This window comes from Mesotoga sp. H07pep.5.4 (assembly GCF_003664935.1).
GTDB classification, from domain to species: domain Bacteria; phylum Thermotogota; class Thermotogae; order Petrotogales; family Kosmotogaceae; genus Mesotoga; species Mesotoga prima.
The window spans coordinates 1-57,671 of sequence record NZ_JFHM01000007.1; the positions used below are offsets into that span (position 1 = coordinate 1).

Here is a 57,671-nt window from a genome sequence, read left to right on the forward strand (position 1 = left end):
AAGCTTCATCCAGAGAAGACCCGTATTGTCTACTGCAAAGACGATAAAAGGAAGGGCGAGTATCCAAATACAAGCTTTGACTTTCTAGGATACACCTTCAGAGTCCGTAGCTGCAAAGCCAGAAACGGGAGGATCTTCTACAGCTTCACCCCTGCAGTGAGTGAACAGGCAAAGAAGGCGATGAGACAGAAGATCCGGAGAATGAGACTTCAAACCAAGTCATACCTGAGTATTGAAGAACTCTCAGAAAGAATCAACCCGGTAATAAGAGGTTGGATAAACTACTATGGACACTTTCGCAGATTTGAGATGTATACAGTACTGAGTCGGCTAAACAAAGCCTTAGTTCAGTGGGTAAGAAACAAGTACAAGAAAAGGAGAGGTCGCACAAAAGCGGGTAAATGGCTAGAAACTCTTGCTCGCAGGGAGCCTCGTCTATTTGTACACTGGACGATGGGGATATTCTATACGGCTGGATAATGGGAGCCGGATGAATCGAGAGATTCAAGTCCGGTTCTGAGAGAGCCTGGGGGTGAAATCCCCCTGGGCTACTCACCAGCATAAGAACCGCTGTACGCTGGGAAGATTAAGAATCCGTTGGCTTTTGCGGGTTGCTGTTTTCTGGGAAGAGAGTGAGAGAGTGAAGAACGGTTGTTTGTTGGTCCAGGATCATGTCATGCTTGAAATTGTTTCAGAATCCGGTTCCTGCATTGTGATTTTGGTTCCCATTCTTGCAACTTGGAACTGTTCCTTTGCTCTTTCCAACCCCCTACCCGCTATCCCGAACCTCGTTTCATAAGCCCAAATCCTGAACAGGAGCTTTTCAGGCAGAATAGGTTCGTTCAACTATTGAGGAGGACGATCTCTATCCTTGGGAAGACTGATCCTCAATAGCGGGCGTGCCGCCGCACGCCCTCACATCCGTTTGAATCGAATTTATTCGCACATGCAACTACAACTTGGAACTGATCTTTTGCTCTTACGAACCCCCAACTTCCGACCGGAGCCACGGCCTTACAACTCATTCAAATGGAGGACCAACGTTGATCGTGAGCCAGTAATCACCAATGGCCCTGGCTACAACGAGGAATTCCTCGAAGTTAACCGGCTTGACTAGGAAGGAGTTTACTCCACTGTCGTAACAGATAGCTCTGTCTCCTTCTTCTCGGGAAGAAGTAAGAACTACAACCGGTATTCTTTTCGTTAGTTCGCTTTTCTTCATCTCTTGAAGAACCTCATGCCCGGAAATGCCGGGTAGTTTGAGATCTAGCAGAACAAGATCAGGCAGTGGGAAAGCCTCTCTATCACTGAAGGGTCCGTTACCGAATACATAATCGAGCGCTCTTTCCCCAGTCTTTGCGATTTCGACGTGATTAGTGAGCCCCACCTGCCTGAAGGAATCAAGAGTCAACTCAATGTCCATCAGATTATCTTCAACCAGAAGTAAGATCGCATTTTTCAAGGCTAAACCCCCTTAATCTTCAAAGTGAATTTCGAGCCTTCCCCGGGTATAGATTCCAGAGAGACGTCTCCCCCCATTAGCAAAACCGATTTCTTTACAATCGAGAGTCCAATACCAGTGCCTGGAAACTCCTCATCAGTGTGTAGCCTCTGAAACACATTGAAGATTCTTTCGTAATACCTGTCTTCTATTCCGATCCCATTGTCTTCTATCGTTAGAAAGACCCAGCCGTTCTGATGCTTGGAGGATATTTTTACTATGGGGCGCGACCCGGCTTTGTGATAAGTCAACGCATTCTGAAGGAGATTAGTTACTGCTCTTTTTAGAAGAGATTGGTCTGCATAGACCGTTGGCAAATCCGTAATTATGCTTACCTCTGCCCCTTCCTCTTCAATTCTCCGGTTCAACGTAGATATGCAGTCGTCAACGATACTCTTCAAAGGTAGTTTGTTCAGGTGAATCGATGATCTACCGATTCGGGAGTATTCTAGAAGGCCGTCTATGAGATCGGACATATCTCCTCCAGCTTTCGATATAAATCCGAGATACCTTTGTCCCTCTTCGGGAAGGGAGGACATATAGCGATCTGAAATGATCTTTGAAAAGCCGTTAATAGCCCTTAGAGGAGCTCTCAAGTCATGTGAAACCGAGTAGGCAAAGGACTCCAGCTCTTTATTAGCCGCTTCGAGCTCTTCTGTTCTATTTTTGACTCTCCTTTCTAGTTCCTCGAGCATTAGTTCTCTTTGAGTTACATCTTCAAATATCGCTACGACTTCATGTGATCTGTCTGGATAGATATAATTATCGGCCCAGAAGTCTATTCTTTCATCTTTGTAGCGCATTACTGGATGATGCAGTGGACGGCCGGTCTTCCAAACCTCGATGAGCTTCTGGTAAATTCCTAGCTCTGTAACTGATGGAAAGATTGCCTTGACACTTCTTCCAAGTATCTCCTCTCGATTTACTCCAGTAATTCTACAGCCAGATGGATTCATATCCAAGAATACGACATCGTCACCTTCATTGATTACTCTATATATGGCCACTCCAATGTTCATGTTCATATATAATTTTCTGAAGCGAAGTTCACTTTCTTTGAGAGCAAGCTCTGCCTTGTGTTGTTCTGTCACATCCTCAAGTATTCCGAAGATTCCTTCAAGATTTCCGTTTTCATCACGAATTGGGGCGTTGTAAACCTTTATGATGACTTCTCTTCCATCCTTTGTCCTCCGTGTGAATCGTTTGCCCTTAACGGGAAGGCCTTTCAGAGTTTCTACGTTCATTCTCTCGTGTTCTTCCTTTTGCGTTTCTAGAATGTAAGGCAGAGGTTTGCCGAGGACCTCTGAGCATTTCCATCCAAATATCTCTTCTGCCGCCTCATTCCACGATGTAACATTATAATCGAGATCAAGACTTACCATAGCTACCGGTGAATTCTTCACAATCACCGCGAGCTTCTCACTCGTGGAAGCAAGTTCCCTTTCTGCTGCTTCTCCCTGCTTGCGCGCTATTTGGCCCGTCATTGCCCAGCCCACTATCATCGTTGCCGCCGGATAAACTATCATCACGGGCAACGCTGCCATCTCAAAAAAAGTTTCTCTGCTTTGAGAAGGAAGAAGAAGCATGCACAGAAGCATAAATATATGTACTACGATTCCAAATAGATACAGCTCTAGTAGTGAACAATCACCTGGATCTCTTCTTCTATAATGTCGCCAGATGAGACCCACGGAAATCGAACTAAGTATTGTGCTTATTCCCGGAATCGTTCCCTCGCCGCCCATCAATATCCTCAAGCCAACGGCCATCGAGGCCGAAATCATGGAGGGAATAAATCCGAAAAAGAGACCTATTAGACCCAGTGCAACCGATCTGGTATCGCAAACCACGCCGGGAGAGAGCTGCCAAGAATTAAGCATGACACCAACTGTAACCAATCCGAGAAGCAATCCAGAGTTGATTTGCCTTGGCATTTGTCTGCTTGGTGTTGACTTAACATAGAAGGCGGTGTACAAAACCACAAAGGTAATAAGTAGTGCTGCGTTATTGACAAGCGCAAGCAGTACTTCTTTTCCCATATTGACTCCTTTTGAGGGTTGAATGATGAAGCCCTAGAGAAAGTATAATCTGCGCTCTTAACAAAAGAATCTATCAGTGAGAGTGTATCACTCACAGGTTTTCAAATTACGCTGAAAAGGACAGTATCTGCTCGTTCGAACATGGCAGTCCTGCATGATATTATTGTTGGGTTATCGGGAGGTGCTTATGGACAATACCGTTGATGGAAATTTCTCTGATTTTTCGTCGATAAAGATACTTCTCGTAGAAGATTTGAAAAGTGATGCGGAGCTCGCGAAACTAGAAATCACAAAAGGACTTTTGGATTGGTGCGATTCTGTTGGTTTCTTGAGGGTAGATAATCGTGAAGAATTTCTCCAGTCAATCTCTAATTACAAGCCCGACATAATCATTTCCGATTACATGATGCCTCACTTCAGCGGGATGGAAGTAATAGATCTTGCTTTGAAGTTCTCTCCCAGTACGCCTATAGTCATTCTTACTGGCTCCATGAACGAGGAGACTGCCGTTGAATGTATGAAGGCGGGCGCCTCAGATTATGTCATAAAGGAACATATGGCAAGGCTCCCGTTCGCAGTCAAGGAGGCAATAAAAAGAAAGAAGGAAGAAAGACTCAGGGCCGCAGCTGAAGAGGCTCTTGAAGAAAGCGAAAGGAAGTTTCGGCTTATTGCAGAAAAGGCGAATGATCTGGTATATAGATATGAATTATTCCCAGAGAGAAAATTCTCGTATGTCAGCCCTTCTGCCACAAAGATTACAGGCTATACACCGGAGGAGCACTACTCAAATCCAAATCTTGGTTTCGAACTGGTCCATCCTGATGACAGATGGAAACTTGACGGGCTTTCAGAGCAAGTGAATCAATCGCCGATTCTTTTGAGATGGATCAGAAAGAATGGGGAGATTATTTGGACAGAGCAGATGAATGTGCCCGTTTATGACGATGAAGGAAATCTTATTGCAATTGAAGGAATCGCCAGAGACGTTACTGAACGCCAAAAAACCAGCGAAGCGCTGAAGGCAGCCTTCAATTCAATTGTTACTGTGTTGTCTGATGTGCTGAATCTGAAGGATCCATACACTGAATTCCATGAGAAGAACGTCGCAAAACTTGCCGTGGAAATTGGAAGAAAAATGGATCTTGACGAACAAACGATCGAAGCTTTGAGAGTTTCGGCAATGGTTCACGACATAGGAAAGATTATGATTCCCACCGAGATATTGTCGAAGCCCGGAAAACTGAGCGATATAGAGTTTGAAATAATAAAGAGGCACTCCGTGACAGGTTTCGAGATTCTTAGAAAAGTCGAACTGCCCTGGCCCGTTGCCGAAATCGTTTATCAGCATCATGAGCGCCTCGACGGTTCCGGTTATCCCAGACACTTGAAGGAAGATGAAATTCTTCTCGAAGCCAAGATAATTATGGTTGCCGATGTTGTCGAAGCGATGAGCTCCCATAGACCGTATAGAGCCGCACTTGGTTTTGATGCCGCACTAGAAGAAATCAGATCGAATGCCGGAAGGCTTTACGACCCGAAGATCGTTGAGATTTGTACTTCGATAATAGAAGGAGGATTTACCTTTTTAGAATCAGATCAGTAGAAAACCTCTGCCCTCTTCAAAAATCCACGCAATTTCAAAACCGATCATTTTCTAGATGCTTGGGAAGGGAAAAATAATTCCTCAACCGCTGTTTAATTAAAAAGCAAAGAGGAAAAAATAGAAGCCGCCTCTAATGGGCGGCAAAGAACAGGAAGTGCTAAAGTGAAAATAATAGGCATTGAATTATGATAGCATAGCATCTGCGAAAACTCATTTCCTATAGAGACAAACAGATTAATAAATCGATAAGAATTAGTTATGCTCTGCTTCGCTATTTGACTTTTCCTTTGTAAGGCTTTTGGATAATATGCTGGTTGTATTTTCTAGCTGGTTCACATAGAGATCAGTTGTTCTAGGTTATAAAAGTGTCTAAAGAAGGCTCGCAATCAAGACAACGCGAGCGAGAATAGAGTTCTTTGCGATCAGCTATTAAAGGGAAAGCAGAGGGTTGAAAGACATCAAAGGAACCCAGAACAAAAAAGAGCTCAAAAAGCGAAAATCTCCCAGCTGGGAGATTTTCAATGGAACTTACGCCGATGGAGAACTAAAATGTTGGCAGCCCCACGGGGAATCGAACCCCGACCTTCGGACTGAGAATCCGGTGGACTAGCCGTTATCCTATGGGGCCGAACAGAAATAATATTATCATGCTCTCTGGCTTTTGTAAACACCCCTGTTGAAGAGATATAATCAGTTTGAGGAGGTGTTGCGGTGTTTGTTAGAAGATGGTTTTCTTCGGGCAAAAGGGCAAGCGTAGTGATTTGTCACGGAATTGGTGAACACAGTGGAAGATACGACGGTTTTGCTACTTATCTTAACGGAAAGGGATTCGATGTGCTTGCGGCGGATTTTCCAGGTCACGGCATGCATTCGGGAACTCGGGGTTTCATTAAGTCATTTGACGACTTCACGTCGCTTGTAAAGGAAGTTGCCGATCGAGTGAAGAAGATTCAGCCCGAGCTTCCCCTCTTCCTTTTCGGGCACAGTATGGGAGGACTTATAGCTACAAGAGTCATAGAGGAGCATCCAGATCTTTTCAGTGCCGCCGCCCTCAGCGCTCCCCATCTCTTTTCCGCAAAGGATTCCGTCAAGAATCTGCTTCCGTTGATTTCGATTATTAGACGAGTTGCACCAAAAACTACATTCAGTAGTTCTTCTCGTTTCACTCCCGCTGACTTGTCAAATAATGAGAGAGCTGTACAACGATACATTGCAGATCCTTATGTGCATGATCGAGTATCACCGAATCTCTTTTTCGGTCTTGAAGATAGTATCAAGCAGGCATTGGAAGAGGCGGATAGAATAACGACACCTACGCTAATAGTCTATGGTTCCGCGGACAGGGTTGTTGATCCAATAGGAGGAAAGGAGCTCTACGAAAAGATTAATGTGGAGAAGAAAATGCTGGAAATCCCGGGGGGAAAGCACGAACTGTTTGCCGACGAAGAAAGAAGGTCTCAATTCTTCGGGGCGATTTCATCATTCTTTCTTGAGCATATTTAGGTGTATCTCCAGCCAGCGACGGGCAACTCTTTCATCATGTTTTATCTGTTCTATTAGCTCGCCCAGAGAGTCGAATTTCAACTCGGGCCTTATAAATTCAAGGAACTCCAGTTCAAGGTTTCTATCGTAGAGATTGCCAGAATAGTCAAAAAAGTATACTTCATACTTGACTTCTTCCGATGTGTTTACTGTGGGTCTGAAACCAACATTTAGCAAACCAAAGTAATCTCTAGAGTCAATCGTCGACATAATTATGTAGACACCCGATCTTGGTATTACTAGCCTTTCATCTCCCCGATGTATGTTTGCAGTCGGAAAACCAATCTTGGCGCCAAGCTGCTTGTCTTTGTAAACCTTGCCTCGTATCGAGTATCTCTTTCCTAGAAGGGAATTCGTGAGGCCGATGTCCCCTTTAGCTATAGATTCCCTTATCCAGCTGCTGCTAATTCTGCGCCCATCATATAGCGCGTCGGGTACGATCTCAACTCTCAAGTCTCCTTCTTTTGAGATCCTCTCCAATAGCTCGATATTTCCCTTTGCACCGTTTCCAAAGGTGAAATCACTTCCGACTACAATTGCTCTCATGCCTTCACTCATCAGCCTGGAGATGTAATCTTCCGGTTCAAGATACCTGATTTCTGACATGTTGACAGTTACTACCCTTTCAATTCCGGTAGCCAGAATCAGTTCAAGTCTCTGTGCAACAGGATAGATTATCCCCGGGAAGTTTGGAAAGTAGTATCCCCAGGGATAGACAATTGAGATTGCTGTACTCTGCAAATCTAGATTGGCTGCTATGTTTACCGTCTTTTGCATGATCGCTCTGTGACCCAAATGGACGCCGTCGAAATTTCCTATGCAGGCAACATACATATCAAGCACCAAGAACCTTTTCCAGTTTTGCAACTCTCTCGAGCGAATTCTTAGCTAGGAGTGTCTTGATGAATGAAGAAGTGCGCTCTGATCTTGCGACTGCCAATAGTCGTTCGTCGCTACCGATTATTCTGATTAAGTCGTTCTTCGCAAACTTTCCCATAACACCTGCCACTCCGCTGGCATAGATCTGTTTGCCAAGGAGGACATTGCTGCTCTCAGAATCGTTTAGCAGAAGACCTGGAAGGAAGTCAATCGAATCTTCGAGTGAAATTATTGAGAAATCAGACACATCGTCGATCTGGTGTGCAGAATCAACGGAGAAATTACCCTGAGAAATCCTTCGTAGTTTAGTAGCCGTTGCGCCGCAGCCAAGTTTGTACCCAATATCCATAACCAACGATCTGATGTAAGTTCCCTTTGAGACCTTAGCTGTAAAGGTGACTTTCTCATAAGAAATGCCAATGTCATCGATAGAATAGATCTTAACCGGTTTTGGCGGAAGGTTGATTATTTTGCCCTCTCTAGCGAGTTTGTAAAGCCTCTCTCCGTTGTACTTCTTTGCAGAGTATGCGGGAGGAACTTGAAGATACTCTCCTTCAAATGATTTGAGTGCATTAAAAACCTCATCGAAAGAGAAACCCGGCACCTTCCGCTCTTCAACAGTCCTGCCCGTAATGTCAAATGTATCTGTAATTCTTCCTAGCACGAGCTCGGTCATATATGTTTTGTCCATTTCAAGAAAGTACTCGAGAATCCGAGTTCCCTTGTTTACCCCAGAGATAACGAGCCCACTGGCAAAAGGGTCCAGTGTTCCCGCATGGCCTATCTTCTTTGTCCCCAGTCGACGTCGAAGGAGGTTGACAAGATCGTGTGAGGTAATTCCGACCGGTTTGTCTACAAGTATAATCCCATCACTCATCTTTCGTGTTTGTCCTCTCCCTTTCGATCTTCTCCAGCAACTGAGCTACTCTCAAGCTTGCTTCTATTCCAATGTCTTCTTTAAAACGGATTTCAGGGGCTTTGAACAGACGAATGTTCTTTGCAATTGCAGTCCTGAAGATTCCCTTATCTTCATTCAGCCTTTTAACCAGCTTTTTCTTGCTTTCATCTGGTCCCATAAGACTTACAAAGACCGTTGCAAAACGCTTATCTTTGGTAAGTTCTACCCTGACTATTGAAACCATTCCTAGCGAGTCGTTGTAACTTGTGTAAGATGATAGAGTTACCGTGAGAACCTTCTTTATCTCAGACTCCAACATCTCTTTCCTGTAACTACTTGCCATGGCTCTCACCTCCGGGATAATTATAACCTACAACGGAGCTAAGAGGGAGTTCCTTGGGAAGTAGCGGTTTTAGCGAAATGTACATCCATTATTAGCTGCAATTTTACTTAGAAACGGTTTTCAGTAACTTGTTGACTGAAGGACAAGAATCCACCAAGAAATTGGATGATATTGAATGAACGATGTATTAAACGCAATTGATATTTATTGGGCGGGCATGACACAGTGCGCGTTCTGTTGTTAGATCAAAAATATGATTCCGATAATTGGAGAGAGTGATTGTGCCTCCCTGAGCTTGCATAAACGGAACTCTTTGCCGATAGCTTAACCCGATTAATCTGTAAAGAAGTTATAATCTGTAGTGATCAACAGTTAGGAGTGATTCTATGTGTTCAGAAAGAAGAAAGTTTGTCGTTATTCTTGCTCTCTTTTTTTCCACATTTGCTTTTTCGCTTACTATCTGCATCGACCCCGGTCATCAGAAAGAAGCGGACCTGACTCTTGAACCTATAGCTCCAGGTTCGGAAATGACTAAGGCAAGGGTTTCCACTGGGACACGCGGATCCTCGACCGGTATTCCAGAATACGTTTTTAATTTGGAGTTCTCTTTCATGTTGAGGGATAGGCTTCTTCAGGAAGGGTATGAAGTTGTCATGACCAGAGATAGTCACGATGTCAACATAAGCAATGTTGAAAGGGCGAAGATAGCAAACGAGGCGAATGCCGATCTTTGTATTCGAGTCCATGCTGACTATAGCTCCGATAGCAGCCTCAAAGGATTCATGTTACTAATTCCATCTGAAACCTCTGCTCAAAGTCCATTGATCTATTCGGACAGCAAAAAGGCCGCGGAAAAGATCATGGCAAGTCTATTGCAGATCGATGGTATAGATTCACTTGGAATTAGGCCACGCGACGATATTACTGGATTCAACTGGTCAGAAGTTCCCGTACTAATCTTCGAAGCGGGCTTTATGTCAAATCCCGAAGAAGATGTCCTTCTCTCTACCAGAGATTACAGGGAAAAGCTCGTGGAAGCTCTCGTCACAGGAATTGAGGATTACTTTCTGACGAAGTAATGTGATTCAAAGGTCGAACAGAAAGGATCTTTTGTCATGGTTCTTTTCTGGTTGTTCCTCAATAAATAAAAATTGCTGCCCTTTTCGAGGGCAGCGAAGCGGTCTGAGGGTTACTTCAGCAATTAGATTATACAACTTTCTTCTCGATATTCCAAATCAAAGCCACTCCTGAAATCATCTTTCACCTCTTGACAGACATCTACTTTTCTTTTTCCATTGTTTGAGCAGCTTCCTTCATCTTTCTATGAAGGTGATCGATGTCTCTTGGGAAAGCTAATGCTGCAGTAAGCAGTATCAGCCCGCAAGGCAGCCAGAATAGAGCGGAAACATTCATAGCAACTCCAAGAGATCCTACTGCCGTGGCTAGAGTTCCAGCAAAGAACTGTCCAAATCCCGTTCCAAGAGAATCTGTCAAGTTAAAAATCGAGAATATCCTTCCTCTGTTCTCAGGAGGATTGACATTCATCAGCATAGTCTTCATGTTTGGTCCTGTCATTGAAGCGGAGGCTGCGGCTACCATGCCCAGGGCTCCCAGCATCACAAATCCGCCTGCTCCCTCGATAGGTGGGAAGTTCAGAGCCAATAGAGCAACAAATGTCCCTATGACAGTCATTATCCCGCTGAAGAGCGGCATGTAGGCAGGTTTCTTCTTGTAAAGCAAACCGCCGATGAGACCACCGAAGAATATCCCGAGTACGTTTCCGACTCCGAAGAAAATGAATATTAACGTGGCCGATTCCTTTGAAAGATTCTTAGAGGTTTCGAAGAAGTTTACAAGGTAGTACGGTATTGCTCCCCAGGGAATCGTTCCAAGAATTCCCTGAATGAAGAGAATGAGATTGGTCTTCACCTTGAAGAGATTCTTGTAGTCAGACAGTCTGACTTTTCCAATGTAGTTTATCCCTTGATCCACGAGTTCGCCGACTGCAACTTCGGCGGCTCCTCTTTTTGGTTCTTCGGCAAATGCAAAGAATAGAAATGCTAGAACAATGTTTGGAAGAGATACGATGATGAACGGTGTTCTCCAGCCAAGTGATGTTCCTGTGAATCCGGCGATTACCATTCCCACAATGGCTCCAAGGGAAATTGCCGTAGAAAGAAAGGAATTGACCTTTGCTCTCTGAGACTCTTTGAAAGCATCTCCGGCGTAAGAAAAAACGACTGGGAAGAGCGCTCCTACGCCTATACCAGTTAGGGCCCTTGCAAGAAAGAGCTGCGGAAAAGTCTGTACGAAGGCGGAGAGGAAACAGGGTATTTCACCGACTAGAACACTGAAAAGAAGCAGAAGCTTTCTGCTGTACTTGTCTGCCAGAAAACCCCAGAGAAGAGAAATCAGTGCGCCCACTATAGTGAAAGAACCTTGTATAAGGCCGATATCTGCCTTAGTTATTCCGAATTCCGCCTCGATTTCGCCGATGTTGGGAGACATCACCATCTGATCAGCATTAAGAAAGACCATCATGAAGAGCAAAAGAAAGAGGACAAAAGCTGCCTTTCCCTTTTTCATCTGCATCACCCCGATTTAATGAAGTTCGTCTTTGAGGTTAGTAAACTCCTGTATCATGGAATCTTTGTCTCTCCATTTTTCTCTAACTTTGACAAACAAATCCAGGAAAATCTTTTGATCGAAAATATACTCAAGATCTTTCCTCGCATCGGTACCGATTTTTTTTATCATCGATCCTGCCTTACCAAGGATTATCGGCTTCTGACTGCTTCTCTCAACAATTATATCTGCCCTGATTTTCAGTATAGTGCCGTCGTCTTTGAACTCCTGAACCACAACGCCAATAGAGTGCGGGATCTCCTGCCGGGTATTCTCAAGGATCTTTTCGCGAACGACCTCCGATGCCATAAATCTCGAAGACCGGTCAGTTATGACATCCTCGGGAAAAAGTAACTCTCCCTCCGGAAGGAAATCGAATATTGCTGAAATCAGCTCATCGACTCCCATAGCCTTTATCGCTGAAATGAAGAACGTACGGCTGATATTTTCGAAGAGCTGTTCGGCCTTTTGTCTGAACTCCTCTATGAGTCTCTTGTCTTCGTACTCATCGATCTTGTTTATGGCGAGGAAGACAGGAATGTGACTTTGGTTCACATGATTCGAAACCAGCCTGTCCGATTCTCGAAGGCCGTCGGTTGGGTCAACAATGACCAGCAGTAGATCAGACCCTACTAGCGATGAAGTTGCAACTTTCAGTATGTATTGCCCGAGTCTGTGAAGCGGTTTGTGAATTCCAGGTGTGTCATAGAAGACTATCTGGCCGTCATCAGATGTCAGGATCCCCCCGATTCGATTTCTAGTTGTCTGAGGTTTATCAGAAACAATAGCGATCTTCTCGCCGATGATGGTGTTTATGAGGGTTGACTTCCCCACATTGGGTTTTCCAACAAGAGCAACGGTCCCGGACTTCATTGACGGTTCACGTTCTTTCTTCTTCAAGAAGAAGCGAAAGGTCGCCTATCTTCAGGAAGAGCAGATCCAACGATTTAAGAAAGCCGAGTCTGTTAAGGCGAATATCCTCCTGGTCAGCCATTACAAAGACATCGTCAAAATATCTGTCTATTTGTGGCTTGAGAGATGTGAGAAGCTCAAGAGACTTCTCGAAATTATCTCGCTCTAAGGCATCCATTACATCGTCATAACACCTCAGATAGTCGTTCAACAGATCACGTTCGGCCTGTTCCACAAACTTTGAGCCGTCGAATATATTCTCCAGGTGATTTTTGCTTATGTTGTGAACCCTCTGATAAGCAATAAGAAGATTATTGAAATCTTCCTTTTTTATGTACTCTTCGATTGCTTCTGCCGCTCTTACCCCTAGATATGGAACGTTCCACCACTTGTTCACGGATCGAGATATATTGATTGAAAAGCCTTTCTCAATAAGAAATGCTTCGAATCTAGATGAAAAGAAGTCCCGAATCAATTCATCGGATTCTTTAGAAATCGTTCCGAGATTTTCCATGGCTTTGCTTATTAGACTATCCAGGGAGATCTTCCAGCCGAGATGATGCATAGTCCGGAAGATGAAGCTAGCTTTTCTCCTCAGCGCATAAGGATCCTTCGAAGCGGAAGGTATATTTCCTATCATGAAGTTGCCTACAAGCGTATCCAGCCTATCTGCAACCCCTACGACTGCGCCAGTCAGTGTTGTGGGAATGGAGCCGTCTAGATAGTGCTCTTCAATTCCCATAGCAACATCGTGACTCTCTTTGGAATACAACGCATATATCCTTCCCATTATGCCTTGGAGCTCGGGGAACTCCTGAACGACTCTGGTGGTTTGATCCGCTTTAGCAAGGAGAGCCGTTCTCTGAACCTCCAGAAGTTCGTCGTTATTTGCTCCGAGCATCCTGGAAATCTCTGTGGAAAGCTTAACTGTTCTATCGGTTTTGTCCTTCAGCGAGCCAAGACCACGTTGAAACAAAATTCCCTCCAGCGCATTGACGTACGCTTCGAAAGGTTTCTCTTTATCCTTGATGAAGTAGAAAAAAGCATCTTCCAGCCTTGCATTGATGACCTCTTCATAACCCTGTCTAATATTACCCATCGGATCATCTGGACCATCCTGAAAAGCCACGAAGTTATTCGTCAACTTGCCATCCTTGTCAACCGGGAAAGTTCTCTGATGATGCTTTATGGTTACGATTATTACTTCAGGCGGGAGCTCGAGGTACTTCTCCAAGAAACGCCCAAGAACAGCGGAGGGATATTCCGTCAAGGAGACTACTTCGGCAACCAGTTCTTTATCGACAGGAATTTTGCTTTGAAGATTCGATTCAATTCTTCTGATTTCTGAGAGAACTCTCTCTTCCCTATCGCTTTCTCGAGCGATTACCAGAGCTTCACTCAATTTCTCGAAGTAATTGTAAGGTGATACTTCAACTTCGTCAAAGAAGAACCTGTGGCCCCTTGACTTGTTCGATGACTTCTTTCCAAACAGTTCCATCTCAAGCGTTTTGGAATCAAGCATCGCTACTATCCATCTTACAGGTCTCACGAATCTGTAAATCCCATCTCCCCAGCGCATCGGTTTCTTGAAATCCATGGACTTCAACGAGTCGGAGAAGATCTGAGGCAAAAGAGCTTCAGCAGTCTCGCCAGTTATTTCTCTCTCAATGTAAACATAGCTGTCCTTTACTATTACGTCCTCTAGCTTCGCATTGCTTCCTCTCAAAAAACCTAGAAGCGCCTTTGTCGGCACACCGTCCTTATATGCGATCTTCTCGGACGGTCCTTTCCTCTGCTCCATGAAATCGGCTTGTTTTCCATCGATACCGTGAATCAGCACTCCGAATCTTCTGCTCGCAACGAATACTTCCAATCTGTCAAACCGCAGATGATAGTTTTCAAGAGCCTCTCCGATCTTATCATTAAGTTGGTCTCTGATGCCAGTCACTTCACTTGATGGCAGTTCTTCAATTCCGACTTCTAGCAGAGCTTTGTGATCACTCATCTGAATCGCTCTCCTTTGCTACGTATGTTTCTGCAACTGCCTTTGCCATCTCTCTAATGGATTTTATGTAGCTCTGACGCTGTGAAACGCTGATTGCATTTCTCGCGTCAAGCAAATTGAAGACGTGAGAACATTTAATCATGTAGTCGTAAGAAGGTCTGACAAGACCACTATTAAGGCAGAGCTCGAATTCTTCGCGATATAATCTGTACAGCTCAAAAAGCCTTGAAGTCTCGGCCACATCGAAATTGTAAGCGGAGAATTCTTTCTCGTTTTCGAGAAAGACGTCTCCATACTTGAATTCTCCGTTCCAGTCTATATCAAATATGTTCGCTTTTTTCTGAAGATACATGGTGATTCTTTCCAGTCCATAGGTGATTTCCAGAGAAACTAAATCAACGTCTATGCCACCTACCTGCTGGAAATAAGTAAACTGACTGACTTCCATTCCGTCTAGCCAGACTTCCCAGCCTACTCCCCAGGCGCCGAGAGTCGGAGACTCCCAGTTGTCTTCAACAAATCTAATGTCATGTTCCTCAGGATTAATGCCCAGTGCTTCTAAAGAACCGAGATAAAGTTCTTGCGAGTCTTCGGGATTTGGCTTTATTATTACCTGGTACTGGAAGTATCTTTGAACTCTCATTGGATTCTCGCCATATCTTCCATCTGTTGGTCTTCTACTGGGTTGAATGAAAGCTACCTTCCAGGGTTTCTTCCCAAGTGACCTAAGAAAGGTCGAAGGATGGAAGGTTCCAGCCCCCATCTCTAGATCATAAGGCTGATCTATGATACATCCCTGCATAGACCAGTATGAGTTAAGCTTCCCTATCACGTCCTGTAAGTACATTCTTCCCTCCTGAGCTACTAGTCTATTCAATTGAGATTAAGTAGTAATAATAGGGCTGTCCACCACTATGAATTTCGAATTCAAGATCTGAGAAACTTCCTGAAAGGGATTCTAGAAGCTTTCCAGCACTTTCCTCAGTTACTTCCGATCCATAAAATATCGTTACGACTTCCTTCTCACTGTCCTTACCAATAGTTGCCTTGATCGAATCGTGAACGAGCTTCTCAAGTTTCCTGCCAGAGCTTATCAGGCCGTCTCTTCCTATTGCAATGTATTCGCCTTTTCTGATCTTCTTTCCTTTCATGCTAGAATCTCTCACAGCATAGGTAATCGAAATCGGCGAAATCGAGTCGGCCGCTTCTTTCATTTCTGCAATGAGTGCTTCACTATCCATTTCATCGTTATATACAGTCATAGCCGCAATGCCTTCTTGCACAGTACGAGTTGGGATTATGTAAACCTCTTTCCCGGGATTTTCGTCCTTAATAGCATTAGCAGCCTCTTTGGCGGTTAGAATGATATTCGGGTTATTGGGGAGCACAATCACCTTATCTGCAGCTATTCTATTTATGGCTTCGTAAAGGTCTTTTAGGCTCGGATTCATTGTCTGACCGCCCTTAACTGTGTGATCTACACCAAGGCTCTTCAGAACGTCGGCAAGACCTTCACCAGGGGAGACGACAATTACTCCATGACGCTTACCTTTACCATACATTTCTGGTCCTTTCGACTGAATATCAACTATGTGCTCATGTTGAACCTTCATGTTGTCAATCTTAACCTTTTGAAGTAATCCCACCCCTAAGAACTTCTCGATCACATCTCCAGGGTGGTCGGTGTGGACGTGGATCTTAATAATATCATCTTGATGAACCATAACTATCGAATCTCCCATTGCATCAAGATAACTCTTCATCTCTTCTGATACTTCTTCAGGGTTTTCTGAGTCGTTGAGGCTCACAATTAGTTCCGTGCAATATGTAAATTTAAGTTCTTCCCTGACGATCTCAACTATCCGTTCCGTTGACGACCCCATCGCTTGAGGCATCTGCTGAATAGGACCTTCAAGCTCTAGATCGCCCTTCACTGCAAGCACAAAACCTTCGAGAATATAAGCCAGCCCCTTTGCTCCAGAGTCAACAACGCCAGCTTCTTTAAGTTTGGGAAGTAAAGTTGGAGTCTTTTCCACTGCATCGAAAGCGACATGAATTAGATTTTCGAAGTATTCTTCAAAATCCTCAATATCTCCGAATTGTTCGTTTGCGGTGTCGGCCGTTACTCTCATTACGGTGAGCATGGTGCCCTCAACGGGTTTCATTACGGATCTATAGGCAATTTCCTTTGCTTTAACTAGTCCTTCAGTGAAGGCTTTGGTGTTTACGAATTTTCTGTTTCCAATTCCCTCGGCAAATCCTCTAAAAATCTGTGAGAGGATAACGCCAGAATTGCCACGGGCGCCCATAAGCATTCCGGTCTTGACTGCTTCCAGAACGCTCACCAGATCATCTTTCTTCAATCTATCCAGATATTCACAGGCCTCTATCATTGCAGCGGCCATATTAGATCCCGTGTCTCCGTCTGGAACGGGAAAGACATTCAGCGCGTTGATCTCATCTTTATTTGCAAGAAGTCGTTCAGCGGCTTTCCGGAAGGCGGCGACAAAAAACTTGCCGTTGATACGTTTCATATCTTGAGCCTCCCATCAATCCTGCAAGCCGACAACATGAATGTTCACTTTTATATTGGTAGCTTCAGTAAGTTCCTTAAGCTTGTGAAATACGTTCTCCTGGATATTTTCTACAACCGTTGGTATTCTTACGCCATACTCTAGAATTAGATCGATATCGATTTCAAGGGTGCCATCGATTTCTTCTGTCACTTTGATACCTTTTTTCGAGTCTTCTGTCGTTCCGAATAACTTTGCCAAAAAACCCGTTTGGGGGGATCCTACATTGACCGGTCCGTAAGACTCCGATACAACCTTCTTGACTATTGAAGAAATGGCCTGAAGAGAAATATCGATCTTACCGAATTCTGTAGTTACTTGCATTCTTTTCACCTCTCAGTTTAGAGATTCTATTCTCTATTCCCCTGGCATCCAACCCCAGCTCGTTTAACACCTCTTCTCTTGTACCGTGAGAAGAAAAGGCATCATCGATTGCAATTAAATCGATTCTACCACTGTAGTTATGTCTGATAGCTTCAAGTACCACATTTGAGCCGAAGCCTCCGCTCTTTATTCCTTCTTCTACTGTGATTATTGTCTCGTAATCCGAAAAGATTTGCCTTAAAGTCTCAATGTCCAGTGGTTTTATTGAACGACAGTTGAAAAGGGTACATCCGTTGATGTAAGCAGCCTCTCTGCTTCTGGAAACCATAGAACCTGTAGCGAGAATTGCGATTTCATTTCCGTCAATAAGCTTTTCCCACTTAAAGATTTCTATCTTCTTCAAGCTGGATGTTATCTCATCAATGTCTGCGAGTTCTGTTTCCCTGGGGTACCTGATGGCAGTCGGGTGAGTCAACCAATTCTGGTCAAATATGGTGAATAGCATGTTGGCGAGCTCTTTCAGTGAAGCGGGAGCAAGAACACGCATATTCGGAATCATCGAAAGAAAAGAAATGTCGAAGATCCCGTTGTGAGTCGCACCGTCCTGACCGACTATGCCCGCCCGATCAATAGCAAATAAGACGGGGAGATCTTGAAGAGCTACGTCATGAATTAGCTGGTCAAGAGCTCTCTGTAGAAAAGTCGAGTAGACAGCGAAGACGGGTTTTACACCTGCCGCAGCCATTCCACCTGCAAAAGTAGTACACAGCTGTTCGGTTATTCCAAGATCGAAAAACCTTGCCGGGTGTTTTTCTGAGAATTCGGTAAGTCCTGTCCCGTCGGGCATCGCTGCAGTGATAGCCGTTATCGAGGGATCCTTTTTTGCCAGATCGGTTAGGACCTTTCCAAAAACCTCGCTGTATGTCACTTCTCCATATTGCGAGATCTTTTCTCCATTCTCCGGATCTATTCTACTCACACTGTGAAACCTTGTAGGATTACTTTCGGCATACTCAAGACCCTTACCCTTCTTCGTAACGACGTGTACTAAGAAGGGTTCCTTAAGATTCTTAACTGCAGAGAAGACAGCTTCCATTTCTTGAAAGTCATGTCCCTTCACTGGACCAACGTAGTTCAGTCCCATATCCTCGAATAAGTTGCCTCCGAGAATAGAGGCTTTCAAGCCACTCTTGATCTTCGAAAGAAATTGCTCGAGACTGCCGAGCTTCATTGCTTCCAGTGCGTTTTTCAGATCGCCTTTCATCTCTCTGTAAACTGGATTGAGTCTCAGCTCTGCCAGAGAAGTGGAGAGACTTCCAACATTCTTTCCAATGCTCATTCCATTATCGTTGACAATCACTTTTATCTTCGATCCGATGTCTTTCATCTGATTAAGTGCTTCGAGTGCCATTCCAGAAGTCAGTGCTCCGTCTCCGGCTACAACTATTATGTTCTTTGAATTTTGGAAGATGTTCTCGGCTTGCTCCATACCTAAGGCTGCTGGTAGTGATGTGCCCACATGGCCCGCACCAAAAAAATCGTAAGGACTCTCGTTTCTACTCAGAAAGCCACTGATCCCGCCTTTCTTTCTTAGAGATTCGAAGCACCCATAACGACCGGTAAGTAGCTTGTGAGTGTATGCCTGATGCCCGGTATCCCAAATTATGATGTCCTCATCTGGGTCGAACACGCGATAAAGTGCTATCGTCAGTTCCACCGTGCCCAGATTAGAGGCTAGATGACCGGTATTCGACGATACAACTCTTGTAATCGTTTCTCTCACTTCACTTGCGAACACTTCCAGCTGTGTATAGGAGTATTCCTTAAGTCTTCTGTAGAGTGGCTGTTCATTCATTTGTTATGACTCCATTCTTTCAAGAGACTTCATATAGTGTTTGAAGAGAAGAGCAGTCGTAACACTACCCACCCCTCCGGGTACGGGGGTTATCGCAGCGGCAATCTGGCTTACCTCGTCGAAATCCACATCGCCTACTAGTCTGCCATCTACGAAGTTGATTCCCACATCTACTACAACTCCACCTGGCCTTACCATCTCTCGTTTAACGAAACCGGCTATGCCAACTGCACTGACTACTATGTCCGCGTTGAAAGTCTTCTCGGATATGTCTCTGCTTCTTGAATGGCAGACGGTTACGGTTCCGTCCACTCCTTTTTTCAGGAATAGAAGGGCCAACGGCTTTCCCACTGTGTTAGATCTTCCCACAATAGTAATGTCCCGACCCCTAATCTCGATTCCGTAGTAGTTGAGAATTTCCATTACTGCTTCAGCTGTGGGAGGGGCAAAGAACTCCTCATCGTTGATAATTCCCCCGAGGTTCGATACAGTTCTCCCTTCCAGATCCTTTTCGGGACTTAGAGCAGCTAGCACGGCCTTTTCATCAGCATTCTTCAATGGGTGCATAACCATGATCCCCGCGACGGTTTTGTCTTCATTTATTTGTAAGATTTCTTTGACAGGACTGCTGCCGCTATTTCTTACTATGACATCTATACCGAGCTTATCTCCCTGTCTGTTTATCGATTTCATGTAAGTTCTGTTGGATGAATCCGGTTCATCGCAGAACAAAACAAGGGAGGGTAGCCCTTTCTCTCTGCTCTTTAGAGCTTCCCTAATTTCTGAATAGATGCTTTCAGCAACTATCTTTCCGTCAAGTATCATAAGTCAACACCTCAAAAGAGCCCGCTTATCTTTCCGTTCGCATCGACATCAATATGCTTTGCATTAGGGTCTTTACCAAGACCGGGCATCAACATTATCTTACCGGCAACTACAACTATAAATCCCGCTCCGGCAGAAAGGTTCAGATCCCGTACCTTGAATGTGTAACCCTCGGGAGCTCCAAGTTTCTTTTCGTCATCCGAGATTGAGTACTGGGTCTTTGCAACGATTATCGGAAGGCGATCTACTCCCTGCTTCTTAAAAAGGCTCAGTTTGCTCTTCGCAGCCGGTTCGAGCTCGACTTTTCCTGCTCTATATATCTCTTTTGCGAGTTTTTCCAGTTTTTCTTCAAAGGAGAGATCCGCTGATAGTAGGGGTTCGTAATCGTTTGAGTCTTCTACTAGTTCTATGAGCTTATTTGCAAGCTCGATTCCACCGGCTCCACCTTCTGCCCAAACCCTTGACAGCTCGTAAGGAATAGAATTCATAACGCAGAGACTGTCGAACTTATCTCTCTCATTCCGAGTATCTTGCGGGAATTCATTGAGAGCAACAACCACAGGGATACCATACTTGCGAAGGTTTTCATAATGAACTTTCAAGTTATCGAATCCGAGTTCAAGAGCCTTGACATCCTCTTCCTCGATATACTTCTTAGGCGCTCCACCATTAAGTTTAAGTGCCCTTATAGACGCCACGAGTACTACCGCGCTCGGCTTGAAACCGCCTACAGGAGAAACAAAGTCAAGGAATTTCTGCGCACCTAGATCGGCTCCAAAACCAGCCTCAGTAACAACGTAGTCGGAGAGTTTAAGAGCCATCTTTGTTGCAGTCAATGAGTTCGTGCCGTGCGCGATGTTGGCAAATGGTCCTCCGTGAACAAAGGCAGGCGTGCCTTCAAGTGTCTGAACTAGATTTGGATCTAGAACATCTTTCAACAAAGTTGCCATAGCTCCTTGAACACTCAGGTCTTTTACCGTTACGAATTCTCCGTCGTAACTTCTTCCAACAACAATTCTGGACAGTCGTTCCTTGAGGTCGACAAGGTCTTTGGACAGACAGATAATTGCCATTATCTCAGATGCCGCAGTTATTACGAAACTGTCCTCTCTGGGATAACCGTTTGCAGACCCGCCCAGGCCCACGATGATTTGTCTCAAGGCTCTGTCATTCATGTCCATGGTTCTTGGCCAGTATATCTGGGTAGGATCGATTCCCAGTTCATTCTTGAAGTTAATATGCGCATCGATAACTGCAGAAAGAAGATTGTGAGCGAGTGAGATGGCGTGAAAATCGCCAGTGAAATGAAGATTTATCTCTTCCATCGGGAGCACTTGAGAATAGCCACCACCAGCCGCTCCTCCCTTGATTCCCATAATTGGCCCAACAGAGGGTTCCCTAAGAGTCACGAAGGCCCTTTTGCCGATTCTGTTGAGGGCCATAGCGAGACCAACGGAGGTGGTGGTCTTCCCTTCACCTGCACTTGTTGGACTTATGGCGGTAACCAGAACGAGTTTTCCGTCTGGTCTATCCTGCAGCTCCTTAAGATACTGGTGGGATATCTTCGCAACATATTTTCCATAGCTTCTAAGATACTTTTCAGGGATCGATAAAGATGAAGCGATCTCATCAATCTTCCTAAGCTCCGCCTTCTGTGCTATGTCCAGATCAGTCAGCATGTACGACCTCCTTATAGATTCTTTTTCTCCGTTGATGCGCACTCTCGAGCAATTCTGTCGAGAACGCCATTTACGAACTTACCACCTTGCTCTGAACCATACTTTTTTGCGATGTCTATCGCTTCATTAAGAGTTACTTCAATTGGAATGTCAGGTTCATAAATTATCTCGTATGCTCCGAGTCTGAGGACGTTCTTATCGGTCGAGGCAAGTCTCTCAAAAGTCCAGTTCGTGAGGTGTTTTCTAATAACGCTATCTATCTCATCACGATACCTCAAAATGCTATCAAAATACTTCCTTGTCCTAAGCTTCATCTCGGTTTCCATTGAGAAGAAACTGAGCTCTCTCTCGAGATATTCAGACGAAGTCTCCATATCTTCATTGAAGTCAAACTGATAGATCGCGCTGAAAACAATCTCCCTCATTTTTCGTCTGCTTTTGTTTGGGCCTGCCGTCACCTTTTCAACCCTCTTTTTCTCTATCTTCTTCTTCTACGGTAGAATCTTGTGAAGCCATTTCTTCTAACTCAGGTTTGGCTTCTACGCTTTCAAACTCCTCTTCTTCCTCGATGACAGCAGGCTTCTGGGCTTCTTCGTAAACATCTTCAATTGTAATCGACACGTCTTCAACCTTTATGCCGCTGAAGCTTTCTACGTCGTTCTTAAGTTTCTCCTGCATTTTTCTGGCGTACGAGGGTATCGAGACACCATACTTGATTTTTGTGTTTACGTTAATCTTGACGGTCTTGGTCCCATCGACCTTTTCGTCAAGATCAATGTCAACTGTCGACTTGGCTTCTTTTCTTGCTTTCCCTTCCTTTGGATCGAACTTGAGGAATTCCATGTAGGAGTGAATAGCAATATCCCGGATTACAGCCTCCGAGATTTCGATTCTTCCGAGATCGGTCTCTTCAAAATCCATCATTCTCCCTCCTTTCCACCTATGCTCTTTCGATATATTCGCCTGTTCTTGTATCTACACGGATCAGCTCTCCGTTCTCGACGAAGAATGGGACAGAAACCTTCAATCCCGTTTCGAGAACAGCCGGTTTGCCGCTTCCAGAAACTGTATCACCTTTATAGGCAGGTGCGGTATCCGTTACTTTGAGGACGACAGTGTTTGGAAGTATAACGCCTATAGGTCTATCTTCATGGAACTGAAGGTCCACTTCCTCGTTTTCCTTGATGTAGTCCAGAGCATCTCCCATCTCATCTACACCAATTGTATACTGCTCGTAGGTCTCAAGGTCCATGAAATGAAAGAGCTCATCCTCCGAGTAAAGATACTGAACATGTCTGAATGAAAGCGCAGCTTCTTCAACTTTTTCGCTTGCTTGAAACGTGAACTGCCTAACAAGACCAGTTTTCAGATTTTTCATCCTGGTCCTTATTATACCGTCCCCTCTTCCCATTGAATGTTTGTTAGCTTCTGTTACAATGTAGATCTCTTCTTCAATTATTAGGGGCATTCCCTTTCTAATCTTTCCAACTTCTATCATCTAGAAGCCACCTCCGGATCGCTAAAGAATCTTCAACTCTCTATCTAGATTAGTCAAAACATCAATTCCATTTTCACGAAAATAACAATCGTCTTCTATTCTAACCCCAAATTTTCCGGGAAGATAGATACCCGGCTCAACTGTTATGACTGCTCCGGCAGGAATAGGAGCAGAGTTCTTTGGAGACAGACCTTGACCATCGTGAGTGTCCATTCCCAGGCTGTGCCCAAGACCGTGTCCAAAGTAATCTCCGTAACCAGCCTCTTCAATTATACTTGCCGCTAACTCATGCAGGTAACTGCCAATTACGCCTGCCTTAGCGGCTCTTTTGGCTTCTGTTTGAGCCTTAAGGACTGTCTCGTAAACCTTTATCATTTCATCCGTCGCATTGCCTATACTGTAGGTTCTTGTTATGTCTGAGTTGTAACCGTCTACCCTTGCACCGTAGTCAATCAAGAGAAACTCTCCCGTTTGAAGTTTTCTCTTGGAAGGTCGCCCATGCACTATGGCGCTTCTCGGACCGCTACCTACAATAGTTTCAAAGGCCAGATAACCTCCGCGTTTTCTGATTTCATATTCGAGGGTGGCACAAATCTCTTCTTCCGTCCTTCCCGGACGAATGAAGTTGAGAGTTTCAGTTAGTGCATCTTCTGCGACTTTGACAGCGGCTTTTATCTTCTCTACTTCATCGGCAGTTTTAACCATTCTCATATCTTTGAGAATAGAGTCTGCGGGTTCCAACTCCACTCCAAGGTGAGAGAAAACCCTTTTGTATAGGCCAAAACTAATAGTCTCTTCCTCGAATCCGACGTGATTGGCTCCATCGTCGAGTAAAGCGGCCTTAATTATATCCTTAAGCTCGTCTCCGTTTTTGTAAGGAATAAGCTTGAACTTTGATTCCATTTCAACTTGAGTGAAATACCTGGAGTCGGTCACTATGTACTCACTCTTAGGTGTTATGATCAGAACTGAAAAGGAGCCCGAAAAGCCAGATAGATACCATGAACTGGAACGGTTGCTAGACTCCATGTTGTACAGCACAAAACCATCAAGATTTCTCTCCTTAAGCTTTTCACGAAATTGCTCAATTCTCGACATGATCAACCTCCGGATTGCCAAATTCTTTGTGTACCCTAAAACAAACTGATTTGGTTCCTGTTCATTTTCCCTTTCTTCGATTGTCTGATTTCCCTGAGGTCTTCGGCGCTTAGCACTCGCACTGCTTTGTCCAATGCCGATTGTTTGGAAATTACCCTTAGAATCTCTTTAGCTCTCGAAAGGACGGTCTCGGGAACACCGGCCAGCTTCGCCACTTCTATTCCATGAGAACTATTCGCTACACCGTTGATCACCTTATGGAGAAAGATAATTCCCTTTTCCGTCTCAACTATGCGAGCTGTCTTGTTCTTTATACCAGGATACATGCTAGAGAGTTCAGTCAGTTCTGTGAAATGAGTTGCAAATATCGTGTGGCAACCAATCGCTTCATATATGAATTCTGAAACTGCCCATGCGATTGAAATCCCATCAAACGTGCTTGTGCCTCTACCAACTTCATCCAGGATTACTAGGCTATCTTCAGTGGCCTTAGATAGAATTGTTGCTGTCTCCATCATTTCAACAAGAAAAGTTGATTTGCCGCTGGCAAGTTCGTCTCTGGCGCCAATTCTGGTGAAGACCCTGTCGTAAATCGGTAGCATCGCATCTTTTGCCGGTATGAATGAACCCATTTGAGCCATTATTGAAAGCAAGGCTACTTGTCTAATGAAAGTGGACTTACCGCTCATATTTGGCCCAGTTACGATGAAGAAGTTCTCGGAGCTATCCATTGATATATCATTCGGAGTGAAATCAGGCACAAACCTCTCAACTATGGGATGTCTAGAATTCGAAATCCTTGCACTTCCGTCAACGGAAAAGCGCGGCCGGCAGTAATTGTATTTTCTGGCAACAAGGGATAGTGATTGCAGTGCATCGATCTCAGACAGAACTATAGCTGCATCTTTGAGCCTTTGCAACGAATTCATAAGCTGCGAGCAGACACAAAGAAAAAGTGCTTTCTCAAGAGATTGTATTTTCTCGTTTGCACTGAGGATCTTGTCTTCGAATTCCTTGAGCTCCGGAGTTATGTATCTCTCTGAATTAACCAACGTTTGCTTTCTTGTGTAGCTTTCAGGGACCTTTCCGGACTGGCTTTTTGGAACTTCGAGAAAGTATCCGAAAACCTTGTTGAATTTCACCTTCAACGAAGGGATTCCTGTAGATTTCTTTTCGCTAGTTTCAATTGCCCTGATCTTTTCAACGGAGTTATCGAGAAGATCACGGAGAGAGTCCAGCTGAGCGTCAAACCCCTTTCGGATAACATTTCCGTCTCCTATGGAGGAAGAGGGTTCATCAACAATACTGCGCCGCAGCAATTCCAACTCATCGGGAAAAAGTTCGAATCTTTCGCAGAATCCTTCAAATGCCGTTTCGTTAGAAATCAGCTCTTTTATGTATGGGAGAACAGCAAGAGAGGTTCTGAGAGATTGAAGGTCTCTCGGTGTTATCCTTTCCGTCGAGAGGCGACTCGTTATCCTTTCGATGTCATAAACACTGTGAAAGTATTCTCTCAACTCATCGAGAAGGTGACGATCGGAATAAAGGGCTTGAACTACGTCTAGCCTTTCATCGATTTTATGCCTGTCAGTCAAGGGCGAAAGCAGCCACTGCCTCAGCCGTCTTTTTCCCATCCCTGTGATCGTCTCATCAAGTATTTCCAAAAGAGAACCCTTTCTCTCGAGACGAAAGAGATTAAGATTTTCAACTGTAGAAACATCTAGCTGCATCGAATCCGTTTTTCTGAGAATTCTTGGGAGTGAAAGATGCTTCAGGGGAGAGAAATTTATCGTTTCAAGGTACTTAAACAAAGCGCCTAGAACCTCAACTTGCTTATCATCAAGTTCGAGATGGTCGATAGAGGCAATCGAATAAAACTCCTTGACATAGTTAATGCCTGAAGATAACGCAAAATGCCAATCCTCAATAAGTTCAACCATTGATGATGTAACGCCGGCGATTTCCTTCTTCAGATCTTTCAAGCTTTCTCTTAAGAGAACCTGAGAAGGTTGGCTCGCCACAATAAAGTCCTTGAGCGAAATTAGGTCCTCTGCTTCGGAAATTATGACTTCACCTGTCGATACGTCGGCCAATACGATTATGAAAAACTCTCCAGACTTGCCAATAGCGATTATGTAGTTGTTTTCGGCTTCGGGGAGCAGTTCATCTTCGACTATCGTTCCCGGCGTAACTACTCTCGTCACTTCTCTCTTAACGAGTCCTTTTGCAAGGGCTGGATCCTCTGTTTGTTCACAGATGGCAACTTTATGGCCAGCATCTACGAGCTTTTTCAAATAGCCATTGATTGAATGGTAAGGCACTCCCGCCATGGGCACGCCATTTCTCGAAGTAAGAACAATCTGCAGTTCGTTTGAAACAAGTTTTGCATCGTCTAGGAACGTCTCGTAGAAGTCTCCAAGTCTGAAAAGAACGAGACAGTCTTTGTAGTTGTTCTTGACTTCCAGATATTGCTTCATCATCGGTGTCATTTCCGCCACTTCGTTCACTCCGGACACATCAAAAGCCGGCGCTCAGCGCCGGCCGGTTGTTTTCTCTCTTATTCTTTCGTCTTTACTTTTGCCTTCTGCTCAATTACCTTATCTATCATTCCGTATTCTACTGCTTCTGTCGAACTCATGAAGAAATCTCTGTCGGCATCTTTTTCGATTTTCTTGATTGACTGCCCCGTATGCTTGGCAAGAATCTTATTGAGTTCGTCTCGGAGATAAAGAATCTCCCTTGCTCTTATCTCGATGTCTTTTGCTACACCTTCGGCACCGCCAAAGGGCTGATGAATCATCACCCTTGAATTTGGCAGTGCAAACCTCTTCCCTTTCGTTCCACCGGCCAGAAGGATCGCACCCATAGAGGCAGCCATCCCGATACAGATTGTCGAAATATCAGGTTTAATATACTGCATCGTATCATAAATTGCCAGCCCAGAAGTAATAGAACCACCGGGGCTGTTTATGTAGAGATTGATATCCTTCTCAGGGTCCTGGGATTCCAGGAAGAGCAGCTGAGCAACTACAATATTGGATACTTCATCATCAATCGGCCAGCCAAGAAAGACTATTCTTTCAGAAAGCAGTTTTGTGTAGATATCAAAAATCCTCTCTCCCCTGCCCCTGTCTTCAACTACGTAAGGGACGAAAGGCGCCATGTTTATGCCCATAATGCCTCCTAATTTCTGAAGAGTTTTTCTATAATTCTCTTTGGTGGAAGAAAGGAGAAGATGACATGACCACTGTTTGTTATCAGTATGGCCTTTGTTCTCTTACCAAAGGTTAGGTTAACTATCTTTCCAGTTTCCATACCTAGCTGTTTGAGCCTTCGAACGGCCGAGCTTTCTACAGGGAGCACAGCAAGAATCCTATCCTTTACCACAAAAGACTCGAAACCGACGTTCACAACACGATCCACTTCTACTTTCCCCCTTCCAATATCAATGTTATTATAACATAATGGAGATACGGCGGAGGTGTCCCAATGCTAGCTAACGATCAGGAAAGCCTCGTTGATACGGGGCGGATTTATGTTAAAGCGGGAGATGGCGGTAACGGATCTGTCTCCTTTAGGAGAGAGAAATACATTCCCTATGGTGGTCCCGACGGTGGAGACGGAGGAAGAGGTGGCCATGTCTTCTTGAGAGCAAGCAATTCAATAAACACACTTTACGGCTTCAAGCACAAGAAGAGATTCCTCGCACAGAGTGGTGAGAGTGGTCAGGGTTCAAATATGGCCGGGAAGAAGGGGAAAGATCTGGTTATTAGAGTACCGGTAGGGACTATTGCGTATAATGCTGATTCTGGAGAGATCATAGCAGATCTTTGCAACCCTGGGCAGACGATCGTGATAGCTAGAGGAGGAAAAGGCGGTAGGGGAAATGCAAGATTTGTCTCTTCGACAAATCAGGCCCCTAAAGCTGCTGAAAATGGCGAGCCCGGAGAGGAGCTCTTCGTCAATTTGGAACTTAAAATTCTTGCCGATGTCGCGCTTGTTGGATTTCCAAACGTGGGCAAGTCGACTCTCATCTCCACGATTTCCAATGCAAGACCTAAAATTGCCAATTATCATTTCACTACGCTTTCCCCTAATCTTGGTGTTGTAATGGTGAGCGACTCGCAGGGATATATTGTGGCGGATGTTCCCGGGTTAATTAAAGGAGCTCACGAGGGCATTGGACTTGGGCATACATTCCTTAGGCACATCGAAAGGTGCAAAACAATCGTTCATCTTCTGGATATCTCAGAGAGTGAAGAAAGAGACTTCATTCAGGATTACATAGATATCCGTTACGAGCTCGAATTCTATAAGAGGGAGCTTGCTGATAAGCCTGAGATTGTAGTTGCAAACAAATGCGATCTCATTACACAAGCAGAGAGGCAGAAGAGGCTTCAACTATTCAAAGAAAGCACCGGCAAAGAAATAATTCCTGTTTCTGCCGCTACTCATGAGGGTACTCAGGCTTTGAAAGAAGTGATATGGAGAACGATTGAAGGAGACAGTTCATACCTATCGTCAATGAAAGGGGATGAAGATACCCCTCTACCGCAGGTCGAGCCAGTCGTCCTCACGGCACCCTACCCCGAGGATTTCAGAGTGGAGAAGGACTCTTCTGGAAGGTATGTGGTTCTGGGGCCGGCAGTCGATTTCTACGTGAGAAAGATCAGGGCGTTCAAGTATAGGGATCGTTTTATCATGGATAAATTGGAAAAAGGAGGATTGTCTTCAAAACTTAGAGACGCAGGAATCATGGAAGGAGATACTGTCGTAATAGATGATAGAGAGTATGTGTTCAGGGAATAGGATTGGGATCTTTGGGGGTTCTTTCGATCCAGTGCACAATGGACACATCATTGTTGCAATACTAGCCATAGAACAGCTGGAGCTTGAAAGGCTGTATGTAACTCCTGCTTACATACCTCCTCATAAGGTATCTTCAACGATTGCCCCTTACGAAAAGAGAATGAAGTGGCTTGAAATAGCGTTTGAAGGTGTTGAATGCGCCCACGTTTCGGACTACGAAAGAGATCGAGGCGGGGTCTCGTATTCTCTTTTCACAGTTAGGCATTTCTCTAGAGTTCACAACTGCAAACCCTTTCTAGTTATTGGCGAGGATAGCCTTGCTTCGCTTGACAGCTGGTATGAATACGAATCACTACTTCGCGAAGCAACGATCGCTGTTTACCCCAGAAATTCGATAGAGGTAGAAACTGCTTTGAAAGCAGAAATAGTTTGGTTAGATGCTCCGCGTTTTGAAATATCATCCACTGAAATCAGGAGAAGACTTTCAGAAGGTAAGTCTGTTAGGGGAATGGTTCCCGATTCAATACTTGACGAGGTAGAGGACTTCTATGGATAAACAGATTGGGCTTTCTCCCATGGCCGGTTACACTGATGCCGTTATGAGAGAGCTTTCAGCTGAATGGGGAGCGGATTTTGTCTTCAGCGAGATGATTAGTGTAGAAGGTGTGCTTAGGGCGTCGGGAAGAACAGAGGAGATCGTTCCGGTAACTCCAACGCGAATTCAACTATTCGGCTCGAGCGCTTCTAGAATGGCTAAGGCAGCGATGAGGCTTTCGGAAGTCGCAACCTGGATAGATATAAACGCAGGGTGCCCGGTAAAGAAGGTTACACGAAAAGGCGCCGGAAGCGCCCTATTAAGAACGCCCGAGAAAATTGCGGAAATGATCACCGCTCTAAAGAACAGCATAGATGTGCCGGTTTCTGTGAAGATAAGATTAGGAAATGACGCTACTGATACTGAAAAGATAATCTATCAGATTATTGAAGCTAAACCTGATGCGGTTTTTGTTCATGGCAGAACAGTTTTACAGGGGTACTCTGGAAAAGCTAACTGGGATGAAATTGAAAGAATAACGAAACTGCTTCATTCAGAAGGCATACTATCTTTTGGATCGGGTGATATGTTTAATCCTGAGGCAATTGCTTACGCTTTGGAAAACTATTTCATCGATGGTGTACTAGTTGCCAGAGGGGCGATTGGTAGCCCCTGGATCTTCAAACAGGCGAAAGACCTCATCAAGTTTGGTTCATATGAGGAGCTTGCTCCTCACGAAAGACTTGCTCTCTTTCTTAGACACTTCAGAAGACTTTCCGAGGCGGTGGGTGAAGACCAGGCAGTTAGAGATCTCCGGAAATCTTTTGCGGGTTACACGAGAAACATCAGGCATGCCGCGAGTCTTAGAACCGAATACATGAAGTGTAACTCTTTTTGCGAAGTAAAGAAGCTATTCGAAGATCTCATTCCAGATTACAAGACTTCGGTATAACGAACCCTTGCTGAAGAAGCGCGAATACGAACTACATTTCTGAGCCCTCTATACTCTTTTGCTCTCCCCGCAACTTAGTCAAAGAGATGGATAGAGCTACATGTCCTAGATATTTCAGGCTTATCTTCAGAAGAAGTAACCAAGGGCACTTACTTACCATCTCATGCATAGCCACTTGCTTGAAAAGGCCAAATTCAGGCGACCGCTATGTATCGCAGTCAGCGGGAACCTTGGTTGTGAAAAGTCATCGAGGAAGCACATCGATATAAAGGGCTGCTTGGGGGTTACCATGTCGTTTTATACTTTATGATGATTTTCTAGAGAAAAGTTATTTGAATGACGGGTGTTCCAAGAATACTTATGGATATGAAATTTCACCATTGTTAGCACGCGGTGATTTCTTGGATCATCCTATAGATCAGGCTGTGAAAGCAGCATATGGTTCATATCTAAAAACTATCCTCCAAGATACGATTTTTTCACCAGGTCGTCGCTAAGCAAGTCTTCTCCTTTTCCCTGAAGAACTATTCGCCCTGTTTCAAGTACATAAGCATAGTCGGCCAGTTTCAGCGCAGCGAGAGCATTCTGCTCTATCAATAGAATCGTCTTACCCTCCTCATGAACCTTTCGAATAACCCTGAACACTTCACCCACAATTACTGGAGCAAGTCCTAATGATGGTTCGTCCAGCATAAGAAGATCAGGTCTAGACATTAGTGCTCTGCCTATTGCAAGCATCTGCTGCTCTCCACCTGAGAGAGTTCCGCCCTTTTGGTCTTTTCTCTCTCTCAATCTTGGAAACAGGGTATTAACCCAGTCAAGATCCTTCTCGATTTCTTCTGAGTCTCTTCTCAGGAATGCCCCTAGCATAAGATTTTCAGTTACTGTAAGGTTAGGAAAGATTCTTCTACCCTCAGGAACCAGAGTCATCCCAGCCTTCACGATATCATTTGTTGACTTGTTTGTGATGTTCCTCGATTTGAAAAGTATCTCTCCATCCTTCACTTTTTTAAGACCACATACGCTTCTAAGAGTTGTCGATTTTCCGGCTCCATTTGCTCCAATAAGTGCAACTATCTTTCCTTCTTCAACGCTGAAGGAGATTCCCTTCAGAGCATGTATACCACCATAAAAGACATTCAATTTTTCCACCTTAAGCATACAAATCACCCGTTCCAAGGTAGGCGGTTATTACATCAGGATTGTTCTGAATCTCCTCTGGAAGACCCTCTGCAATTGTAACACCGTGATCTAGAACAATGATGCGCTCGCATATCGTCATAACCAAACTCATGTCGTGTTCAATCAGCAGTATCGTCAGTTGGAACTCCTTCCTAATTTTAAGGATCAATGCCCCCAGAGCAAGTGTCTCTTCTGGGTTCATCCCTGCAGCAGGCTCGTCCAGCAACAACACTTTTGGTTGAGTTGCCAGAGCCCTTGCAATCTCGAGTTTTCTCTGCAGCCCGTAAGGAAGCGATCCAGCCTGATCTCTCTCATACTTCTCCAGACCAAGTGTCTTGAGCAAGGATCTAGCCTTTTCGTGCATCGCCAGTTCTTCTCTCTTATATTCCGGGAATCCGAAGACCGCAGAGAAAACCGAGGATCTCAGTCGCAAGTGGCAAGCCGTAAGAACATTTTCCAAGACTGTTAGCTCTCCGAAAAGCCGGATGTTTTGAAATGTTCTTACGATACCCGCTGCGGCGATTCTGTCTGTCTTCAAACCCGTTATGTCTTTGCCTTCAAAAAGGATTTTTCCTTCGCTTAGATAATACGTATTCGTAATAAGATTGAACACAGTTGTTTTTCCTGCTCCATTAGGCCCTATGAGTCCTACCAGCTCTCCTTCTTGAAGATCAAGATTGAAATCCGAAACTGCAGTAAGTCCGCCGAATCTCTTAGTTACTTGCTCAAGTTTAAGCAGACTCATTTGCATTCCTCCCCTTAGATCTGAAAATCCATGTCCATGAGAACTCTTTGTGACCAAAAAGGCCTCTCCTGAAGAAGATCACTGTAATAACGAGGATAAGCGCAAAGATTAGCATCCTCATGCCGGGGATACCGGGTATAGTGAAACCAAAGATCGTCATAGGCGATTCCACGAACCTGAGCAGTTCCATCAAGAAGGCAACCGAAATGCCCATAACGACACTTCCAGTTATGCTTCCCAGCCCTCCAAGAAGGACAATCATGACAATTTGAAAGGTTAAAGCGATGTTGAATGAATTCGGATCGATTGTCATGAGTAGACTACCAAGCAGGCCACCACCAATGCCGGCGAAGAAGGCTCCTATTACAAATGCCAGGGTTTTGTGTTTGAAAAGATTGACTCCCATAGCTTCAGCCGCAACTTCGTCCTCTCTTATTGACTTCAACGCACGTCCATAGCTGCTGTCTACTAGTTTCTTTATGAAGAAGACGGTGAACAATGCCCAGCCCCAGCTCCAGTAGAGGTTTGTATATGTGGGAAGTCCTTTCAATCCAAGAGGCCCATTGGTGATACTTTGAAGGTTGTTGAGTATCACGCGAATTATCTCCGCGAATCCGTAAGTTACTATAGCGAGATAGTCTCCCCCTACCCGAAGACAAGGGGCTCCGACAGCAAACCCCGCAATTGCAGCAACAGTACCCCCTATGAGTAACGCGAAGAAGAAGGGAATCTCTATTTCGCTTAGTGGCCATATTATGGGTTGAATAAAAAAATTCATCGCTTTGAGAGAAGGAGACATGTACAGCAAAGCCGATGCGTATGCACCAAGCGCCATAAAACCAGCGTGACCTAAAGAAAACTGACCAGTGAAACCGTTTATCAGATTGAGACTGACTCCAAGTATAACGTAGATGGCAGCAACATTCAGAATTCTCTTGATAAATGCGTCAATATAATTCTCGGCTAGCCAGAGCAACAAGATGAAAACAAGAAGTCCAATAATGGTTATGACCAACTTCAGTTTGCGATCCATTACACTCACCTACTTGTCTTCTCGCCGAATAGACCTGTTGGCTTTACTAGAAGAATCACGACTAGAAGAACGAAGATTAATGCGTCTCTATAACCCGCGGCCTCAGGGAAAAAAGCGACCAGCATGATCGTAACCATACCAAGCATGAATCCACCGACCAGAGCTCCCACAATACTTCCAATTCCTCCGATTATAGCCGCAGTAAAGGCTCTCCAGCCAGGAAAAACTCCCATAAAAGGCCATATTTGTGGATATCTGAGCGCCCAGAGAATTGCACTTAGCGCTGCGAGTGCTGAGCCTATAGCAAATGTGAATGCAATAGTCCTGTTAACGTTTATTCCCATCAGTTTTGCCGTATCGAAGTCGACAGAAAGGGCGCGCATCGCCAATCCCATTTTCGTGCGCTTAACCAGAAAGGTGAGCAAAAGGAGTACGACTATTGAAACCACAATAGTGGTTATTGTTATCGCCTGAATTCTGACCCCTCCTACGACAAATGTCCTGGTCAGCGATGGGGGTACATAAAATGATTTCTGCCTTCCACCGAAAACAACCGTCGCTATGTTCTGGAGAAGGAAGGACATGCCAATTGCTGCACAGAGCGAAGAAATTCTTGGCGCGTCTCTCAGAGGTCTATATGCAACACGCTCGATACCAACTCCAAGTAATATAGTTACTACGATTCCGAACAAAACTGCTAGCCACCATGGCATCATAAAGAGAGTGAATCCGTAGTAGACAAAGAAAGTAGCCATCATAAAGACATCGCCATGAGCAAAGTTCACAAGTTTGACTACTCCGTAGACGAGAGTATAGCCTATTGCAATCAGCCCGAATATGAAACCCAACGAAATTCCGTTAACAAGGTGCTGCAAAAAAACGCTAGAGCTCATCCTGCCACCACCTTCATCTTAGCTATCGTTCTTAATAAGGACGCAGGCGTTGGCCTGCGTCCGGCACCTAAGATTCTGCGGATAGATGCCCTTTGTCTTATTTATTCGGCAGGTTTCACAACACTTACAAACTTGAAAACTCCGTTCTCCACTTTTCTGACAATCGCATCCTTAATGGCATCTCCGTTTTCGTCAATTGTTATGTATCCTGTAACCCCTTCGAAAGCTACGGTTTCACTCAAAGCGTTCTTAATGTCCTCAGGAACGGCTGAGCCAGCCCTTTTAATCGCGTCTACAGCCAGCATAAACGCATCGTACCCCAATGCCGAAAATGCGCTCGGTTCGACGCCATACTTTGCCTTGAATGCCTCTATGAATTCCGCTGCTTTCGGAGTTGGGGCTACCGACACATCGAAGTGAGTGCTGAAGTAGCTGCCTTCAACGGCGGCACCACCGACCTGCAAAAACTCAGGAACTTCCCAGGTATCTCCGCCAAGGAACTGAGATTCAATTCCAAGTTCGCGTGCTTGCTTAATGATTAGTGCTGCCTCTCCATACGAAGCAGCAGGGATGAATATTACATCGGGATTCTTTCCCTGAGCATATGCAAGCTGAGCGGTGAAGTCTTGGTCCCCCGTCTGATAAGAAATGACACCGCTTATCGACTTGTTATCCCCGGTAAGTGCTTTGAATGAATTTTGGAAGTAATGTGAAAGACCTACAGAATAGTCTGAAGCGATATCTTGAATAATCACGGCTGTCTTTGCTCCGAGCTCATTAACAGCAAATTTAGCCATCACGCTTCCCTGGAATGGGTCGATGAAGCAAACTCTAAAAGCATAGGGTTTTCCCAATGTGACCAGCGGGTTGGTAGGCGAGCATCCGATCATCGGTACTCCTGCAGCATTTGCAACTTCGCTGCCAGGTATGGCTACAGCACTTCCATAGCTGCCGATTATTACAGATGCTTTGTTGAACTGGATCAATCTGGAGACGGCGTTTGAAGCTTCCACCTTTTCGCTCTTGTTGTCGACGAGAACCAACTCAATCGGTCGGCCAAGAACCTCTGTCACTTGTTCAGCTGCGAGATTAATACCTTCCATGGTAAGCTGACCACCGGCCGCGTAGGGTCCGGTCATTGGTTCAAAGACTCCAATAACGATCGGTTCAACAGCAAACAGTATAAATCCCATTAACAGAACAGAAGCTAGAACCAGAATCCTTTTCACTTCCCTCACCTCCACAATTGTGATCATTCACAACCGAAGTGACCTCAGAAAAAGCAAAAATACTCGGAGCACAGCTTTGACTTTACCGAAAGCACCGAGACAACTGTGCAGAATGAGAACATCAAACGGGTGAAAATCATAACTGCAGCACTGGACTTCATGAACAACTGAGACCCAATAACCGCTCAGGAACGCGAAAAGTCTTGTGGTACTCATTAAGATTGAAAGACAACAAAACACCGAATTACTCAAAATGATAATACCATGTGAATCAACAACAACCTCTTCTCAAAAAACGCCTTCATGAGGAGATTTGAGCAAAGAAAGCTGATAATCGCTTTCTATCTATCTGGAGACCAAAGACGGGCGGTCAAAGATCACTAACGTTTTTGCTATTGATCGAGTAAGATGGAGAGTTGAGAGAGTGTGTTTAGTAACTTTTTTGCAGATTGTTGACATGTGATGTCAAGGGGTTTCAACAGGAGTTTGTTTGAAAACTCATCTGTTTTCAAAATCGTTCGTGACTCGTCAGATCATTTCAATGGAAAGTGTTTCTTGTAGAACCTAGCCGTTCGGTACGCTATAAGAAGTATCAATCAATTCAAGAGCTGCCATCAACAACATTTGTCCATAAATAGGTGGCTGTCTATTTTATGAAACAATACGATCAACTTACAATTACAATGTGGAATCATAAATGAAAGGAGGGAATTTGATTGGAATCAGAAACTATGATTGCAATAGTTAAGGAAAGACCCGCGCCGGGATTGACTCTAAAAAGAGTTCCTGTTCCAAGGGAGCTCGGTCCTCATGATGTACTGGTGAAAGTGAAGAGAGCGTCGATATGTGGCACAGATGTTCACATCTATAACTGGGATGCGTGGTCACAGGAGAGGATTCGTCCCCCTCAGATTGATGGCCACGAATTCACTGGAGAGGTTGTAAGCATCGGTGGAGATGTTTCCACCGTTAAAGTGGGAGATTCAGTTGTATCCGAAACACATATACCGTGCCAGAAGTGTCTTCAGTGTAGAACCGGTAAGATGCACATATGCAAGAACATGCAGATTCTCGGTGTTCACAGGGACGGAGTCTTCGCAGAATATGTGAGGGTCCCCGAGGTTGTCTTATGGAAGGTAGATCCTTCGATCCTTCCGGAATATGCTTCGATAATGGAGCCCTTCGGCAATGCCGTTCATACAGCGCTAGTGACTGATCTCACCGGAAAGAATGTCCTGATTACCGGGGCCGGACCTATCGGAGTGATGGCGGTAGCGGTGGCGAAGGTTGCAGGGGCGGCGCAAGTAATCGTCTCTGAGATCAAGGAGTTCAGAAAGGATCTGGCGAGAAAGATGGGAGCCGATATAGTGATCGATCCGTCAGAAGAGGATCTTCCTTCCAGAGTGAGAGCCCTAACCGAAGACAACGGAGCCGACGTGCTTCTCGAGATGTCGGGAAACTCTACGGCCTTCATTCAGGGTCTTCAGAGCCTTACTAACGGGGCCGTCGTTTCTCTTCTCGGAGTCTTTCCCGGTGAGTTATCATTTGATATAAACGGGCTGTTCACTTTCAAGGGTCTGACTATGTACGGTATCACGGGGAGAAAGATGTTCGAGACCTGGCAGGTCGCGACTCAGCTGCTTAAGAACAGCAGAATCGACCTTTCGCCTGTCGTCACTCACATTCTTCCCGCAGATAGATTCGAAGAGGGTTTTGATGTCATGATGAGAGGTATTTCCGGAAAGGTAATCCTTGAATTCTGAATTGACTTGTCGGAGGTGTTTGGATGTTTGATTTTGATGTTCTTAAACGGGAAATGGAGGAGCTTGAGGAGAAGGGTCTGCTCGTCAAGATAAGGACGCTTGAATCGCCTCAGGGCGCCTGGCTGAACATCGAGGGGAAGAAAGTTCTTAACATGTGCTCAAACAATTACCTTGGACTGTGTTTCGACGAAGAGCTCAAGGAGGCGGCGATCGACGGCATAAGAAAGTGGGGAGTTGGACCGGGTGCAGTTAGGTCTATTGCCGGGACACTTGAATTACACAATGAGCTTGAGACTGAACTTGCCAGATTCAAAAAAGTTGAATCAACTCTAGTCGTTCAGTCGGGCTTCAATGCAAACCAGTCGGTAATTGCGCCGATCGTTACTGAAGAGGACGCTATTCTCTCCGATGAACTGAACCACGCAAGCATAATTGACGGAGTCAGGCTGACGAAAGCCATGAGATATGTCTGGAAGCATAAGGATGTGAACGACCTGGAGACTCAGCTGAGAAAGGCCGAGTCCGACGGGGCCAGGAGAAAGCTGGTAATAACGGACGGCGTTTTTTCGATGGATGGAGATCTTGCTCCGCTTCCCGAGATTGTCGAAAAGACGAACAAATACGGAGCGATTCTGATGGTGGACGACGCTCACGGCGAAGGTGTTCTCGGAAGCCATGGAAGGGGCATAGTCGACCACTTCGGATTGCATGGAAGCGTAGATATCGAGGTCGGAACTCTTTCGAAGGCCTTTGGAATAGTGGGAGGTTTTGTCGCCGGCAAGAAGACACTGATCGATTATCTGAAGCAGAAGGCGCGTCCATTCCTCTTCAGTTCATCACTGTCTCCGGCCGAAACCGCAGCCGCCATCGCGGCCGTAAGGAAGCTTTCTTCATCTGACGAACTGGTCAAGACGCTGTGGAGCAACGCGGGCTATTTCAAGGATCAGCTCAAGGCGCTCGGTTTCGATACGGGACATACTGAGACTCCGATAACTCCTGTTATGCTTTATGACGCGAAGCTTTCCTCAACATTCTCAAAAAGACTCTTTGAAGAGTCCATATTTGCAAGTTCGATCGGCTTCCCAACCGTTCCCAAGGGAAAGGCCAGAATAAGAGTCATGATAAGCGCTTCCCACTCGAGGAAGGATCTGGACTTTGCGGTCTCCAAGTTCGAACTGATCGGGAAGGAACTTGGCGTCATAAAGTAAAAACACGGCTTTAACTTCAGTTGAATATAATCTTTGTTGTTGCAGCGGCAATGGCCGCTGCTTTTCGTGGAGGTGAAACGCTTGTTTGTTTCGTTGCTGATGCTGGCCGCTGGATTTGCTTTGCTCATAAAGGGTGCCGATTATCTGATCGAGGGATCTGTCGCAATAGCCAAGAATCTGGGAATCTCCGAACTGCTCATTGGCCTCACGATAGTTGCTCTGGGCACGTCGGCGCCGGAACTCGCAGTGAGTATCCAGGCGGCGATCAAAGGTTCAGACATCGCTCTGGGAAATGTTCTGGGGTCTAACATCGCGAATATTGGTTTGATTCTCGGTGCGACCGCCTTGCTCACTCCGCTGGGAGTTAACAAGACCACCATGAGTTACGAAATACCTTTCGTTATTCTGATCACCGTCGCCAGTGGAGCGTTGATACTGGGAAACGGCAACGGTCTGAACAGGAGTGACGGCATAGTCCTGATTACTTTTTTCTTGATCTTCATGATGTACGTGTTCACAATGGCTAAGAGGGACAGGAATATTTCGGACATCGTCGAGGTAGAAGGAAAGCGAGATATCGAGATTCTCGAAAAGAGTCCTGCGCTCGCCTGGGTAGCCACTATCGGAGGAACCGTAGCCGTCATTCTCGGAGGAAATTTCGTGGTCGACGGAGGTTCTTCGATTGCACGGATATTCGGAGTGAGCGATATGCTGATTGGTACAACTATTGTGGCGATCGGAACTTCTCTTCCGGAGTTAGTGACCACAATTTCGGCAGGAAGGAAAAACCGCAGCGATCTTGCCATAGGGAACGTGGTAGGGTCTAACATCTTCAATCTGCTCCTCGTTCTAGGGATTTCGGCCACCATCTCGCCTATCACGGCACAGAGATCGCTTGCCGGGGAAATCATCTTTGCATCGCTTCTCGCGATAGTCCTGCCCTTGCTTCTCTTTAGAAAGAAGGAGCTGGACAGGCCAAGAGGCGCTCTACTCCTGATAATCTACACTGCATTCCTCGTTTCAACAATAGTCAGCGGCTAGAGATTCTGGAGCAAATTGAATTAAGGTCATTTGATGTATGTGAATTACTGTATAGATGTCTTTTTGCAGACTGGCGGATGTTGAGAAGAGAGACTTCCTGAATGCCTGCATTTGATCTAGAGAAGATAGTGAAACTCGAGGCGGACCTCGCGTCTTTCAATATCTTCGTTTGAATAACAGGCAGTATCGAAACCGGCCAATTCGAAACCGTATTTCAGGTAGAAGGAGATGGCCGGATAGTTGCAGCTTTGAGTCTCGAGTACCAGGCGTCTCATGCCAGAAGTGATTGCGTAGTCTCTTGCTGCATCCATCAATTTCCTTCCGACTCCCATTCGTCGGCACTCCTCCCAGACCAGAATGTCCCAGATGCGAAGCGAATTGTTCCACTCTCTTTCGAAGAGAACTAGGCCCAGTTCCTTGCAGCCGTCGAAGGCTCCGTACGCTATCGGATGCTCTTTGAAAGGATCGAGGAGATTGTAGGATTCCTCTTTCACGAATGGGGCCGGGAATTCCTTCAATAGGAGATCAACCGTCCATCGGTCTGAATCGTTTTCGATAACGAGATCGTAGTATCTCTCGCTGGAATAGCTATATCTTACGGTCCTTCTGGAAAGCGATTCGGGATCAAGCGCGATTGTCTCCAATTTTTCCTCCTATCATGAGTCTCCTTCGTAAAGGCGAAAGGCGCGAATTCGAATTCTGTTGCAGTCGAGTCGGATCAGTAAGGGAAGACCTTGCGCCCGTCTTCGGGCAAAGGAGGATCCACGACACTGACTCCTGCAATTTTCGCGAAATTCTTTATAAGCTGCCAGCCTGGCGGATTCCGCAGAAAGCCGCCCTGTGTCTCCGGGTGAAATTGAACACCGTATATCTCCTTCTCTTTGTGCTTCATCATCTGGATAGGAGTGACATTTCCTCTTGCGAAGAGTTCAAATTGATCTGGAATGTAGGCTACTGCATAGGCATGGTTCTCCCATACGAGAAGGCCGTTGTCGAAGCCTTCAAGGATCTTATCGTCTTTCAGAAGAGTCATCTCGTGCCAGCGGCGTTCATCGCTGTAGTAGAGAACCGAGCCGAAAACCCTGGAGATTATCTGGTGTCCGAGGCAAATACCCAGTATCGGGACCTCGCCTCTGAGGATTATCTCTCCGCCCTGGTAAACGTTGTCGTTCCAGTCAATATAGTTCCGCATAGAATCGCCGCCGGCAATAATAACGCCTGCGTATTCTTTTTCATTTTCGGGAAGCTCATCGTTGAATATCTTGAAGATCCTGTACCTGATACCCTGTTCCGCAAGAGAACGCTCTATCGGTGATAGCTTGGCTTCATATGCCGGGTCGTTCAGAAAGAGGGCAACGACGCCTCTATTATCGTACGAAGCAGTAAGCATAGTTGGAAAGAAACATGCAAACACAACCAGTGCAAACAAACGTATTATTGACAGAACAGTCTTTTCCTCCATTGACTCTTGACACCTCTCACAGCGAATGATAAACTACTATTTGTGCGATGCCGGGGTGGTGAAATTGGCAGACACGCATGATTCAGGTTCATGTGGGCATACCGCCTGTGCGGGTTCAAGTCCCGCCCCCGGCACCAGATATTCAATAGAGGACGAACGACGTCCTCTTTTTTGTTTTTCTCCCGACTCGAACCAAAAAAATCGCTTGTCAAATCCCACTTCCTCCTAAAGGCTGTTCAGATGATCATTTTGCAGTAAAGAACACGTTCTAGAGGTTCGACAGTCCCGCTTTCCTGAAGAGAAGTCTTCTTACGTCGGAAAACTCCTTTCCGAAATAACGATCTTCCTTATGATCGGGAACTATCTCCTCGATATCTTTGAACAGACCTTCAATTACCGCACTGGACCTTTTCGGGTGTCTGAAAGAGAGCGCCCTGAAGGCCAGAAGCGCCTCTATGGAGATCAGAGTCGCAACGTTGTCTACTATTTTCCAGAGCTTTCTTGCGCCCCAGGCTCCCATACTCACGTGGTCCTCCTGAAAGCCCGAAGTGGGAATAGAGTCTGCGGATGCGGGGTGAGCGAGCGTTTTGTTTTCGGAAGCGAGTGCAGCCGCAGTGTACTGCCATAGCATGTAGCCGGAATTGAGGCCTTCCTCTCCGTTGGTCAGGAAGGCGGGGAGGTCGTTGAGCTTCGGATTGACAAGTCTATCTATCCGCCTCTCGATCATGTTGCCCATGTCTGTCAGGGCGATCGAGAGAAAATCCACGGCCAGCGCGACAGGTTCTCCGTGGAAGTTGCCTCCGGAAATAGCGTCTCCGTTCTCGAATATCAGGGGGTTGTCCGTTGCAGAATTTACTTCTATATTAAGTACCGACCCAACATAATCGATAGTGTCTTTCACCGCCCCGTACACCTGAGGAATGGTCCTTAGCGTGTAGGCGTCCTGAACGCGGTCACAGTCCAGATGGGAAGTCCTGATCTCACTTCCTTCCAGCGTCTCTCGAAGTCTTCTGGCAACGTAACTCTGCCCGGGATGCCTTCTTGCCTGCTGAACTCTCGCATCGAAGGGTGAAGTGCTTCCCATGAGGGCATCGACGGACATCGCCGCAACGAGAATTGCCTGTTCGAAGAGCTGCGTCGCGGTGTGTGTAGCACAGGCGCCGATTCCCGCCATGAAGGCAGTGCCGTTGAGAAGGCTTAGCCCCTCTTTTGATTTCAGTACGAGAGGCTGGAGTTTTGCCCTCTCCAAAGCCTGAGAGGAGGAAACCACTTTCCCGTCGAAAAAGCACTCTCCTTCACCTATCAGCGTCATAGCGATGTGCGCAAGGGGAGCCAGGTCTCCGCTGGCTCCGACGGAGCCTTTCTCGGGGACCATAGGGGTGATTCCATTGTTGAGAAGGTCGAGAATCCTCTGAACGACGCACTTTCTCACTCCTGAATATCCCTTCAGGAGAGAATTCGCCCTAACCAGCATTATCGCCCTTACGAGTTCTCGTTGGACGGGCTCCCCTACACCAGCCGCGTGAGAGAGCACTATGTTCTTCTGAAGGGCGTCGACATCGTCGGGAGAGATGCGATGATCGGCAAGAATTCCGAATCCAGTGTTCACTCCGTATATTGTCTTCTCTTTGCTGATGATCTCAAGGGATCTTCGCCTCTCGTCCAGAAGCCCGGCCGCGGTTTCTTCAATACTACATGGCTCATTTTCGAACGCGACACTGAAGATATCCGAGAGCCTCAAATGTTCTCCGTCTATTTGCACTGACCCACCTCCGGGAGAGTCCATTTTATCGGTAAAGATTATATTGGATAAACCTTAAGCTGGCAAGTCTGCAACGACTCTCGATGTACGGCAGAACGTGCCTATCTAACCCATTCAAGACCGGGAATCTCCACTTTTTTCTCCAGTATGCTGAAAAGCTTTGTGAAGAAGAGAACCACCACGAGATATATGATCGCGACAACGAGATACACTTCGAAAAACTGGAAGTTTCTCGAAGCGATGAACTTCGCCTGTGCCATCAGTTCAGGCGCACCGACTATATAGGCCAATGAAGTGTACTTCAGCAGGTAGATGAATTCATTAGTCCAAGCCGGGATGACTCTTCTGAAGGCCTGAGGCATTATCACCTGCAGTATCGCCTGTCTCTTAGTCATTCCAAGAGATCTGGCGGCCTTCATCTGGTTGCCGGCAATCGACTGTATTGAGCCCCTGAGGTATTCGGCCTGGTAACAGCCGCTGTTGATAGCAAAGCCGATAATCGCCGCCGTGAAGGGCGACAGGTTCACTCCAAGTGGCGGAAGGCCGTAATATAGAATGAAGAGCTGAACGAGGAGCGGCGTGCCCCTAATCACCTCTATGATTGCCGTCGAAATTCCGTAGAAAAACTTGTTTCCGTACACTCTTGCGATCGCCAAAACCACGCCGATCACAAATCCAATCACCACGGCGATCATTGTCATCTCAAGAGTAACACCGAGTCCCTCAAGTAGTTTCGGCCAGTTGTCTACAACTATCTTCCACATTCTCTCCAATTCATTCACTCCCCGTAGAGCTCGTTGAGCTTGAAGAGAAATTCCTTCGTTCTGGGATTCTTGGGATTCTTGAACATCTCTTCGGGAGAGCTCTGTTCGACTATATGGCCGTGCTCCATGAAGATGATCTCATCCGATACGGTTCTGGCGAATCCCATTTCATGAGTTACTACGAGCATCGTCATCCCGCTTTCGGCAAGATTCTTCATAACAGAGAGAACTTCCCCGATCAGTTCCGGGTCGAGTGCCGACGTAGGCTCGTCAAAAAGGATTATCTTTGGCTGCATTGCTAGAGCGCGCGCGATACCCACTCTTTGCTTCTGACCGCCCGAGAGCTGTGCGGGATACATCTTCGCCTCTCGCTCCAGCCCGACTCTCTTGAGTTCCTTCATCGCCAGCTCTTTTGCTTTCTCCTTCTCCACCTTCTTGACCTTGGTCAAACCGACCATGACGTTCCTGAGAGCTGTAAGATGATTGAAGAGACCGAAGTCCTGGAAGACAAAACCTATCTCCTGGCGAATCCTGTTTATGTTCTTTGCAGAAGTCACTTCTTCCTCTTCCAGCCATATTTTGCCTTCATCTGGAGTCACGAGCATGTTTATGCAGGAGAGCAAAGTGCTCTTGCCGGTGCCGCTGGGGCCGATTATCACCTTGGTCTCGCCTTCATTCATATCGAAAGAAACGCCTTTGAGAACCTCCTTGTCTCCGAAAGATTTCTTAAGGTTCTCGACTCTCAATACGACTCTGTTTTCGCTCATCTTACCGTCTCCTTTACATCGAATCCAGGTATAGCAAGCCGCTTCTCGACGCTTCCCAGAGTCTTGTTGATAATGATCGTCACTACGAAATACATTACGGCAACCGTGAGATAGATAAGCATCGGTTCGTACTTCGTAGCGATTATGTATCCACCCTGGCGAAGAAGCTCCGTGACTCCAAGCGCATAAGCCAGTGACGAATCTTTAAGTACTATCGTGAACTCGTTTGTCCATGGCGGCAGGGCGATCCTTACTGCCTGGGGAAGGACTACATTTATGAATCCCTTAAGATTGGTCATTCCCAGTGATCTGGCAGCTCTCATTTGAGCCGAGCTGACGGAGTTTATTGCTCCCCGGAAGATCTGAGACTGATAGGCGGAAGATCTAAAGCCCAGTCCTATCACTACCGCGACAAATGGGGAGAATCTGATTCCAATTCTCGGAAACCCGTAGAATATTAGAAAGAGAATTACCAGTTCCGGAATGCTTCTGAGGATCTTTTCATAGCCTGCAATGAAGGCCTTGATCCACTTGTTTCCGTAGACCTGGCCAAAAGAAATGGGGAGGGCCAGAACAAGGCCCAACCCCAGAGTCAAAAAAGTGATTTGAAGTGTTACCCACATTCCTTTCAAAAGAGCGGGCAAAGAATCAACTATTAATCCGAGTTTATCTATGACTTCCTCCGCCCTTCAATCAGAAGTGCTTGAGGTTCAGTTCATTGAGCTTTCCGGACTCTTCAAGTCTCGAAATGCCTTCGTTTATGAGATTGAGTAGATCCTTGTTCGCCTTGTTTACTGCAATACCGTAGTCTTCGTAAGTCTTGATTACTCCAACGATCTTTACCGGTCTGACCTTTGCAAAGCTCTCTGCTACTGGTGCGTCGAGAACAATCGCATCGATGTTCTTGTTGACCAGGTCGGTCATTGCAAGAACGTATGTGTCGTATCTCTTGAAATCACCCGTGAGAATCTTTGTCTCGACAAGATTTTCCTCGACCCAGAGATCGCCGGTTGTACCAGTCTGGACACCGACGTTATGCTTTCCGAAGAGAACCGTCACGGTCATTTCGCTGTCTTCTCTCACAACTACGCTTTGATCGGCTGTCCAGTAGGGTTTCGAGAAAGAGACAACCTCTTCTCTTTCAGCAGTAATCGTCATTCCCGAGACGACGAGATCGAGATTTCCAGATACGAGAGCCGCAATAAGAGAATCGAAGCTCATATCTCTTATTTCGACCTCAAAGCCCATCTCCTCGGCGATCGCTTTGATTAGATCGATGTCGAACCCCACGAACTCTCCGTTCTCTACATATTCAAACGGTGGAAAATCTGCGCTTGTGCCGACCACATACTTGACTCCAAATGCAAAGCCAACGGAAATCAGCAGCGCGAGCAATACTAGCAAAGTTTTCTTCATAATACCCCTCCTTATAGAAGATAAAGTGATTGTATATCAAGATGCTTTCATTACCAAGAACCTCTCTTTCAGCTTCTGCAAAGAATTGATGCAAAGTGATGTGAGAGCTTCGATTATCGTACCCAAAAAACCTCTCTTAAAAACCGGCCGGAGCAAACCATTTTCAACGCTACCGGCACCCAAACTACAATGCGATCCACCGACTCGAAGAGATATTGCCCACTGACATTATACCCTTTAGAAACACTTGAGCCAAAAACAACTGTTAACATAGTGATGGTGATGGAGATGAAAATTGGTATTGCATTGAGCGGCGGTGTCGACAGTGCCGTCGCGGCAGCTCGATTGATTAGACAGGGAAACGACGTAATTGGTTATCACATGATAGTTCTTGAGGGCAACCCGCTCGCGAATGCGGCTGTCGATGATGCAAAAGCCGTTGCCGACCATCTCGGCATTGAGCTGAAGATTGTAGATTTGCGCGAGGAGTTTAGAAGGATACTCTATTACTTCGCCACTTCCTATATGAGCGGGGAGACGCCAAATCCATGCGTCGTATGCAACGATTCGATAAAATTCGGATTGCTGCTCGAGCAGATGTTCTCTTTCGGTGCAGAGAAGATAGCTACAGGCCATTACGCAAGACTTGTCTCCCTGGACGAAAAACTTTTTTTGGCGAGAGCACTTGACGGAGCGAAGGATCAGTCGTATTTTCTTTCGAGAATCGCGAAGCACAAACTGCACGACATTCTCTTTCCTCTGGGTGAAATGACGAAGGAGGATGTCAGGCAAGAGGCTTCGGGGATTGATCTTCCCGTCCATTCGAAGAAGGACTCTCAGGAGATCTGTTTCATTCCCGACGGAGACTACAGAAGCTTTCTGAAGTCGCGGGGAATCGATGGTAAGCCGGGATCTATAACGGATGAAAATGGAAATCTGTTGGGAAGACATACCGGACTGTCGGGATACACCGTCGGTCAGCGAAAGGGCCTAGGAGTCTCCGGGGGGGAACGCTATTACGTCAAGAGGCTCGATCTGGAAAGAAATAGGCTCGTTCTGGCGCGTAGAGAGAGCCTGATATCGGAGTCGCTGACAGCGAAGGATCCAAACTGGTACATTGATCCGGGTGATGGATTTGAATGCCTTTGCATGATAAGAAGCTCGATGAGAGCCGTTCCTGCCAGCGTCAACGTTCTGGCGGACAACAGTCTTAAAGTGCACTTCCCGGAAAAAGTATGGGCAGTGGCCCCCGGCCAGCTGGCCGTCTTCTATATTGAGGATCGCGTGGTTGGCAGTGCCTTCATAGAAGGGAATTCCGTTCTTGAAAGTGGAGACGACACGTGATAGAATTTTCCAGACAGGAAGTAGTTCAGTTGGTAGAACGCTGGTTTCGGGAACCAGAGGTCCGGGGTTCAAGTCCCCGCTTCCTGACCAGAGCAGGCCCATTAGGGTCTGTTTCTCTTTTTTGTGGGACCAGGGGCAATCGGCTGACTCTCCAGTTGATCGTTTGTTTGAGTTGATCTGCTAGAATATTCTTACAGAGAGTAGTTCTCTTTGTCTTCTCCTCTGATCGTCGATCTGGAGGTGGATTCCATGAAAAGGATAGGCTTCCTGTTTCTATTATACTCACTTCTTCTGATCACAACCGTTCATTCGAGAACGCTTGAACTGAAAAGCTGGCAAATATGGGATTTCAGCTACAACGGCATTCACGAAGTTTGCTGCGCCGTCAGCGTCAAAGACGGAGAGATCCCCGTCACGGGACTCTCAATTGAAGACTTCACCATAACCGAGACTCTCGTAGACGAGTACGGGAATGTCTTGTCAAAGGCCGAAATTGCTCCGGAGCAGAGAGAAGACCAGTTTGGCGGCATTGGATTCTGGGAAAGATCAGTATCTTCCTCGAAAATCGATCTGGTCTTCTTGATCGATGCGACTGGCTCAATGGCGGATCAAATCGAGTCGATCAAGTCAGAACTGAAGGAATTCGTGAATCGACTCGAAGAGGATGCAAGTGATTTCAGGGTGGCGGTTTTGCTCTTTGAAGCATCGTCACTGGAAGAGCCCGGAAGAAAATCACCGGACCATCCATTCTACGGAGTTATGGAAAGGGACGAACTTCTTCTCGCCATCGAGGAAATCGAAACGGCCGGCGAATGGCACATAAACACCTGGAGTTATGACGCAATCCTCTTCGGAAGTCAGCTTGAATTCCGTGAAGACTCCAGGGCAGTTATCGTGGTCATTACAGACACTCTTCCAGAGACTGTTTACGGACCATTCTGGTACTTTTCCGGAGGCAGTGTTGCCACGAAAAGAGCCGTGGAAATCGCGCTGGAAGAAAGGGGCATCGAGCTGAAATACTTCCAGCCCGAGGAGTCTGCACTGGCGCACATGGAGAATTATGACAGGCTTATAAACCCCGAATTGAGCGAGTCGAATTTCAACCATCTGGCAGGGGCCGTTTCTCTTGGCTGGCCATTCAAACAGGATCTCATCGACGTCGATGCTCTGCCCGTTTCTGAATCGATTTATTACCTCTCATGGAGTTCCGGTCTTGATGAGATTACAGATTACTATCGGAAAGAAGGTTTCGAAGTTGAAGTGGACGTGAAATGGGGTGATGAACATGCCTCTTTGGCGTATTCGCCATTTTTCGATGAAGAAGGCTATCTCCAGAGTTCAGAGGACTACCATCTTCCCGTTCTCGACGAAGAGGGCAATGCGTTGCCCGACAAGGCCTTGGAAATGGATTTGCTGAGAGAGTTGGGCGACCTGAAAGCATTCGGCGAAACCTATATTATGAAGGATGGGGTTCTGCAACTGCGGTCGGTCGATCCGGGAGAGTACCTCTACAGACTCTATGGATATAGAAGAAGCTCTTACCGCTATTCCACACTTCGACTAGATGGTTCAGGAAAAATTTCATTCGTTCAGGGAGAAGCGTTACCGGATTTTGTTGTTGCCCGTACGGGCGATGCATTTCTCGAGTCGGTTAAGATCAGAGGCCTCATGGATGAATTTGTAAGCAACGAGATCGCAGTGAATGAATCTAAAGAGTTTGCAGAAAAGTCGTTGAAATGGATGGGTACGATCGCTTCTGACGGACTGAACCTAAGGGAAATGGAAGCTATGAAGAGATTCTACGTATCCGTGGGGGCATTTCTCAATGGAATGTCCTATGCGGCAATTGAATCGGAGAGAGTAGAGAGTGATCTACTGCAGATGGTGCGTGATACGAGGAGCATAGTTCAGCATGCAGAGGAAGTGGCCGCAATGATATCTTCTGCAAAGAACATAATACTCTCCACCGCTTCGATCATCGCCGACATTATCTCGGGTAACTGGAGCGGCGTGGCACAGCAGATATCAATCGAAGCACTGCTGGATGAATTCGTAGATTATGTGAAAAACGACCTGCTCGACGATGTGCTTGAGGCCGTGAAAGATAAGCTCAGGGCATACCTTTCCGATCCTTCAAAGGCCGAGGAGCTTCTGAGTCTAATAAAGGGCGACATGGTCGGATGGGTAAGAGGCGGCGAAGACTCGGATGAAGGAAGCGTCAGGGATGAAATCCGGCAGGTAGTCTACACCGACCTCACTTACCGCAATTTCACAAAACCGGTAATAAGAGAGCTTGAGGAGTCTCTGTCGGGGGCGGCTCGTCTGGCTTCACTGTCAATTTCAGATCTCGATCTCTACGCTGCGAGCTGGAGTATGAACAGGGATTTCGCAAGCATGAGAAGTGAAGTGATGGGACCTCTGCAAGACTGGTCGTTCGAGGTGCTCGGAGAACATGAGAGAATAGACAACTGGGAAACGATCCTCGAGATCTTCGAAGAGACGGTTCCTCTGATTGTAGAGCTTTTGAGGCTCATGGAGCACAAAAACCCCGTCCTCGGCGATATTGCAGAGGAGCTGTCGAAGCTCTCTTATGTGCTGGATGCCGTAGGTCTCCTTACACTGGCATATGAAGTATCGTTGAAAGCCGATCAGCTTACAACGATGGCAGGAAAGCTCGATAGGGTCAACGACTATCTCTTTTCCGAAGCCGGTTACTAGAGGTCTCTCATCAGTATCTTTTCATCATCGTCCCACTCGCCAGTATCGACGAAGCCCAGCTTCAGGTAGAACTGGAGCGGAGAAGGTTCATTGACGACGCATGAGGTGAAGAGTTTCTCGTAACCCTGGGCCTTGAGATACTCAATCAACAAGAGGATAGCGTCTCTTCCATATCCCATCTTCTGATACTTGCCGCCGATCATGAAGCGCCACATAGAGGCATGCTTGAAATCTTTCATTCTCGGATCGGGCGTGAAATCCAGCATAATGAAGCCCACCATGTCATCTCCAGCATAGATCGCCCGAAACCAGGCGTTCTTTGCGAAGTGGGCTTGAGCTATCGAAACTGCATTTGAGGCCACGGCCCTTTCCTGTCCTTCGAGCAGCGTGCCACTCAAGCGGATAGCGTCGAGCACCGTCTCCTCCGTAATCTCTTCGAATCTAACTGTATGTTCCATGAATCCTCCTGATGTCTAACGATAGATTTCGCTCCAGTCGAAACAAAGATCAAATATTCGTGCAGCGCAGAAAACATTCCTGGCAGGCTGGCCTTGCCGAAAATGCTCTTCTATGCTGCATTATATCATCGGGCTGCGCTCAAGCCACATCATGTCCCGGAAGGGCCAGCTGGGTTGTGTAGAGACTGTAATAGAAACCCTTCATACGGATCAGCTCATCGTGAGTGCCGCTTTCTATTATCCTTCCATTGTCGATCACGTAAATTCTGTCCGCGTTCTTGATTGTACTGAGTCTGTGAGCCACAACGAAGCTGGTGCGGTCCTTCATCAGATTCCGCATCGCCTCCTGAATGTGCATCTCCGTTCTGGTGTCGACATTGCTAGTAGCTTCATCGAGTATTAGTATCTGGGGATCTATGAGCATTATCCTGGCGATCGCCAGCAGCTGCCTCTGCCCGCGGCTGATGGTGTCCCCGCTGGAGGATAGAACAGTTTCATACCCTTCCGGCAGTCCCATAATGAAGTGATGGGCGTTTGCCATCTTAGCGGCCTCTATGATCTCTTCATCTGAAGCTTCCTGTCTTCCATAGCGAATATTGTCCTTTATAGTGCCCATAAACAGCTGTGTATCCTGCAGAACAATGCCGAGCTCTCTTCTAAGCTGCTCTCTGTCGAAGCTAGATATATCATGACCGTCTATCATGATTTTTCCGTCCTCTATGTCGTAGAACTTCGTAAGGAGATTCACGATCGTGGTCTTGCCTGCTCCCGTCGGTCCCACCAGCGCGATGATCTGCCCTGGCTCGGCCGTGAGAGAGACATCCTTCAATACTATGGTCTTGCCGTCGTAACTGAAGTCAACTTCTTCAAGCGTTACTTCTCCCTCGATCTTCTGCGGGAAGAAGGTCTCTTCCGCTCTCTTTTCCCCTTTTTCATCAAGAATTTCGAAGACCCTCTCGGCCCCCGCTAGAGCCGCCTGAATCGCATTGAACATCTGTGCTATCTGATTTATCGGTCGGTTGAACTGGCCGACATATACGATGAAGCTGGCGACCAATCCGACAGAGAGTATCCCCTTCACGGACATCCACCCTCCGGCAAAGGCGACTATTGCATAACCGAAGTTGTTTACCATATTCATTATCGGTCCGAAGGAGCCTGCGAATATCTGGGCCATAATTGCAGACCTGCGATAAGACTCGTTTATACTCTGGAATTCTTGAACGGTCGACTCTTCCCTGCCGTAGGCTTTCACGACTTTGGCTCCGGAGATCCTCTCTTCGACGTAACCGTTGAGTTCGCCAAGAGCCTTTTGTTGAGCGAGGAAGTTCTTTCTGCTCTGTTTCGCAATTATGGCCGTAACAATCATAACGAATGGAACGGTAGACATCGCGACCAGTGCCAGGATCGGATTGAGAAAAAACATGATGACTACTATCCCGACAAGAGTCAGAAGACTGCTAACTAGCTGAGTAACGCTTTCACTAAGAGTATGGGAAATGTTGTTTATATCGTTGGTCAGTCTGCTCATCAGTTCTCCGTGCGGCTTGGTATCGAAGAACTTGACCGGCAGCGTTTGAAATTTGTCGAAGAGGTCTTGCCTGAGTCTCCTTATGCTTCTCTGCGCAACTCCAACCATGGTGTAGCCCTGGAGCCAGAGGAAAAAAGATGAAGATATGTAGACTGCCGCCATGACAATCGAAATCATTGCGAGACCGGCCATGTCGCCCACGAGCATGTATTTGTCGATAGCTACTCCCAGAAGAAAGGGACCGAAGACGCTGGCACCGGTGGCCAGTATCGTAAATGCTATTGCAAGTATCAGACCTTTCTTCTCATTTCTGAAGTATCCTACTAGTCTCAGAACGGTCTGCTTCGAGTTCTTAGGCTTCTGAACGGGTCGCGCTCTGCCCGCTCCAGGTCCGCCTCTCCCCGGGCCGGCGGGCATGGTGACTTCGGGTTGAGTCGCTTTCTTCTCTTCAGGCATTCACTTCACCTACCTCACCAAACTGAGACCTGTAGATATCCCTGTACAGATCGCTTTCCTTCAGCAGTTGTTTGTGGGTTCCACTTCCTGCTATCTTTCCATCATCCAGAAGGAATATCCTGTCGGCATTTACTACTGAGCTTATCTTCTGGGCTATGATTATCTTAGTGCAGTCAAGCTCTTCACCAATTGCCCTCATGACCTCGGACTCCGTCTTTGCATCCAGAGCGCTCGTACTGTCGTCAAAGATTAGGATTGGCGATCTCATCGCTACGGCCCGCGCGATCGCCATTCTCTGCTTCTGACCGCCGGAGAGGTTCGTCGCCATCTGGCTCAGGCGGGCGTCGTATTTCTCTGGAAGAGTATCGACAAAGTCTGCGATTTGTGCAACTTCGGCCGCCTTGGCGATTTCTTCGTCACTGGCACCCGGCCTTCCGTAACTTATGTTGTCCTTGATCTTACCTGAGAAGAGAACGGCTTCCTGGAATACCATGGATATGTTCTTTCTCAACTCGTGGCGTGAAATCTCCTTAATATCTATTCCATTCAGAAGGATTTTACCGGAATCTACTTCGTAAAGCCGGGGCAGAAGACTGACCAGGGACGATTTGCCCGATCCCGTGTCGCCAAGAAAAGCGACCGTCTCACCTTGATTGATCGTAAAGTTGAGATTGTGGAGAATCTTGTTGCCTCCACCATCGTAGCTGAAGTCAACATTCTCAAAGACAATCGGACCCCTAAGGTCATGGGATATGCCCGCCTTCACATCTTCTTCTTCGCTCTCTTCAAGGACGTCGGCCACTCGCTTGGCGGAGGCCTGCGCCCTGGAGACAAATACGAGCATCATTCCGATCATCATCATCGACATGAGCATTCTTCCCAGATAGTTTACGAATGCCATTATCTGGCCCGTCTGCATCCCTCCGGCTTCGACTTGAATGCCTCCGAACCAGATCACTGCAACGATTCCAAGGTTCAGTATCAGTGAAAGAAGCGGCATGATGATTACCATGGTCCTCGCAGCTTTCATAGCTATCTGTGTATATTTCTCGTTTGCATCTTCAAACTTGCTCGATTCGAACCTGGAGGATGCGAAGGATTTGACGACTCTTATTCCCAGGAGATTGTCCCTGACCCGTGTATTGACATTGTCCATCTCCTTCTGAACGCGGGAAAAGAGAGGCAAGACCCTTTTCATGATCGCGAAAGTCAGGTAAGTAACGAGCGGAATGACAACCAGGAATATGAGAGAGAGTTTCCAGCTAATCAGCAAGGACATGATCAAGCTTCCAATGAAAAGCATCGGTGCCCTCACAAACATTCTCAGCAAAATCATTATAAACTGTTGAAACTGGACTATATCGTCTGTGATTCTCGTAATAAGTGAGCCTGTCCCGAACTTGTCGAGTTTAGCAAATGAGAGATACTGAACCTTTGTGAAAACGCTTCGCCGTATATCTGCCCCGGCATTCTGAGCAGCCAGGGTTGAAAATATGACGCAGGCGATTCCTCCCAGCACACCGATGAAGGTAATTATCAGCATCTTCGTTCCTGCGCTCACGACTACGTCAAGATTCTGATTCATGATACCTACGTCTATGATTTCCTCAAGAAGCTTTGGCTGAAAAAGATCTATGGCAACTTCGAGAAACATTGCCAGAGGAGCCAGAACGACAAAGATCCAGTAAGGCTTCAAAAACTTGAACAGTCTTTTCATCTAGTCTTCCACCCCGCATTCCGTTGTTTAGGTAGGTCGGGTCAAGATTATCACTTCGAAAGGCTTTCCTTTAGTTTTCTCAAGAACCGCTCGAGCAGGTCGCGCTCCTCTGCAGAAAATGCGGAAAAAGTTTGTCTTTCTACATCGAGCATCGTTTTCTCGAGTTCTCCCTCAATCTCTCTGCTTTTTGCCGTCAAGTAGATCCTGAAGATTCTCATATCCGATTTATCCTGCCTTTTGTGGACAAAGCCGGACAGCTCCATTCTTTGAATCATCTTGCTGACTGTCGCAGGAGAAAGACCCATCTCTTTTGAGAGATCCCCCACAGTCCTTCCATCCCTTTCGAAGAGAATGAAAAGCAGTGGAGGCTGGCCTCTGTGAAGACCGAACCTGGAGAAAATAGAGCGCTTCTTCATGAAGTTCGCCCTGCAGACGTCAATCAGTAGTCTATCCAGTTTTCCGGTCTCATTCATCTTTACATCCTCACATAAAAAGTATTTAGTCGGCTAAATAATTCTAACAGATCTCGGTTCTTTTTTCATTGCTTCGAACGGGGAGATTCAAATCCTTGAAGGGTGACGGTTCGCTTTCGGTCGAATTGGCGGATGATATACTTTTCATTATCGGGCCTGGACGAATTGGCGGATTTATGTTTTGAGGTGAGAGTTGGAAAGCGATAGAGGACATTATTTGGGCTTTATTTGGCACGCCTCGTTTCTTGCGCTGACAATGGCCTTTGTTGAGGTGAACACGGTCCTTCCATCGATGATCCTGGCGGCAGGAGGAGGGAGCTTTGCAATAGGCCTCGTTACCGCAATTTCGACGGGGATTCCTCTTCTGGCTCAATTGACATTCGCTGGATACCTTATGTCGAAACGGATGAAGAAACCGTATTTGCTTCTCGGCATCTATTTGAGAGTCGGCGCCCTCTTCTCCATAGGCTTTCTCTTGCTTTCGCCTGTCGGAGGCACCGCTCTTCTCGTACTCCTTTTTTCCGTAATCTCCGTCTTTTCCTTTGGAGGAGTCTTTGCGGGAATCAGTTACACTCATCTGCTCGGTCAGTCAATATTGAAGCAGGATAGACGCGGTTTCATGTCGTACAGACAGATTGCCGGGAGCGCTTTGTCACTTCTCGGAGGCTTTGTCGCAAAGTACATAGTTGGAAACGTGAGTTATCCGGTCAACTATTCGCTGATGTTCTTCATTGGAGGGAGTTCGCTGTTCGTTGCTTCGCTTGGATTCGCGGGAGTACGGGAGAGGGAGGTTCAAGGAAGTGAAATTCCCGGCTTCTGGAAGATCATGAAGAGCATTCCAAAAACACTGAAGAACGATGCGAACCTGCTTAACTACATCGTCTTCAACAACGTGACAGGCTTCGGATTGGTCTTGATCCCGTTTTATGTTCTCCTGGCGAAGGACAGCTTCGGGTTGAACGGAAGCGATGTGGGCAGTTTTCTCCTGTTTCAGATGATAGGTATGCTTGGAGCCGGGGTTCTATGGAATCGCTTTCTTAAGAGGAGAGGTTTGAAAAGACTGCTTATAACCTGCGCAACGATTGGCAGCTTTATTCCACTAATTGCATATCTTCTATCTGCCTCTTCTCCTGACTTCTATCTTATAGTCTTTTTCCTTTCAGGTATAACCCTGAGCGCACGAAAGATCGGATTTGAGTGGCTTCTTATAGAAATCTCCAACGATACGAACAGACCTTTGTATACAGGTGTATCGGGCGCGCTCAGTCTTGTGACCGCTCTTCTTCCTCTGATTCTGGGCAGTGTGCTGCGACTTCTGGGCTTTCCGGTCGTTCTGGTTGTCTCCAGCATCGCGATCGCCTCGGGAGTGTATTTCATAAGGAAGATCGACATCACCGATGACCTGGGATGAGGTAACCGCTGCTTTACGCGGCTCAAATCCTCGTTAGAGGCTTCCCAATGGCTGGCCTTTCACCTTAGCAGAACTTCAATTTTCTTGCTGTCCAGGAGCTTAGAGATTACGAAATGAGAAGAATCAGAAGAAAAACTATCGAGGCAGGGTTGTGTTGGCTGCCCTATTTTGCGCTAGGGAAGCTCGGTTAAATCATTTTGAAGAGCATCGACTCGCTTCACCTGTTTGGCCAAATGTTAGAATTGTAGATGAGATACAATTGAATTTGAAAGTGAAGCTGGTTCTGCTTTGTCTTCGCGAAGGTCTGAGAGATTGAGCTGAGGCCAACCGAGATATCGCTTGAGAATGCTTCCGATCTCGGGCGGCAGATTCAGAAAGCAAGGAGTTGAAAAATGATTAAGGAAGTCGAGTTCGATAATCTTCCCGGAAGGTTCATAGAGATTTTTTCTGGTTGTCTGGGAAGACCGGAGCAGTCCGACGAAGTATTGAAGATGTATCAGGCTCCGGAGAGAAGGCTCTTTGTGATGAGACAGGGAGGAAGCATAGTTGCTGTAGCCGGTTTGAAGCTCCATGAGCGTGAAGAGCCCGAGCTTCTGCATCTTGCCGTCAGGAAAGACAAGCGAAGGAGCGGCTTCGGCAGCACACTGATAAAGACAATGATAAATTCCTTCATGATAGATACTCTTGCAGTGTGGACAGATGAAGATGCCGTCGGTTTTTATGAGAAGATAGGGTTCATCGTTGTGAACGAAGTCCAGACTCAGAACGGTTTGGTTCGCTACAAACTCCGATTTTCTCGCGCAAAATCCCGTGGGAGGTTAGAAACGTGAAGATCTTATTCCTGAATAGACTTGACAGATACTGGGAAGGAAAGGTTGAAGAGCTTGCAAGAGCATTTCCCGAACACTCTTTCATCTCGTACTCCAGCGACAGCGATCCGAAAGCCCATATTTCCGATGCCGAGGTAATAGTAAAGGGAAATCTTTCGCAAGCCGACCTCGATAAGGCCAGAAATCTCAGAATGGTCGTCGTTCCCTGGACCGGTGTTGATGGTCTTCCACTTGAACGGTTAAGAGAACGTGGCGTCATCGTTTCAAACACCCATGAGAATGCCGAGGTCGTTGCCGAAAGGGCCGTAGCTCTAGCCTTAGCTGTTACGGGAAGAGTTGTCGAACTTCATAACGATCTTGCGCAGGGGGTATGGTTGGGTCGGCCATCCAATAAGGAGGCGACCTGGTATTCCATCATCGGGAAGCGGTGCTCTGTTCTCGGCCTGGGCAAGATCGGGCAGGCGATAGCAAAACTGATCAGCGGCTTTGAATGTGAAATAACGGGATTCAAAAGAACCTCCGGCGGCGAGTTCCCTTACGTGAAGAGAGTGACAGACGATATTCACGATGCCATTCGGGCCGGTGATCTCGTCTTCGTTGCTCTTCCGCTGACGAAAAAGACAGCGGGGATCATCGGTTCCGATCTGCTAAGTCAGATGAAGGGCAAATATCTGGTAAATGTGAGCAGGGGAAGAGTAATCGATGAGCAGGCGCTGTACGATGCTTTGAAAAGCGGAACTCTCGCCGGCGCGGCAATAGATGTCTGGTACGAGTATCCCTCGAGCGATAGGCCTGCAACACTTCCATCGAGATATCCAATTCATAGGTTTTCCAATGTAGTCATGTCTCCGCACGTCGGAAGCTGGTCGGTAGAAAGTATGCAGTCAATGGTAGATGGTACCATAAAGAACATAGAAGGCTTTCTTCGCAATGGGAGACCTGAAGAGTATGTAGATCTTAATGAAATGTATTA

52 protein-coding genes and 3 tRNA genes (1 of these 55 running past the window's edge) are annotated in these 57,671 nt (G+C 46.3%); 17 read left to right on the forward strand and 38 right to left on the reverse strand.

Annotated elements, in window-relative coordinates; all coding sequences use genetic code 11:
• A partial coding sequence (locus Y696_RS04510; protein WP_310793746.1) for a group II intron maturase-specific domain-containing protein occupies positions 1-480 on the forward strand: 480 nt, incomplete at its 5' end.
• A gap of 541 nt (positions 481-1,021) precedes the next feature.
• Here the strand turns inward: Y696_RS04510 and Y696_RS04515 are convergent.
• A complete protein-coding gene (locus Y696_RS04515; RefSeq protein ID WP_006492563.1) occupies positions 1,022-1,462 on the reverse strand; it encodes a response regulator in 441 nt (146 codons plus the stop codon).
• A 2-nt stretch (positions 1,463-1,464) separates the two neighbouring features.
• Positions 1,465-3,540 (reverse strand): PAS domain S-box protein, encoded by a 2,076-nt coding sequence (locus Y696_RS04520; RefSeq protein WP_006492565.1) that lies wholly within the window; start codon positions 3,538-3,540, stop codon positions 1,465-1,467.
• Between the two features lie 187 nt (positions 3,541-3,727).
• Between Y696_RS04520 and Y696_RS04525 the strand changes: the two genes are divergently transcribed.
• Positions 3,728-5,143, forward strand: coding sequence for an HD domain-containing phosphohydrolase (locus tag Y696_RS04525; RefSeq protein WP_006492567.1), 1,416 nt, complete (start codon positions 3,728-3,730; stop codon positions 5,141-5,143).
• 553 nt (positions 5,144-5,696) lie between these two features.
• On the opposite strand, the gene Y696_RS04530 is transcribed toward Y696_RS04525, so the two are convergent.
• Positions 5,697-5,771 (reverse strand) — tRNA-Glu (locus Y696_RS04530).
• An 83-nt stretch (positions 5,772-5,854) separates the two neighbouring features.
• Here Y696_RS04530 and Y696_RS04535 point away from each other — a divergent pair.
• Positions 5,855-6,646 (forward strand): alpha/beta hydrolase, encoded by a 792-nt coding sequence (locus Y696_RS04535; RefSeq protein WP_006492568.1) that lies wholly within the window; start codon positions 5,855-5,857, stop codon positions 6,644-6,646.
• On the opposite strand, the gene ribF is transcribed toward Y696_RS04535, so the two are convergent.
• From ribF to rbfA, 3 genes are read right to left on the reverse strand one after another with little or no spacing between them, the layout of a single operon-like run.
• The gene (gene ribF / locus Y696_RS04540) at positions 6,623-7,519 is read right to left on the reverse strand and encodes a riboflavin biosynthesis protein RibF (RefSeq protein ID WP_039882993.1); all 897 of its coding nucleotides are present in this window, start codon (positions 7,517-7,519) and stop codon (positions 6,623-6,625) included. The genes Y696_RS04535 and ribF overlap by 24 nt on opposite strands.
• 1 nt (position 7,520) lies before the next feature.
• Positions 7,521-8,441 (reverse strand): tRNA pseudouridine(55) synthase TruB, encoded by a 921-nt coding sequence (truB, locus tag Y696_RS04545; protein ID WP_006492571.1) that lies wholly within the window; start codon positions 8,439-8,441, stop codon positions 7,521-7,523.
• On the reverse strand, positions 8,434-8,805 hold the full coding sequence (rbfA, locus tag Y696_RS04550) for a 30S ribosome-binding factor RbfA (protein WP_006492572.1): 372 nt from the start codon (positions 8,803-8,805) through the stop codon (positions 8,434-8,436). Before rbfA ends, truB begins: the two co-directional genes overlap by 8 nt.
• 386 nt (positions 8,806-9,191) lie before the next feature.
• On the opposite strand from rbfA, the gene Y696_RS04555 reads away from it, so the two are divergent.
• On the forward strand, positions 9,192-9,884 hold the full coding sequence (locus Y696_RS04555; RefSeq protein WP_006492573.1) for an N-acetylmuramoyl-L-alanine amidase: 693 nt from the start codon (positions 9,192-9,194) through the stop codon (positions 9,882-9,884).
• A 199-nt stretch (positions 9,885-10,083) separates the two neighbouring features.
• On the opposite strand, the gene Y696_RS04560 is transcribed toward Y696_RS04555, so the two are convergent.
• The 16 genes from Y696_RS04560 to Y696_RS04635 form a co-directional block, all read right to left on the reverse strand.
• The gene (locus Y696_RS04560; protein WP_051070385.1) at positions 10,084-11,391 is read right to left on the reverse strand and encodes an MFS transporter; all 1,308 of its coding nucleotides are present in this window, start codon (positions 11,389-11,391) and stop codon (positions 10,084-10,086) included.
• A 15-nt stretch (positions 11,392-11,406) separates the two neighbouring features.
• Positions 11,407-12,303 carry a GTPase Era gene (gene era / locus Y696_RS04565; protein WP_006492578.1) on the reverse strand — a complete coding sequence of 299 codons (897 nt, stop codon included), beginning with the start codon at positions 12,301-12,303 and terminating at the stop codon, positions 11,407-11,409.
• Positions 12,304-12,310: 7 nt separating this feature from the next.
• Positions 12,311-14,347: a glycine--tRNA ligase subunit beta gene (glyS, locus tag Y696_RS04570; protein ID WP_006492580.1), complete on the reverse strand. Its 2,037-nt coding sequence runs from the start codon at positions 14,345-14,347 to the stop codon at positions 12,311-12,313.
• Positions 14,340-15,194, reverse strand: a complete 855-nt coding sequence (locus Y696_RS04575) for a glycine--tRNA ligase subunit alpha (protein WP_039882883.1) — start codon at positions 15,192-15,194, stop codon at positions 14,340-14,342. The genes glyS and Y696_RS04575 overlap by 8 nt, the downstream gene beginning before the upstream one ends.
• Positions 15,195-15,216: 22 nt before the next feature.
• Positions 15,217-16,881, reverse strand: coding sequence for a DAK2 domain-containing protein (locus Y696_RS04580; protein ID WP_006492583.1), 1,665 nt, complete (start codon positions 16,879-16,881; stop codon positions 15,217-15,219).
• 15 nt (positions 16,882-16,896) lie between these two features.
• Entirely contained in the window at positions 16,897-17,244 is a 348-nt protein-coding gene (locus Y696_RS04585; protein WP_006492584.1) for an Asp23/Gls24 family envelope stress response protein, read from the reverse strand.
• Positions 17,219-19,099, reverse strand: a complete 1,881-nt coding sequence (gene dxs, locus Y696_RS04590; RefSeq protein ID WP_006492585.1) for a 1-deoxy-D-xylulose-5-phosphate synthase — start codon at positions 19,097-19,099, stop codon at positions 17,219-17,221. The genes Y696_RS04585 and dxs overlap by 26 nt, the downstream gene beginning before the upstream one ends.
• 3 nt (positions 19,100-19,102) lie before the next feature.
• A complete protein-coding gene (locus Y696_RS04595; protein ID WP_006492586.1) occupies positions 19,103-19,924 on the reverse strand; it encodes a bifunctional 5,10-methylenetetrahydrofolate dehydrogenase/5,10-methenyltetrahydrofolate cyclohydrolase in 822 nt (273 codons plus the stop codon).
• A gap of 11 nt (positions 19,925-19,935) precedes the next feature.
• Positions 19,936-21,603: a formate--tetrahydrofolate ligase gene (locus Y696_RS04600; RefSeq protein ID WP_039882885.1), complete on the reverse strand. Its 1,668-nt coding sequence runs from the start codon at positions 21,601-21,603 to the stop codon at positions 19,936-19,938.
• An 11-nt stretch (positions 21,604-21,614) separates the two neighbouring features.
• Positions 21,615-22,061 (reverse strand): transcription antitermination factor NusB, encoded by a 447-nt coding sequence (gene nusB / locus Y696_RS04605; protein WP_006492588.1) that lies wholly within the window; start codon positions 22,059-22,061, stop codon positions 21,615-21,617.
• 4 nt (positions 22,062-22,065) lie between these two features.
• Positions 22,066-22,524 carry an Asp23/Gls24 family envelope stress response protein gene (locus Y696_RS04610; RefSeq protein WP_006492590.1) on the reverse strand — a complete coding sequence of 153 codons (459 nt, stop codon included), beginning with the start codon at positions 22,522-22,524 and terminating at the stop codon, positions 22,066-22,068.
• Between the two features lie 19 nt (positions 22,525-22,543).
• Positions 22,544-23,101, reverse strand: coding sequence for an elongation factor P (gene efp, locus Y696_RS04615; RefSeq protein WP_006492591.1), 558 nt, complete (start codon positions 23,099-23,101; stop codon positions 22,544-22,546).
• A gap of 21 nt (positions 23,102-23,122) precedes the next feature.
• A complete protein-coding gene (locus Y696_RS04620) occupies positions 23,123-24,199 on the reverse strand; it encodes a Xaa-Pro peptidase family protein (RefSeq protein WP_006492592.1) in 1,077 nt (358 codons plus the stop codon).
• A 35-nt stretch (positions 24,200-24,234) separates the two neighbouring features.
• Complete coding sequence (gene mutS, locus Y696_RS04625; protein ID WP_183084182.1) at positions 24,235-26,688, reverse strand: DNA mismatch repair protein MutS; 2,454 nt, start codon at positions 26,686-26,688, stop codon at positions 24,235-24,237.
• A 68-nt stretch (positions 26,689-26,756) separates the two neighbouring features.
• Positions 26,757-27,374, reverse strand: coding sequence for an ATP-dependent Clp endopeptidase proteolytic subunit ClpP (clpP, locus tag Y696_RS04630; protein WP_006492597.1), 618 nt, complete (start codon positions 27,372-27,374; stop codon positions 26,757-26,759).
• A gap of 8 nt (positions 27,375-27,382) precedes the next feature.
• Complete coding sequence (locus Y696_RS04635) at positions 27,383-27,622, reverse strand: DUF370 domain-containing protein (protein ID WP_006492598.1); 240 nt, start codon at positions 27,620-27,622, stop codon at positions 27,383-27,385.
• Positions 27,623-27,688: 66 nt separating this feature from the next.
• Here Y696_RS04635 and obgE point away from each other — a divergent pair, with 66 nt between their 5' ends.
• From obgE to Y696_RS04650, 3 genes are read left to right on the forward strand one after another with little or no spacing between them, the layout of a single operon-like run.
• Positions 27,689-29,008, forward strand: coding sequence for a GTPase ObgE (gene obgE / locus Y696_RS04640; RefSeq protein WP_006492599.1), 1,320 nt, complete (start codon positions 27,689-27,691; stop codon positions 29,006-29,008).
• Positions 28,992-29,564: a nicotinate (nicotinamide) nucleotide adenylyltransferase gene (gene nadD / locus Y696_RS04645; protein ID WP_173362783.1), complete on the forward strand. Its 573-nt coding sequence runs from the start codon at positions 28,992-28,994 to the stop codon at positions 29,562-29,564. Before obgE ends, nadD begins: the two co-directional genes overlap by 17 nt.
• Positions 29,557-30,495: a tRNA-dihydrouridine synthase gene (locus tag Y696_RS04650; protein WP_006492601.1), complete on the forward strand. Its 939-nt coding sequence runs from the start codon at positions 29,557-29,559 to the stop codon at positions 30,493-30,495. The genes nadD and Y696_RS04650 overlap by 8 nt, the downstream gene beginning before the upstream one ends.
• Positions 30,496-30,951: 456 nt before the next feature.
• Here Y696_RS04650 and Y696_RS04655 read toward each other — a convergent pair whose 3' ends face one another.
• The 5 genes from Y696_RS04655 to Y696_RS04675 all read right to left on the reverse strand — a co-directional run bounded on the left by Y696_RS04655 (position 30,952) and on the right by Y696_RS04675 (position 35,577).
• Positions 30,952-31,656 (reverse strand): ABC transporter ATP-binding protein, encoded by a 705-nt coding sequence (locus Y696_RS04655; RefSeq protein WP_121509815.1) that lies wholly within the window; start codon positions 31,654-31,656, stop codon positions 30,952-30,954.
• Positions 31,649-32,422, reverse strand: coding sequence for an ABC transporter ATP-binding protein (locus Y696_RS04660; protein ID WP_039882888.1), 774 nt, complete (start codon positions 32,420-32,422; stop codon positions 31,649-31,651). Before Y696_RS04660 ends, Y696_RS04655 begins: the two co-directional genes overlap by 8 nt.
• Complete coding sequence (locus Y696_RS04665; RefSeq protein ID WP_039882889.1) at positions 32,409-33,455, reverse strand: branched-chain amino acid ABC transporter permease; 1,047 nt, start codon at positions 33,453-33,455, stop codon at positions 32,409-32,411. The genes Y696_RS04660 and Y696_RS04665 overlap by 14 nt, the downstream gene beginning before the upstream one ends.
• Before the next feature lie 5 nt (positions 33,456-33,460).
• Positions 33,461-34,348, reverse strand: a complete 888-nt coding sequence (locus Y696_RS04670; protein WP_006492605.1) for a branched-chain amino acid ABC transporter permease — start codon at positions 34,346-34,348, stop codon at positions 33,461-33,463.
• A gap of 101 nt (positions 34,349-34,449) precedes the next feature.
• Positions 34,450-35,577 carry an ABC transporter substrate-binding protein gene (locus tag Y696_RS04675; RefSeq protein WP_006492606.1) on the reverse strand — a complete coding sequence of 376 codons (1,128 nt, stop codon included), beginning with the start codon at positions 35,575-35,577 and terminating at the stop codon, positions 34,450-34,452.
• Positions 35,578-36,308: 731 nt separating this feature from the next.
• On the opposite strand from Y696_RS04675, the gene tdh reads away from it, so the two are divergent.
• From tdh to Y696_RS04690, 3 genes are all read left to right on the forward strand, one after another.
• Positions 36,309-37,340 carry an L-threonine 3-dehydrogenase gene (tdh, locus tag Y696_RS04680; RefSeq protein WP_183084183.1) on the forward strand — a complete coding sequence of 344 codons (1,032 nt, stop codon included), beginning with the start codon at positions 36,309-36,311 and terminating at the stop codon, positions 37,338-37,340.
• Between the two features lie 23 nt (positions 37,341-37,363).
• The gene (locus tag Y696_RS04685) at positions 37,364-38,548 is read left to right on the forward strand and encodes a glycine C-acetyltransferase (protein WP_121509817.1); all 1,185 of its coding nucleotides are present in this window, start codon (positions 37,364-37,366) and stop codon (positions 38,546-38,548) included.
• A 72-nt stretch (positions 38,549-38,620) separates the two neighbouring features.
• Positions 38,621-39,589 (forward strand): calcium/sodium antiporter, encoded by a 969-nt coding sequence (locus tag Y696_RS04690; protein ID WP_259459847.1) that lies wholly within the window; start codon positions 38,621-38,623, stop codon positions 39,587-39,589.
• Between the two features lie 116 nt (positions 39,590-39,705).
• Here the strand turns inward: Y696_RS04690 and Y696_RS04695 are convergent, their stop codons facing one another.
• Together Y696_RS04695 and Y696_RS04700 are read right to left on the reverse strand one after the other, a co-directional pair.
• Positions 39,706-40,233: an N-acetyltransferase gene (locus Y696_RS04695; protein WP_259459848.1), complete on the reverse strand. Its 528-nt coding sequence runs from the start codon at positions 40,231-40,233 to the stop codon at positions 39,706-39,708.
• A gap of 74 nt (positions 40,234-40,307) precedes the next feature.
• Positions 40,308-41,051: a type 1 glutamine amidotransferase gene (locus Y696_RS04700; protein ID WP_121509819.1), complete on the reverse strand. Its 744-nt coding sequence runs from the start codon at positions 41,049-41,051 to the stop codon at positions 40,308-40,310.
• A 49-nt stretch (positions 41,052-41,100) separates the two neighbouring features.
• On the opposite strand from Y696_RS04700, the gene Y696_RS04705 reads away from it, so the two are divergent.
• A tRNA-Leu gene (locus Y696_RS04705) sits at positions 41,101-41,188 on the forward strand.
• A gap of 131 nt (positions 41,189-41,319) precedes the next feature.
• On the opposite strand, the gene hutH is transcribed toward Y696_RS04705, so the two are convergent.
• The 5 genes from hutH to Y696_RS04730 all read right to left on the reverse strand — a co-directional run bounded on the left by hutH (position 41,320) and on the right by Y696_RS04730 (position 45,760).
• Positions 41,320-42,837 (reverse strand): histidine ammonia-lyase, encoded by a 1,518-nt coding sequence (gene hutH / locus Y696_RS04710; protein ID WP_409071678.1) that lies wholly within the window; start codon positions 42,835-42,837, stop codon positions 41,320-41,322.
• Positions 42,838-42,914: 77 nt separating this feature from the next.
• Positions 42,915-43,577, reverse strand: coding sequence for an amino acid ABC transporter permease (locus tag Y696_RS04715; RefSeq protein WP_121509940.1), 663 nt, complete (start codon positions 43,575-43,577; stop codon positions 42,915-42,917).
• Positions 43,578-43,591: 14 nt separating this feature from the next.
• Positions 43,592-44,344, reverse strand: coding sequence for an amino acid ABC transporter ATP-binding protein (locus tag Y696_RS04720; protein WP_121509821.1), 753 nt, complete (start codon positions 44,342-44,344; stop codon positions 43,592-43,594).
• Positions 44,341-44,988 (reverse strand): amino acid ABC transporter permease, encoded by a 648-nt coding sequence (locus tag Y696_RS04725; protein WP_121509822.1) that lies wholly within the window; start codon positions 44,986-44,988, stop codon positions 44,341-44,343. The genes Y696_RS04720 and Y696_RS04725 overlap by 4 nt, the downstream gene beginning before the upstream one ends.
• A 49-nt stretch (positions 44,989-45,037) precedes the next feature.
• Positions 45,038-45,760 carry a basic amino acid ABC transporter substrate-binding protein gene (locus Y696_RS04730; RefSeq protein WP_121509823.1) on the reverse strand — a complete coding sequence of 241 codons (723 nt, stop codon included), beginning with the start codon at positions 45,758-45,760 and terminating at the stop codon, positions 45,038-45,040.
• Between the two features lie 273 nt (positions 45,761-46,033).
• Between Y696_RS04730 and mnmA the strand changes: the two genes are divergently transcribed.
• The 3 genes from mnmA to Y696_RS04745 all read left to right on the forward strand — a co-directional run bounded on the left by mnmA (position 46,034) and on the right by Y696_RS04745 (position 49,822).
• Positions 46,034-47,104 carry a tRNA 2-thiouridine(34) synthase MnmA gene (gene mnmA, locus Y696_RS04735; protein ID WP_259459849.1) on the forward strand — a complete coding sequence of 357 codons (1,071 nt, stop codon included), beginning with the start codon at positions 46,034-46,036 and terminating at the stop codon, positions 47,102-47,104.
• A 14-nt stretch (positions 47,105-47,118) separates the two neighbouring features.
• Positions 47,119-47,194: transfer RNA gene (locus tag Y696_RS04740), tRNA-Pro, on the forward strand.
• 159 nt (positions 47,195-47,353) lie between these two features.
• The gene (locus tag Y696_RS04745; RefSeq protein ID WP_259459850.1) at positions 47,354-49,822 is read left to right on the forward strand and encodes a vWA domain-containing protein; all 2,469 of its coding nucleotides are present in this window, start codon (positions 47,354-47,356) and stop codon (positions 49,820-49,822) included.
• Here the strand turns inward: Y696_RS04745 and Y696_RS04755 are convergent.
• The 4 genes from Y696_RS04755 to Y696_RS04770 all read right to left on the reverse strand — a co-directional run bounded on the left by Y696_RS04755 (position 49,819) and on the right by Y696_RS04770 (position 54,457).
• Complete coding sequence (locus Y696_RS04755; protein ID WP_121509824.1) at positions 49,819-50,280, reverse strand: N-acetyltransferase; 462 nt, start codon at positions 50,278-50,280, stop codon at positions 49,819-49,821. The two genes, Y696_RS04745 and Y696_RS04755, sit on opposite strands and share 4 nt — an antisense overlap.
• Positions 50,281-50,419: 139 nt before the next feature.
• Positions 50,420-52,267, reverse strand: coding sequence for an ABC transporter ATP-binding protein (locus tag Y696_RS04760; protein WP_220665723.1), 1,848 nt, complete (start codon positions 52,265-52,267; stop codon positions 50,420-50,422).
• Positions 52,260-53,984, reverse strand: coding sequence for an ABC transporter ATP-binding protein (locus Y696_RS04765; RefSeq protein ID WP_121509825.1), 1,725 nt, complete (start codon positions 53,982-53,984; stop codon positions 52,260-52,262). Before Y696_RS04765 ends, Y696_RS04760 begins: the two co-directional genes overlap by 8 nt.
• A 50-nt stretch (positions 53,985-54,034) precedes the next feature.
• Positions 54,035-54,457: a MarR family winged helix-turn-helix transcriptional regulator gene (locus Y696_RS04770; RefSeq protein ID WP_121509826.1), complete on the reverse strand. Its 423-nt coding sequence runs from the start codon at positions 54,455-54,457 to the stop codon at positions 54,035-54,037.
• Positions 54,458-54,650: 193 nt separating this feature from the next.
• Here Y696_RS04770 and Y696_RS04775 point away from each other — a divergent pair, with 193 nt between their 5' ends.
• From Y696_RS04775 to Y696_RS04785, 3 genes are all read left to right on the forward strand, one after another.
• Positions 54,651-55,868 carry an MFS transporter gene (locus tag Y696_RS04775; RefSeq protein ID WP_099772131.1) on the forward strand — a complete coding sequence of 406 codons (1,218 nt, stop codon included), beginning with the start codon at positions 54,651-54,653 and terminating at the stop codon, positions 55,866-55,868.
• 392 nt (positions 55,869-56,260) lie between these two features.
• Positions 56,261-56,698, forward strand: a complete 438-nt coding sequence (locus Y696_RS04780; RefSeq protein ID WP_099772132.1) for a GNAT family N-acetyltransferase — start codon at positions 56,261-56,263, stop codon at positions 56,696-56,698.
• Positions 56,695-57,671, forward strand: the 5' portion of a protein-coding gene (locus tag Y696_RS04785) for a 2-hydroxyacid dehydrogenase (RefSeq protein WP_099772133.1). Its footprint extends 1 nt past the window's final position; 977 of the gene's 978 nt are visible here — the first part of the coding sequence; its start codon is at positions 56,695-56,697; only part of the stop codon is in view: it crosses the right edge, with 2 bases visible at positions 57,670-57,671. Before Y696_RS04780 ends, Y696_RS04785 begins: the two co-directional genes overlap by 4 nt.

Excerpts from the sequence above, each read along its gene's own strand:
- Y696_RS04555 (WP_006492573.1), top strand. The coding sequence starts at position 9,192 with ATGTGTTCAGAAAGAAGAAAGTTTGTCGTTATTCTTGCTCTCTTTTTT.
- ribF (WP_039882993.1), bottom strand. The coding sequence starts at position 7,519 with ATGTATGTTGCCTGCATAGGAAATTTCGACGGCGTCCATTTGGGTCAC.
- truB (WP_006492571.1), bottom strand. The coding sequence starts at position 8,441 with ATGAGTGATGGGATTATACTTGTAGACAAACCGGTCGGAATTACCTCA.
- hutH (WP_409071678.1), bottom strand. The coding sequence starts at position 42,837 with ATGGACTCTCCCGGAGGTGGGTCAGTGCAAATAGACGGAGAACATTTG.
- Y696_RS04580 (WP_006492583.1), bottom strand. The coding sequence starts at position 16,881 with ATGAAACGTATCAACGGCAAGTTTTTTGTCGCCGCCTTCCGGAAAGCC.
- Y696_RS04770 (WP_121509826.1), bottom strand. The coding sequence starts at position 54,457 with ATGAATGAGACCGGAAAACTGGATAGACTACTGATTGACGTCTGCAGG.
- Y696_RS04660 (WP_039882888.1), bottom strand. The coding sequence starts at position 32,422 with ATGAGTCTGCTTAAACTTGAGCAAGTAACTAAGAGATTCGGCGGACTT.
- Y696_RS04760 (WP_220665723.1), bottom strand. The coding sequence starts at position 52,267 with ATGCCTGAAGAGAAGAAAGCGACTCAACCCGAAGTCACCATGCCCGCC.
- Y696_RS04525 (WP_006492567.1), top strand. The coding sequence starts at position 3,728 with ATGGACAATACCGTTGATGGAAATTTCTCTGATTTTTCGTCGATAAAG.
- Y696_RS04685 (WP_121509817.1), top strand. The coding sequence starts at position 37,364 with ATGTTTGATTTTGATGTTCTTAAACGGGAAATGGAGGAGCTTGAGGAG.
- Y696_RS04700 (WP_121509819.1), bottom strand. The coding sequence starts at position 41,051 with ATGGAGGAAAAGACTGTTCTGTCAATAATACGTTTGTTTGCACTGGTT.
- era (WP_006492578.1), bottom strand. The coding sequence starts at position 12,303 with ATGAAGTCCGGGACCGTTGCTCTTGTTGGAAAACCCAATGTGGGGAAG.
- tdh (WP_183084183.1), top strand. The coding sequence starts at position 36,309 with ATGATTGCAATAGTTAAGGAAAGACCCGCGCCGGGATTGACTCTAAAA.
- Y696_RS04655 (WP_121509815.1), bottom strand. The coding sequence starts at position 31,656 with ATGCTTAAGGTGGAAAAATTGAATGTCTTTTATGGTGGTATACATGCT.
- Y696_RS04620 (WP_006492592.1), bottom strand. The coding sequence starts at position 24,199 with ATGTCGAGAATTGAGCAATTTCGTGAAAAGCTTAAGGAGAGAAATCTT.
- Y696_RS04520 (WP_006492565.1), bottom strand. The coding sequence starts at position 3,540 with ATGGGAAAAGAAGTACTGCTTGCGCTTGTCAATAACGCAGCACTACTT.
- nadD (WP_173362783.1), top strand. The coding sequence starts at position 28,992 with ATGTGTTCAGGGAATAGGATTGGGATCTTTGGGGGTTCTTTCGATCCA.
- Y696_RS04650 (WP_006492601.1), top strand. The coding sequence starts at position 29,557 with ATGGATAAACAGATTGGGCTTTCTCCCATGGCCGGTTACACTGATGCC.
- Y696_RS04560 (WP_051070385.1), bottom strand. The coding sequence starts at position 11,391 with ATGAAAAAGGGAAAGGCAGCTTTTGTCCTCTTTCTTTTGCTCTTCATG.
- Y696_RS04765 (WP_121509825.1), bottom strand. The coding sequence starts at position 53,984 with ATGAAAAGACTGTTCAAGTTTTTGAAGCCTTACTGGATCTTTGTCGTT.
- Y696_RS04780 (WP_099772132.1), top strand. The coding sequence starts at position 56,261 with ATGATTAAGGAAGTCGAGTTCGATAATCTTCCCGGAAGGTTCATAGAG.
- Y696_RS04585 (WP_006492584.1), bottom strand. The coding sequence starts at position 17,244 with ATGCAAGTAACTACAGAATTCGGTAAGATCGATATTTCTCTTCAGGCC.
- mutS (WP_183084182.1), bottom strand. The coding sequence starts at position 26,688 with ATGACACCGATGATGAAGCAATATCTGGAAGTCAAGAACAACTACAAA.
- Y696_RS04670 (WP_006492605.1), bottom strand. The coding sequence starts at position 34,348 with ATGAGCTCTAGCGTTTTTTTGCAGCACCTTGTTAACGGAATTTCGTTG.
- Y696_RS04600 (WP_039882885.1), bottom strand. The coding sequence starts at position 21,603 with ATGCTGACTGATCTGGACATAGCACAGAAGGCGGAGCTTAGGAAGATT.
- Y696_RS04575 (WP_039882883.1), bottom strand. The coding sequence starts at position 15,194 with ATGTACTTACAGGACGTGATAGGGAAGCTTAACTCATACTGGTCTATG.
- Y696_RS04720 (WP_121509821.1), bottom strand. The coding sequence starts at position 44,344 with ATGAGCGAAAACAGAGTCGTATTGAGAGTCGAGAACCTTAAGAAATCT.
- clpP (WP_006492597.1), bottom strand. The coding sequence starts at position 27,374 with ATGGGCATAAACATGGCGCCTTTCGTCCCTTACGTAGTTGAAGACAGG.
- Y696_RS04745 (WP_259459850.1), top strand. The coding sequence starts at position 47,354 with ATGAAAAGGATAGGCTTCCTGTTTCTATTATACTCACTTCTTCTGATC.
- obgE (WP_006492599.1), top strand. The coding sequence starts at position 27,689 with ATGCTAGCTAACGATCAGGAAAGCCTCGTTGATACGGGGCGGATTTAT.
- dxs (WP_006492585.1), bottom strand. The coding sequence starts at position 19,099 with ATGAATGAACAGCCACTCTACAGAAGACTTAAGGAATACTCCTATACA.
- Y696_RS04755 (WP_121509824.1), bottom strand. The coding sequence starts at position 50,280 with ATGGAACATACAGTTAGATTCGAAGAGATTACGGAGGAGACGGTGCTC.
- Y696_RS04730 (WP_121509823.1), bottom strand. The coding sequence starts at position 45,760 with ATGAAGAAAACTTTGCTAGTATTGCTCGCGCTGCTGATTTCCGTTGGC.
- glyS (WP_006492580.1), bottom strand. The coding sequence starts at position 14,347 with ATGAGTGATCACAAAGCTCTGCTAGAAGTCGGAATTGAAGAACTGCCA.
- Y696_RS04595 (WP_006492586.1), bottom strand. The coding sequence starts at position 19,924 with ATGATACTTGACGGAAAGATAGTTGCTGAAAGCATCTATTCAGAAATT.
- efp (WP_006492591.1), bottom strand. The coding sequence starts at position 23,101 with ATGATAGAAGTTGGAAAGATTAGAAAGGGAATGCCCCTAATAATTGAA.
- rbfA (WP_006492572.1), bottom strand. The coding sequence starts at position 8,805 with ATGGCAAGTAGTTACAGGAAAGAGATGTTGGAGTCTGAGATAAAGAAG.
- Y696_RS04610 (WP_006492590.1), bottom strand. The coding sequence starts at position 22,524 with ATGGATTTTGAAGAGACCGATCTCGGAAGAATCGAAATCTCGGAGGCT.
- Y696_RS04665 (WP_039882889.1), bottom strand. The coding sequence starts at position 33,455 with ATGGATCGCAAACTGAAGTTGGTCATAACCATTATTGGACTTCTTGTT.
- Y696_RS04715 (WP_121509940.1), bottom strand. The coding sequence starts at position 43,577 with ATGTGGAAGATAGTTGTAGACAACTGGCCGAAACTACTTGAGGGACTC.